Source organism: Rhizobium sp. C1 (assembly GCF_021026335.1).
GTDB lineage: Bacteria > Pseudomonadota > Alphaproteobacteria > Rhizobiales > Rhizobiaceae > Ensifer_A.
Genome location: NZ_JAJNCY010000011.1, coordinates 1 through 54069, shown reverse-complemented (window position 1 = coordinate 54069; position 54069 = coordinate 1). Strand labels below are relative to the sequence as shown.

The following is a 54069-nucleotide window of genomic DNA, read 5'->3' as shown; positions in this document are numbered from 1 at the left end:
CTTGTCCGTCGGGCCGACTGCGGCCGTTTCGGCCGTCATCACCGCGACCTTGCTGGTCTCCGGCGTGCCTGTGCCGATCGCGCTGGTCGGGGGGCTCGTCATCGGCGCCCTGTGCGGTCTCGTCAACGGGCTGCTCATTGCCTATGCCGGCCTTCAGCCGTTCATCGTGACGCTCGGCACCCTGTCGACCTATCGGGCGGTCGCCCTCATCTACACGGGCGGCAATCCGGTTCTCGGCGTACCGCAATCCTTCCGTGCCCTCTTCAATGGCTCGGTGGCTGGCATCCCCAACTCGGTCGTCATGGTGGCGATCGTGGCTGTGCTCGCCTGGGTGCTGCTGCGCAAGACGCCCCTCGGCGAATATCTGATGGCGGTCGGCGGCAATGAAGAGGCGGCCTATGTGGCCGGCGTTCCGATCGCGCTGACCAAGATAGCGGCATATGTGATTTCGGGCGTGCTTGCCGCTCTGGCCTCCATGATCCTCATCGGTCGCCTGGGTGCCGCCGAGCCGATCCTGGGTAACCTCTGGGAGCTGGATGCCATTGCCGCGTCTGCCATCGGCGGGGCCTCCCTGATGGGCGGCAAGGGATCCGTCGCCGGCACGCTGCTCGGCGCCATCATCCTGGGCAGCATGCGCAACGGTTTGACGTTGATGAATGTTCAGGCCTTCTACCAACTTCTGGCCACGGGCCTTATTATCCTTGTCGCAATGATGATCGATCGCGTGACAAGGGGACGGGGATGAATTCCGAAAGTGATCTGAGAGCGGTTGGCCCGCGCATCCGGATGATGATGCCGCAGCTGACGCCGCTGGAGACCAAGGTGGTCGAGACGGTCTTCGCTCTCAGGGACTTTTCCGAGGAAACTGCGCTGAAGGACCTGGCGGATCTCTCCGGCGTTTCCGAAGCCATGGTGGTCAAGATCGCCAAGAAGCTCGGGTTTGCCGGCTATCGCGACTTCCGGCAGGCGGTTGCGCATTACAATCGCCTGCCGACTGCCGAAATGCACCAGGAATTGTCACCGGAAGACACGTCTCGGGAAATCGTCGAGAAAGTGTTCCGCACCTCCATGCATGCGCTGGAGGAGACGCTCGCGATCCTGGACTACGCGGCTTTCGACCGCGCGGCAGACCTTCTCGTCAACGGGCGCCAGCGCGATTTCTATGGCCTCGGCGGTTCGGCGCAGATTGCGCGGGATGCGGCACACAAGTTTCTGAGGATCGGGGTGAGGGCCAGCGTCCATGACGATACGCACATGATGATGATGTCGGCAGCACTTCTCGGTGAGCAAGATGTGGTCGTCGCGTTTTCGCATTCGGGCAACAGTACATCGGTCATCGAGGCGGCCCAGCTCGCCCGGCGAAACGGTGCGCGGATCATCGCCATTACCAACTATGGCAGTTCGGCACTCGCCAAGGCGTCTGACATCGTCCTCTGTTCCACCGCGCAAGGCTCGCCGCTGATGGGCGAGAATGCAGCGGCCCGAATTGCCCAGCTCAATATCCTGGATGCGCTTTTCGTTGTGGTCGCACAACGCGATTATGCATCCGCCGAACGCAACCTCGATCGCACGATGTCGGCGGTCGCTTCCAAACGCAAAGATAAATTCTGATGACCTCCGCACCGCTCGTCACCGTCTTCGGCAGCCTCCACTACGACATCGCCGTGAACGGCCCGGCACGGCCACGCAAGGGCGAAACGGTGACAGGAACCTCCTGGTATCCGAAATGCGGCGGGAAGGGTGGCAATCAGGCGGTTTCGGCGGCGCGTGCGGGGGCCCGGACGGAGATGATCGGGGCCGTGGCCGATGACGATTTCGGCCGGACGCTGATCGCCAATCTTTCTCGCAAGGGCGTCGGACATGCCCATGTGCGCCGGGACGCGGAGCGTTCCACCGGCATGAGCGTCGCCATCTTCGATGCCGATGGTGACTATGGAGCCGTCATCGTGTCGGGCAGCAATCTGACACTCGGAAACGCAGACGTCGAAGCCGCGGGGCATTTGCTCGCAACAAGCGCCGTCCTTGTCCTGCAGAACGAGATACCGGATGCGGCGAATGTCGCGGCGGCAAAGCGCGTACGGTCTACCGGTGGCGAAGTCCTCCTCAATGCGGCGCCCGCGCGCACCCTCTCTCCAGAACTCGCCGCTCTCGTCGATGTCCTGGTCGTGAACGCGATCGAGGCGGAAATGCTGTCCGGGACGGATGTGGTGGAAACGCTGGAGGGCGCGTTGGCCGCCGCAAGACGTCTCGCTGGAAGCTATCCGCATGTCGTCGTCACTGCCGGCGGGGCTGGTGTCGCCTATGCAAATGCGCAAGGCGAAACCCTGACACTCGATCCGATCCGCATCACCGTTGCGAGCACGCATGGCGCGGGTGACGAGTTCATCGGTGTTCTTGCCGCTTCGCGGGCAAAGGGTCTCGGCTTCCCTGAAGCGCTGGACCTCGCCAACCGTGCAGCGGCCAAACTGGTCAGCACCCCGGAAGACCAGAGGGATTAAGGCGTGTTGTAAGTTCACATGACGCGCAACCGGGCTGGCTGAGCACATGGCGGACGCAAGCGTCCGTCACCGTTGCCCAAGATCTTGGCCTTGCGCGGCCATTCGCCAGTCTTACGGCCGCAATGTTTTACCTGATTGCGCATCAAAGAGATGCAGCTTGCCGGCGCGGGGCGTGATGGTAACTTCGTCGCCGGGCCTGAAATCGTGGCGTTCGGCGAAGACGGCAACGAGTTCGCTCGCGCCATAGCGCAGGAAGACCATCGTCTCGTGGCCGGTCGGCTCCGTTACATTGACCGTTGCCTTGAGGCCCGTGCCGCCGAGTTCGAGATGTTCCGGGCGAACGCCGAGAAGCACGGCTTGGCCGTCGCTGGCGGCAGGCGCGAAGCCCAGCGCGATCTCGTCGCCCGTTTCCGACACGAAGATCTGGCCATCCGCCTTGTATTTACCCTTCATCAGATTCATCGAGGGCGAACCGATGAAGGTGGCGACGAAGGTGTTGTTCGGCCAGTCATAGAGCTCGAGCGGTGTGCCGATTTGTTCGACATGGCCGCCCTGCATGACGACGATTTTGTCGGCCATGGTCATGGCTTCCACCTGGTCATGCGTCACGTAGATTGTCGTGGTGCCAAGCCGCTGGTGCAGCTCCTTGATCTCCTTGCGCATCTGTACGCGCAGCTTGGCGTCGAGGTTAGACAGCGGCTCGTCGAAGAGGAAGACCTGCGGCGAGCGGACGATCGCGCGGCCCATGGCGACGCGCTGGCGCTGGCCGCCGGACAATTGCCGCGGATACCGGTCGAGATAGGGAACGAGGTCGAGCGTTTCGGCGGCCGCCTGCAGGCGCTCTCTGATGACGTCGTTGGGAAGTTTCTGCAGCCGCAGCGCAAAGACCATGTTTTCCGCCACCGTCTTGTGCGGATAGAGCGCGTAGCTCTGGAACACCATGGCGATGTCGCGATCCTTGGGCGGCAGGTTGTTGACCACGCGGTCGCCGATCGAGATCGTGCCGCCGGTGATGCTCTCGAGCCCCGCCACCATGCGCAAGAGGGTCGACTTGCCGCAACCCGAGGGGCCGACGAGCACGACGAATTCGCCGTCCTGGATGTCGATATCAATGCCGTGAAGGACCTTCAGTGCGCCGTAGGCTTTCTGCGCTCCGGTGATCTTGACCTCAGCCATCTCGCTCCCATCTGCCTGTCACGCAATCGCCTTCTGTGGAAGGTTGGCGCCCGGCACAAGTTCTGTTTTCTCCACGGTAATCCCCGCGCGGAACGAGCCGAAAAATGCCCGCGCCGGGTTCGAAATTGCCGTGAAAACCTCCTCCATGAAACGTTTCATTATTGGTTGACATTTCGCCGCCGCTGCCTAATTCTCGTCGCCGAGACCGAGAGGAGCGGTTTCATGCAGGATATGAAACGTTTCATTTTCTTGCTTAACAGATAGTTCCGCCCGAGGCCAGCGCAAAAATCCTCGACAGGGTTTGTCCGGGCCGGCGGGAGAGTTCTTCGGGAAACGTGGGAGGAGACCACATGAAAGTCGAAGTTTACGATGCATTGATGCGCCGTCAGGCCAGCCGTCGCGATATCCTGCGCGGCACGGCGAGCGCTGCTGCGCTCATGGGCGTTTCGAGCGCCCTTGGCGGGCTGCCGACGCAGGCCTTTGCCGCCGATGACGTCCGCAGCCAGATCCTGAAGATCCCCGGCATCGGCAAGGGTTCGCCGACGGATGCCGACTGGCAGAAGGTGGGCGAGCTCTGCCTCGGCCCGACCAAGTCCAATGTGAAGCAGGGCGAATTCGCGGGCGTCGAGCTGACCTTCATGGGGCTCAACAACCAGAACCTTCACAACTTCCTGTTCCGCGGCTTCCTGAAACCCTGGGAAGCCTATACCGGCGCCAAGATCAACTGGATCGACCTGGCGCAGGCCGATTATAACGCCCGCCTGCAGCAGTCGATCGCCACCGGAACGGTGGATTTCGATATCCTGGAAATGGGCGCCCCCTTTGAAGGCGACACCGCCGGCAAGGGCCTGCTTTCCGAAATGCCGGACTGGGTGAAGAAGCAGATCGATATCGAAGACTATGTGGACTACCTGAAGCCGCCGGTCGGCACCTGGGACGGCAAGACCTACCGCGTGACCATTGACGGCGACTGCCACAACTTCAACTACCGCGCCGACTACTTCAAGGACGCAACGCTGGCCAAGGCCTGGAAGGACGAAGGCCACAAGGGTGAATGGGCGCCGCCGAAGACCTGGGCGCAAGTGCAGGAAATTTCCAAATTCCTCAAGGGCAAGAAGGATCCGCTGTCCGGTTCTCCCGCCTATGGCTATCTCGATCCCTACAAGGGCTGGGGCGGCTTCGGCTTCTACTTCCTCGAAGACCGCGCCACGGCTTACGTCAAGATGCCGGGCGATCCGGCCTGGCTGTTCGATCCGGACACGATGAAGCCGCTGGTCAACAGCCCCGGCTGGGTCCGCGCCATCCAGGAAGCCATGGATCTCATGGCCTACGAGCCGACCGACCAGATCAATGCCGATCCGGGCACGACGGGCTTCCAGCAGTTCCTGGCCGGCACCGGCTCCATGGTCACCTGGTGGGGCGATATCGGCCAGCAGGCCAACACGTCCGACACCTCGGTGGTCGGCGACGTGGCCGCCTTCGATATCCTGCCGGGATCGGAAGATGTCTATGACCGCAAGGCGGGCAAGTGGGTGAAGGCAAAGGATGGCATCAACCAGGCGCCGAACTGCGCCTATCTCGGCTGGGGCATCTATGTCATGGCCCGCGTGGACAGCGACAAGAAGAAGCAACGCGCCGCCTGGAGTGCCGCCGCCCATCTCGGCGGCAAGGACATTGCCATCTGGACCGCCATGTATCCGTCTGGATTCCAGGTTCACCGCAACAGCCAGTCCAAGATCGAGGAATGGGTCGCTGCCGGCTACAAGCAGGACTACATCTCGAACTACCTGAAGTCCCAGTTTGGCTCCTACAACCACCCGAACCGTGCGGTCGAGCCGCGTATCCCCGGCATCTTCCAGTACTATTCGGTGGCGGAAGACGAATTGGCCAAGGGCTATGCCGGCAAATACAAGTCGGCTCAGGAAACGGCGGACGCCATCGCTGCCGCCTGGGAAAAGATCACCGACCAGATCGGCCGCGAGAAGCAGCTGAAACTGTATCGGTCGAGCCTTGGGCTCTGATCTCGGAAAAGCGACTATGCCGGCGGGGCGTTTCGCTCCGCCGGTCGTTTCAATGGTCTCGCGGGGACTTTCATGTCGACACTTCAAGGCGACCTGTTGCACACGGTCGAAACCGGTTCCATTTCGCCCGGCCGGCGTTTCTGGGGCTATGCAGCCCTCTGGGCAAGTGCTGCGTGGCTGGTGGCATCGTTCCTGATCCAGGCCTCGCATGATCTGCGCTGGACCGAATTCGGTTTCGCAACCTGGCGGCCGGTGCTCTATGCCTATTTCATCTGGGCTGCGGTGCTCTGTGTGACGCGTGTGGTCATCTATGGCGAACAAGGCAAGAAGGCGCTCTTCGTGCTGCCGGCCGCTCTCTTCGTCGTCTCCATGGTGGTGTTTCCGCTGCTCTTTGCGCTCTGGGTCGGCTTTTCCGACTGGAACCTTGCTTCTCCAACGGGGCGGCAGTTCAACGGGATCGACAATCTGCGCCACATGCTGGCCGATCCGTTCTATTTCAACGCGCTCCTCAATATGGTCTTCTACACGCTGGCGATCGCGGTCGAATATGCCATCGCCTTCGGGCTGGCATTGCTGCTCAACCAGGAGATCGTCGCGCGCAAGTTCTGGCGCGTGGTTTTCCTGATGCCGCTCATGCTGTCGCCGGTCGCCGTTGGCTGGATGGTCGGCAAGTCGATGCTGGAAACCCGCTTCGGGCCGGTCGCGCGGCTGGCCCGCTGGTTCGGCTGGGAAAATCCGTCCTTCTTCGGCGATCCGCTGACGGCCAAGATCACCATCATGATCATGGATGCCTGGACCTTCATTCCCTTCATGATGATCATGCTGCTCGCTGGTCTTCAGTCGTTGTCGCGGGAAGTGCTTGAGGCCGCAGAGGTCGACGGCGCCACCAAGTGGCAGCGCTTCTGGCAGGTCATCTTCCCGCTCATGCTGCCGGTCTCGGTCACGGCGGTCATGATCCGCATCATCTTCAAGCTGAAGCTTGCCGATATCATCATTACGGTCACCTCCGGTGGCCCCGGCGGGGCGACGGATTCGGTCACCAGCTTCATCTACCGCGAATATCGCGACCGCTCGAATGTCGGCTACGGCACGCTTCTGGCGCTCGTCTATCTGGTGATCATCGTGGTCGGCATGACCGGCCTGATGAACCTCACGGACCGCATCGTCAAGCGCATGACAGGGAGGCTCTGATGGTGGCCATCGATCTGGACAAATTCGCCCGTCGCCAGCGCGCCCGCTGGTGGGCCATGCGCATCGTGGTCTACGGCCTGCTGATCTCCTGGGCGGTGGTCAGCTTCTTCCCGCTATTCTGGACGATCTCGACCTCGTTCAAGACCGCGCCGGACGTGATGAAGGGCAACATGATCCCATGGCTCGAATTCGCACCGAGCTGGCTCGGCTGGCGCTCGCTTGGCCTGTCGCCTGATGCGCTGATGCAGACCTCGACCGTGCGCGAGGAGTTCATGCACCGCCTCTTCAACAGCGCCATCATTTCCGTGACGGCCTCGGCGCTTGCCGTCTTCCTGGGCTCGCTCGCGGCCTATGGGCTCAGCCGCTTCTCCTACAAGTTCGGCCATATGCGGAACTCCGACATATCCTTCTTCTTCCTGTCGCAGCTCATCATGCCGCCGGTCGTCCTCGCGCTGCCCTTCCTCGTACTCTACAAGCAGCTGGCGCTCCTCGACACCTATAGCGGGCTGATTGCGGTCTATACGCTGATGGTGCTGCCGATCGTCGTCTGGATCATGCGCGATCAGTTCGCAACCATTCCCGTGGAGCTGGAGGAGGCGGCGCTTGTCGATGGCCTTTCGATCTGGGGCGCCTTCAGCCGCATCATCGTTCCGCTGGTGCTGCCCGGCATGGTCGCGGCCTTCATTCTTGCGCTGATCCTGTGCTGGAACGAGTATTTCTTCGCAGCCCTGCTCACCTCGACGAACACGAACACGCTGCCGGTGATGATCGCCAGCCAGACCGGCAGCCAGGGCATCAACTGGTGGTCCATGGCGGCCTTGTCCACAGCCGGCATCCTGCCCCTTGTCTTCGTCGGCGTCCTGCTCGAAAAACACATCATCGCAGGCATGACTGCCGGCGCGGTGAAATAGCGGCAGTGAGCACCCATGGAAAAGATCCCCACAGTCAAGGATGTCGCCCTTCGGGCCGGCGTTTCCGTGGGGACAGTTTCACGGGTGCTGGCGGGGGAGGCCGCCGTCAAGACGGCCCTGCGCGAGAAGGTCAACGAGGCGATCAATGTGCTCGGCTACCGGCCGAATGTCATGGCGCGCGCGCTTCGCACCTCGAAGACCGATGTTATCGGGCTGATCGTGCCAGACATCACCAACCCGTTCTTCGCACAGATGGCGGCAAGTGCCGAGCGCGCAGCGCTGGAGCATCGCCATTCGCTCATGCTGGCAAGCTCGCATAACGACCATGAGGCGGAGCAGAGCCATATTGCGGCGTTTCTGGACCGTTCGGTGCGCGGGATCATCGTCGTTGCCGCCAATGTCAGCCATCCCGCGCGGGTGACATCCAAGGTGCCGATCGTCTCGCTTGACCGGCGCTTCGCCGATTTTCCGCTGATCTCCATAAATCATGCCGAGGCGGCCGCCCTCGTTGCCGATCATCTCTACGAGCTCGGCCACCGCCGCATCGCTTATATCGCCGGTTCCGCCGATACCGAGGCCGGCCGCGCGCGGCGCGAGGGCTTTGTCAATCGCATCCGAGCGCTGGACGAGGCGATCGAGCTGGAGATCTTTTCCGGCCGGTTCGACTATGAATCCGGCGAGGTCATCGGCCGGCGGCTTCTGTCGCAGCCGCGCGACCGGCGCCCGACAGCCATTGCCGCAGGCAGCGACCAGCAGGCCATCGGTGTCTTGCGTGCCTCGCGCGACCTCGGGCTCGATGTCCCCGGCGAGCTTTCGATTGCCGGTTTTGACGATATCCATCTCGCCAATCTCGTTGTGCCGCGCCTGACGACCGTGCGCCAGCCGACCGACCAGCTGGCAAGACGCGCGGTAGAGTTGCTGTTCGATGGCGCAGAGGAGCCGGAGGACAAGGCCATGAGTGCAACGCTCGTCGTGCGCGGTTCGACTGGCGCACCGCCGGCAGACCTGCCCGGACATTAAGACAAACAGGCCGAAAGAGCCGCCAAAGGAGGAAGACAATGCTGAAAGGTATCAGACCGGAACTCAACGGGGACATTCTGCAGGCGCTCTCCAACATGGGCCACGGCGACTATCTCGTCGTGTCCGACACGAATTTCCCGTCGGACTCCGTCGCCCGCCACTCGCTGATCGGCCGGCTGCTGACCATGGAAAACACCTCCGCGCCGAAGGCGATCGAGGCGATCCTCTCAGTCTTGCCGCTCGATACGCCGCTGCAGCCCTCGGTTGGCCGCATGGAGGTTATCGGCAAGCCGGACGAAATCCCGGATGTGCAGAAAGAAGTGCAAGCCGTCGTTGACCGTGCGGAAGGCAAGTCGGCGCCGATGTATCCGATCGAGCGCATGGCCTTCTACGACATCGCCCGCAAGGCCTATTGCGTGATCGCCACGGGCGAGATGCGCTTCTACGGCTGCTTCATCCTGACGAAGGGTGTCATTCCGGCTGAGGATGTGGCGCGATGAGTGATACAAAAGCCATCGTCATCCTGGGCATCTTCGCCGCCGATACGGCCTACAAGGCCAAGCGCATGCCGCAGATCGCCGAAACGCTGATCGGCTCCGGCTTCTCGCTCGGACCGGGCGGCAAGGGCTCCAACCAGGCGATTGCCGCTGCCAAGGCGGGCGGTGAGGTCACCTTCATCTCGCGCGTCGGCAAGGACCCGTTCGGCGACATGGCGCTTGCCGCGTACAAGGATGTCGGCGTGAAGGCCAATGTCATGCGCATGGATGGCGTGTCGACGGGTGCCGCCTTCATCTTCGTCAATGAGGATAATGGCGACAATGCCATCATCGTCGCACCTGGTGCTGCCGGGCTGATCGGCATCGAGGATGTCGATGCGAACCGGGCAGAGATTGAAGCCGCCGCCATCTTCATGACGCAGCTGGAGCAGCCGCTGGAGGCAGCCCGGCACGGCCTTTCGATCGCAAGACAAGCAGGCGTCACGACGATTTTCAACCCGGCCCCGGCGCAGGTCATCCCGGACGACATTTACCCGCTCTGCGATTTCATCGTGCCCAACGAGGTGGAGGCCGCGGGCATTGTCGGTCATCCGGTCGATACCGACGAGCAGGCAGTGAAGGCCGCCGAAACGCTGCTACAGCGCGGTGCGAAGACGGTCATCATCACGCTCGGCGGACGCGGCTCGCTCTACCACACGGCCGGACACAGCGAATTCGTGCCCGCGGTTCCAGCGGGCAAGGTCATCGACACGACCGGGGCGGGCGATGCCTTTCTCGGCGGCTTCTCGGCAGCGCTGGCCGAAGGCCGCGCGCCGATCGATGCGGTGCGTTTCGCTGCGGCCACGGCCGGCATCGCCGTGACCCGGCCAGGCACTGCGCCCGCCATGCCGTCGCGCGCAGAAATCGACGCTCTGCTGGGGTCGGCATGACGGCGCCAGCGCATACGGGCGATCAGGCAGCTGGAGACGGCAGCGCGGGGAATGCGAGACATCTGACCGCCCCCGGGTAAACGCTGTTAACCTATCTCAGATGACGCCCTTCTTGAGAATGAAGCAGCCGTATGGGCCCGGATCGGAAGTCCTCACAATCGCGAAGGACCGGCTGGCGGCTTCGTAAAAGGCAAACCGTTCGAGCGGTTGCATGGGGACGGCGCGGCCCTCGGCCGCGTCGATGACATCCTGTATCTGCGCAAAAATCGGCATCTGCCGTTCCGGCTCGCCCACCACCTGCATGCGGCAGACAGGCTTTTCCACGAAAGTGTCCAGCGGAAAGAGGGTGAGGATCGCACGCGTTGCTTCGGCCAAACCACATCCGGATAGATTGATGAGCGATCCATAGGTCGTCTTGGCGGCGATCGTCGCGGCGGGATGGTTGATATCACAGACAACGAGATCGTCGCCATGACCCATGAGCATGAGCACGTGGAGAAGCTCTGCATGAACGATAGGATCTATTCCTTTGAGCACGGCATCTTTTCCTCGGATCATGAACTGACAGTCTTTCCGCGTCATCCGGGAGCTGAATGACCGGGCGGCGGCATGACACTAACAGAGCATGATTTGCTCCGGCTTTCCTGCACTTTCGGATGGTGCGTTCACTTTGCTGCAGGCCTTGCACAACAATTTGCGCCGAGTTTGATCTTGGCACGCACCTATCGAGAAGACGGGGCTTGTCGCAAACCGTGTGGATGGTCTCCGCCAGCAGCATTTCACACATCGATCCCAAAGCGCTGGAACCAGCAATGATCACTGTGATAAAGTCGCCCCGATCCAGTCGATTGGATCGTGGCGGCGGGCATGGTCCCGGCGCCGGCAACACAGCCAGGACAGGAGCTGGTCATTTCCGAGCAAGCGGGCTTCCAGAATCGCCTGTCATCACATGTGATGGACCGTCTGTCAGCCGCGGACCCGGCGCTCTCGCGACTGCGCATGGCGGCCCGCGCGCTGTTTGCGTTGATGCTGACGGTGATCGTTCTGATCGCGGTGCATCAGGTTTGTCCGCTGCCGGTCGCAGCCTATGGGCTGGCGATCCTTCTGTCCTTTATCGGTACGATCGGGATTCGCGATGCGGGCTGGCGCCGCCAGACGGTGACGCGTGCCCTCGCTGGGCTGATGGGAGCGACGGCCTCGATCCTTGCCGGCGCTTTGGCGCCGCAGCCCGTTGTCGCATATCTGGTGTTCCTCTCTGTCATCTTCGTTTCGGTCTATATCCGGCGATATGGGATGCGCTGGCTCGGCGTCGGGCTTGTCGCATTCATGGCCTATTTCATGGGCGACTACATGCATCCCGTCCCGTCGGACGCCGGATACATGCTTCTGGCCGCAGCAATTGCTTTGGGCTCTGCGCAACTGGCCTCAACGCTTCTCTTCACGGAGGATCCCGAGCGCGATTTTCGCCGTGCGCTGCGGACGATTGATCACCGGATCAATCTGATCCTCCGACATCTCCTGCAGGCCTCGGTCAATGGCAAATTGCCACCCGATGATCGCATGACCGTCAGAACCCAGATGACGGAGTTGCGCGAAATCCTTCTGATGGCCGAAGGTTTCGTACCCCAGATCACCCCGCAGGGTTGGGCCGTCGAAGGCGCCACAGCCGATCTTGCAGGTGGTTTGATTGATCTTCTTCTCGCCGTGGAACGGTTGGTGCGCTATCGCGAGACCGAACTGCCGCCACCGGAAGCCCTGCATGCCTTGCTGACCGAAAGCGGGCCGACGGTTTCGACAAATCATCCGTCTGCGTTTGCCTCCGGCGGTGAAGCCGTTCAGTTGCTGCAGGAGGTTCGCCGCGCCCGGGCCCGCATCAATGTCGCACTCGGCCCCGCGCCATCGCCGATTTTTGCGCGCGCTACCGCGTCAGCGCCGGCGGCCGTTCAGGCCGCTCTCGGGCCGAGCCGCCTTGGCATTCCGGCAGCCTTTCACCGACCGATCCAGGTCACCGTCGCATGCGGCCTTGCCCTGGCTATCGGCCTGATGCTCTCGCCCACGCGATGGTACTGGGCGGTCGTGACCGCCTATATCGTGTTCAACAATACGCGCACACGTGCCGACACCGCGATACGTGCGATGAGCCGCGCCGCCGGAACCTTTGGCGGGGTGGTCGCCGGCACGTTGCTGGCCACGCTGCTACACGGCCATGCGCTCGCGGCCGGCCTGTTGATCCCGGTCGTCTTTTTCCTGGCGGTCTACAATCTGCAGGCCTCGTATGGCTGGATGATCTTCTTCTTCACCAACGGCCTCGCCCTGCTATACGGGCTCATGGGGATGTTCACGCCCGAACTCCTCGTCCTGAGGCTGAGCGAGACATTGATCGGCGCCCTTTGCGGCATCGCGGCCGCCTTTCTGATCTTTCCCGTGCGAACCGGCGGCGCGGTCGATGCCGCCATGGGAGACTTTCTCGATGCACTCGATGAACTGATGGCTGCGGCCTGTGACAAGAAAAAGTCCATCGATTCTATCACCGGAGCCGCGTTGAAGCTCGATCATAAATACGGCGCCTTGGCCGTAGCCGTGCGCCCGCTGGGCGGTCCGTGGTCGGTGGTGACAAAGTTTGGCTCGGTACGGACAAAGCTTTTGCTTCTGGTCTCCTGCGCGCATTGGGCGCGGGTGCTGGCCAGCGCCATGGCTGATGGAGACGCCACGGATGACGAGCGCGATGCGCTGGCCAGGCTCGCGGCGGTTGCCATGGAAAAGACGGAGCGGCTGAGAATGGCAGGCGCGGGCTGGTTCGCAGCTGGAGACACCCCGGAACCCGTGCCGTACAAGGATCCTGCGCCGAGCGCCGGAACCCTCAAGCATGGCGCGGCGATCGGCGCGATCGAAGCAATTAACGATCTCCTGGATCGCGCTGTCGCGCAGCTGGAGCCGGGCTAGTGAGATGACCAGAACCGTGAACGAACTCCCATTTTTGGGAGAGCGGGTGGGCTGTTTTAATTGACAAGCGTCATGAGAACATTTAGTGAACATTGTATGAGAAAGTCGCTCAAGGAACGCTTGGCCATTCTATCAGACGCCGCAAAATACGATGCGTCCTGTGCCTCCAGCGGAACGACAAAACGCAATTCGTCTGCCTCTGGCGGCTTGGGGTCGACCGAAGGATCCGGCATCTGCCATGCCTACGCACCGGATGGTCGATGCATCTCGCTTCTCAAGATCCTGATGACGAATTTTTGTATCTACGACTGCGCCTACTGCATCAATCGGTCGTCGAGCAATGTCGAGCGCGCGCGCTTCTCGGTCGAGGAAGTCATCTGGCTGACGCTGGAATTCTATCGGCGCAACTATATCGAAGGTCTGTTCCTGTCCTCCGGCATCATTCGCTCATCGGACCACACGATGGAGGAAATGGTCCGGATCGCCCGGGAACTGCGCAGCACACATAATTTCCGCGGCTATATTCATCTGAAATCCATTCCCGAAGCTTCACCGCAGCTTATCGAGGAAGCGGGTCTCTATGCCGATCGCCTTTCGATCAACATCGAACTGCCGACCGATGCCGGGATCGAAAAGTTCGCGCCGGAAAAGCGCCCGGACAATATCCGCCAGTCGATGGGCAATCTGCGCCTCAAGATCGAAGAAATGTCCGATCCGACCCTGCAGACCAGGCGGCGCAAGACGTTCGCGCCGGCCGGGCAAAGCACGCAGGTGATCGTTGGCGCCGACGCGGCAGATGACGCGACCATTCTTGGCACGAGCGCGCGGCTCTATGGCAGCTACGGTCTGAAGCGCGTCTATTATTCTGCGTTCAGCCCGATCCCCGACGCCTCGAAGAACCTGCCGCTGATCAAGCCGCCGCTGATGCGCGAGCATCGGCTATACCAGGCAGACTGGCTTTATCGCTTTTACGGGTTTGAGATTTCGGAAATTACCGCCTCGCGACCTGATGGAATGCTCGATCTCGACCTTGATCCGAAACTGGCCTGGGCGCTCGGTCATCGGGATCGCTTCCCGGTCGATGTCAACCGCGCCGACAAGGAAACGCTTTTGCGTGTGCCGGGATTTGGCACCAAGACAGTCAGGTCGATTCTGTCGACCCGGCGTTTCAAGCGCCTGCGGCTGGAGGATGTCGGATGTCTCGGTGTGTCGTTGAAGAAGGTAAAGGCTTTCATCGTTGCGGAAGACTGGACGCCTCATCGCCTGATCGACCGAGCCGACCTGCGAACGATGTTTGCGCCCAAGCCGGAACAGTTGAGCCTGCTATGATCGAGACCTGCTTTCTTGAGGGGCGAGGGGACCTGTCCGAGTGGCGCGATGCCGCACGGACGTTCCTGCAGGCCGGCATTGAACCTAAGGCTATCGATTGGCGGCTGAGGAGCGAGGAGCAGGGGTTGTTTGGCGCGGAGCCGGTTTCGTCGAAAGCGGAGGTCGCTCCGACACGCCTTGCAGCAAACAACCCTGCGCCGCTGTCGGTCCCGGCGGCCTTCCTCCGGCTCGCAAGTGCCCTCGTCTGTCACTCCGATCCGGGACGATTTGCGCTGCTTTACCGGCTTTTCTTTCGATTGCAGGCCGAACGGCATTTGCTCGATCTGAAAACCGATGCCGATGTCGCTTTGGCCCACCGCATGCAAAAGTCGATTGGCCGCGATTATCACAAGATGACGGCCTTCGTGCGGTTCAAGGAAATCCCGCTGCCGCCCGGCGTCGCTGGGCGGCGGCGGTTTCTTGCCTGGTTCGAGCCCGACCACTTCATCGTCGCTCGCGTTGCGCCGTTCTTCCAACGCCGCTTCAATGACATGGACTGGATCATCGCAACCCCTCGCGGCTCAGCCTCCTGGGACGGGCAGACACTGCTCACATCGACCAAGCCGGCTGAGAAGCCCGACATTACCGATGAGACCGACGAACTCTGGCGTACCTATTACGCTTCCATTTTCAACCCGGCACGGCTGAAGGTGAAGATGATGATGACCGAGATGCCCAAGAAATACTGGAAGAACCTGCCGGAGGCGGAGCTGATTCCGAGCCTCATTGCCGGTGCAGAAGCGAAGCTCATTGATATGGGGCGGCGACAGGCAACCGAGCCGCTCCCCTTTCATCATAGACTGCAGGAAGCCGCGGCGCGAATGCCGGATGCCCCGATAGTGGAAGCCGGCACGATCGAGGCGCTGCGCCACGAGGCGAGCGGCTGCACGCGCTGTGATCTCCACTGCCGGGCGACACAGACGGTGTTTGGCGAAGGTCCTGCCAACGCGAAGGTCATGATTGTGGGTGAGCAGCCTGGCGATCAGGAGGATCTCGCTGGCCGGCCGTTCGTGGGTCCGGCCGGCCGTGTTTTCGATGAGGCTTTGGCTCTTGCCGGTCTGGAGCGGCAGGCCCTTTACGTCACCAATGCCGTCAAGCATTTCAAATACGAGCCGAGGGGAAAGAGACGTATCCACCAGCGGCCGAATGCGGGCGAGGTGGAGCATTGCAGATGGTGGTTGAACCGTGAGATAGACCTCGTGAAACCAAAACTTGTCGTCGCCATGGGTGCGGCGGCGCTGTTTTCACTCACGGATCGCAAAGACCGGCTGGAAAATGTCCGCAGCCGGCCGATTGTCATGGATGACACCCGAACGCTGTTCGTGACCGTCCATCTATCATATCTGTTGCGCATTCCCGACAAGGTCAGGCGCGATGAAGAACTGGCGCGCTTTCGCGATGATATCAGGCAGATCGGCCGCCTCGCGTCCTGACGGCACATGGCGAAATATCAAACGTATTGCATATGACGCCAATGCAGATGCGTAGAAAGACAATCAGGTGCTGCGGACGAGGATAAAAGATCGATTGTGAACGCACACGCCAGAAATCGATTTTTTTCGAACGAAGCCAAGTTTAAGGTTTTGGCAGCGACCAGAGGAAGTAGCGCTCCATGAGTGGAATGAGCGCAGCGCCCACGATGGCGGGATCACCGGCAATTTCGCTGACAAGGCGCGTCGGAAACGGCGCTTCCACGCCGTAGCGCGTCAGCGATTTCGAAGGGGAAACCTGCAGGAGCCGCTCGCCCAATGCATGCGGCAGCTCGCCGCCGAACACGATCGCCTCGGGGTCGATCACGGCGCGCAGCATGTCGATGGCGCGGTTCAGCGCGGGCGTGATTTCCTGAACCCAATCGTCGACGCCGGGCCAGGCAGGATCGAAGCGCTGGCGCAGCTCGCGGATGTTTGCGACTTCAACGCCGCGGGCGTTCAGACGCTTCAGCAATTCGCCAAGGGCAGGGCGCGAGGGGCCTTCTTCCGCGGTGAACACGCGGCTGATTTCGCCGGCATTGCCGAACGCGCCGAACAGCGGCCGGCCCTCGAGCACGATGCCGCCGCCGAAACCGTAGTTGAACGAGAGATAGCCGAAGGTCGGGAACCTCCGCCCGGCCCCCACGGCGGATTCGCCGATCGCCCCGGTCGTTCCGTTATTCTCGACCAGCACGGGAAGATCGAACAACGTTTCCAGTTCGCTGCGGATATCGACCAGAGACCAGTCGCGGAGCGGCTCCGGTGCATTGAACCGGCGCGCGCTATCCACGAAAAAGCCGGCCATGGAGAAGCCGACACCGATCAGGCGCGATGCATCGATGCCGCGGGCAGTCATCGCGTCGCGCGTGCGCTGCTTGAGCAGGAACAGGGTGTCGCGGCGGTTGTCCGGCTTTCCGTCCAGCATCTCCTCATGCACGATGTTGCAGGCGAGGTCGCAGATGCCAAAGGAAACGCAGTCGGTGTTGACGGAGATGCCGATCGTGTAGCCGGCTTCGCTGTTCAGCTGCAGCGCCGGGCTCGGCTTGCCGCGCCCGTGCACGACAGCCTCGCCAAGCTTCAGCAGGCCCGCCTCCAGCAACGTATCGACGATGCGATGAACGGAAGGCTGGGTCAGATTGGTCTGCGGCGCAAGGGCGGATCGCATGACGCCGCCCGAGGCCCGGCGGACGATCTCCAGCACCATCCGCTCATTGCCCGACAGGTCCGGCTGCGCCTGTTTCCTCATGGCCTCTCCTTCCGCAGTTCGGTTTTCGCTGCAGCCAGGCCAGACGGCGCAGCCCTGCATGCTTAAATTATGCATAATGTTTCAAAATTTCCGCTGCAAGCGCAATCAGCGGTGTATATGCCCTTCAACGGAGGGATTGGCGATATTTCGCAAACTATCACAAACGGTCATAAATATTATACATAACGCATGATAAAGCCTTTTCATCGGGCGCAGAAACGCGATCGATTTCGAGAAAGGTTATGTGATGGTCAGCGACGCCCCCGCGCTCAGGGTTGAGAACGCCAGTCTTCGTTATGACAGGTTCCAGGCTCTCAATGCCGTCAGTTTCAGCGCCCGCAAGGGCGAGCTGGTGACGCTGCTGGGTCCATCGGGCTGTGGCAAGACGACGTTGCTGCGTGCCATTGCCGGCTTCGTTCCGCTCGATAGCGGACGGGTCGAGATCGAGGGCCAGGACATGGCCGGCATTCCGCCGGAGCGGCGCGATACCGCCATGTGCTTCCAGTCCTACGCGCTTTTTCCGCATCTGACGGTCGCCGACAATATCGGCTTTGGGCTGCGCCAGAAGCGGCTTTCCGGCAGCGCGATGACGGCGCGCGTCGAGGAGGTGGCGGCGCAGGTGCGGCTGTCGGCACAGCTTGAGCGTCTGCCGGCGCAACTGTCCGGCGGCCAGCAGCAGCGTGTGGCGCTTGCCCGCGCCATGGCGGTGCGGCCGGGCGTGATGCTCTTCGACGAGCCTCTCTCCAATCTCGACGCGAAACTGCGCGATCAGGTGCGCGCCGAAATCCGGTCGCTGCAGCGGGCGCAAGGGTTCACCGCCGTCTACGTCACCCATGATCAGGCCGAAGCGCTTGCCATGTCCGATCTCGTCGTCGTCATGCGCGCCGGCGTGGTCGAGCAGATGGGCGCGCCCGAAGACATCTATCGCCGCCCCGCCAACCGCTTCGTCGCCGACTTCATCGGTACGGCCAATATCATGGCGGCAAAGGTCGTCGCCGAAGACCGGACGAACGGCCTCTACAAGGTGGCAACACCGCTGGGCGAGGCCGTGGTCCGCTCGGACGTTCCGCCTGTCGCGCCGCATGTCTATCTGTGCTGGCGGCCGGAAGATGCCCGGATCGTGTCCCATCACGAAACCGGCTCTTTGCAGACGAATATCTATCGCCTGCAGGTCCGCTCCCGCACCTATCTCGGCAATCTGGTCGATCTGGAAGCCGGGCGGGGCGAGAGCGACGGCGAAAGCTGGCGCATCCAGACACATGGCCTCGGGCATGGCGCCAGCGCGGTCAACCCCGGCGATACGATGACCATCGAGATCGCGCCGGAGCGGTTCCGCTTTCTCAACGAGGCCGTGACATGAGCTCGCGCCGGACCCTCGCTCCCTATCTGCTGCTGATCCCGGGGCTTGCGCCCATTATCGTGCTGATGACGCTTGTCATCGGCATGGCGGTGAGCCAGTCCGTCACCTGGACGGATGTGTCCGGCAAGGTCTCGCTGTCGCTGGAAGCCTGGCGCGTGACCTTTGAAAGCGATCAGTTCTGGCGCGCCTTCCTTTATTCGGCGCGGATCGGAACGCTCGGCGCGATCCTCTCGGTGGCCTTCGCCTATCCGGTGGCGCTATGGCTGCGTCGGCCTTTTGCCGGGTCGGATCTCGTCAGCGCGCTGATCAAGGCGCCGATCCTCGTCCACGGGCTGGTCGCCGCATTCCTCTATGTCAATTTCGTCTCCTTCCAGGGCTTTCTGAATGTCGCGCTGGTAGGCCTCGGCCTCGCCGCGCGGCCCATCCGCATGCAGAACGACCCCTATGCGATCGGTGTGGTCGTCCTGCAGGTCTGGAAGAACATGCCGCTCGCCTTCCTCATCCTGTCGGGCTCGGTGCGCGCGATCAGCGACGATGTGCTCAATGCCGCGCGCGATCTCGGTGCCGGCACGTTCGGGCGGCTGCGCCGCGTCGTGCTGCCGCTGACGCTGCGGTCGCTGCAGGCCGCTCTCATCATCATCTTCATCGGAGCTGCCGGCGATTACACGTTCCAGGCGGTCGCGGGTCCGACCAGCCTCAATTCCATGGCGCAATTCATGGTGCGCATGGAGACCGACAACGGGCTTCAGGGCGTCAGCCTCGCCGCCGTCGTCGCCGTCATGCTCATGGGGCTCTCGCTTTGCGGCTCGATCCTGCTGGCCGGTCTCATGCAGTTCCTTGTCAAGCGGGCGGGGAGATAAATCATGGCCACGCTTTTCCGTCCCGCAGAGCGCTGGCGCAATCGCGCGCTGATCCTCTTCGCGCTCGTGCTTTTCTTCTTCGCCCTCGTCCTGCCCTTCGGCATGGCGGTGCTGTGGTCGCTGGTCGATCCTTCTCATCCCTGGGCCTATCCCAATGTCCTGCCGCCGGTTCTCTCGTTCCGGCGCTGGGTCGAAATCTGGACGACGACCGGGCTGCAGCAGGCGCTGGTCAACAGCTACACGGTCGCGCTGACCGTCTCGATCGCCACGATCCTCCTGGCATTGCCGACCGCCTTCGCCTTCGGCCGCATGGAGTTTCGCGGCAAGGCGGCGGCGCAGGTTCTGACGCTTCTGCCGCTCGCCATGCCGCTCTTCGTACTGGCGATCTTCTATGTCACCATTCTCTCGAAGCTCGGCATCTACTCGCGCTTCCTCGGCATCGCCATCGGGCACACGGTGTGCCTTCTGCCCTACGCGATCCGCCTGCTGACCGTGTCCTTCTCGGGCGTCCGGCAGGATCTGATCGATGCCGCGCGGGATCTGGGCGCCAGCCGCCTGACCGTTTTCCGCCATGCCTATCTGCCGGTTCTGAAGCCGGGGCTGCTCGCCGCGCTCATCATCGTCTTCATCCTGTCGATCGAAGAGTTCGCGATCTCCTACATTGTCGGCGCGCCGGACTTCACCACCGTGCCGACCATCCTCTTCTCCTATCTGGGCTACAATTTCATCCGGCCGAGTGCTGCGGCCGTGTCCCTGATCCTCGTCGTCCCCAATGTGCTCCTGATGCTGATTGCCGAGCGCCTGCTGAAAAGCGCCGGCGCGTCCGGTGCGGCAGGCAAGGGATGACGGCGATGTTTCTCCCGATCCCCAACCCGTTTCCCAACCACCACCAAAGGACATCCACCATGTTCAAGAAAGCCGCACTCTTCGTGCTCGCCGCAGCCCTGCCGCTGGCAGCCGCTGAAGGATCCGCATCCGCCAAGGATCTCAACCAGATGTCCTGGGACGAAATCGTCGCCCAGGCCAAGCAGGAGGGTAATATCAGCTGGTTCCAGTGGTATTATCAGGACCGCCTGCGCGAAGACGTCAAGGCCTTCGAGACCGAATACGGCATCAAGGTCACTCTCTCCAACGGCGACTACAAGGCCAACCAGGACAAGCTGATCGCCGAGAAGTCGCGCCCCGAGGGCGATATCGACGTGATGTCGATCGGCGGCGGCGCGCTTGCCACCTTCAAGCCGGAAGAGCTGTTCTTCGGCCCGCTGAAGCCGCTGCTGCCGGAAGGCGGCAAGCTGCGCTACAATATCGAAGGCGTGGACAACAAGGGTTATGCGCCGGCCTTCTGGGGCAACCAGACGGCAATCGCCTATAATTCGGCCCGCATCACGGAGGCCGAGCTTCCGCATACGCTGGACGATTTCGTCGCCTTCATGAAGAAGAACCCCGGCGAATTCGGCTTCAACACCGAAAACGGCGGTTCCGGCCCGGCCTTCATCGAGTCGGTCGCGCGCAACATCGTCAAGGACGACGACTATAACAACGGCGCGACCACGCCGGAAAAGCTCGCCAAGCTTGCCCCCGTCTGGGACTGGTTCAAGGCCAACAAGGCCAATTACGTCATCACCGCCTCCAACAATGACAGCGTGTCGCGCGTCAACAGCGGCGAGTTCAAGCTGGTCGCCTCTTGGGAAGACCTGATCGCCAGCCTGCAGAACAAGGGCGAAGTCTCCAAGGATGTGAAGGTCTATATCCCGGACTTCGGCATGCCCGGCGGCGGCAATGTTGTCGCGATCCCGGCCAATTCGAAGCACAAGGCCGCGGCCCTCGTGTTCATCAACTGGCTGACCAGCGGCAAGACGCAGACGCAGTTCGCCAAGTCCTATGGCATTGCACCGCAGAACCCGGATGCGGACTCTTCCGCCGGTCTCATCCCGGCTGCCCAGCGCAAGTTCTCCACCCTCTGGGTCGCCAAGCCCTTCGGCGACGACATCAAGAAGACCTTCGTCAGCAAGGTCACGCTGAACTGATCCTCTCCTGACCTCAACGTCCCTGCCGTGGCGTCTCATGCGCCACGGCTCTTCCCTCATTTACACACTGAAAGACCAATTCCATGCCCTTCACCGATCCAAGACCGCTTGCCACCCGCGAACGCCGCAATGCCGTTGTTCCCGATGCCCTGATCGCCCATCGCGGCGCGCCGCTTCTGGCGCCGGAAAACACGCTCCCCGCCATGCGTGCCGCCGCCGAAAAGGGTGCACGCTGGGTCGAGGTCGATGTCAAGCTGACCCGCGACATGAAGCCGGTCATCATCCATGACGACCGCCTCGACCGCACCACCAACGGCACCGGCTTTGTCGGCAATACGCTGTTCGAAGATGTTCGAAAGCTGGACGCCGGCGGCAAGTTCAGCCCCGACTTTGCCGGCACGCGCGTGCCGACGCTCGAAGAGCTGGTTGAGGTCGTCCTCGAACTCGATCTCGGCCTGCAACTCGAGCTGAAGCCCACCGCCGGCGACGATATCGAGACGGCGGAAGTCGCGTTGGCCGCCATGAAGACCCTGTGGCCGGCGGGTCGCGGCAAGCTGTTCTTCACCAGCTTCTCGATCCGCTCTGTTCATGCCGCCGCCCGCCTCATGCCAGACGTTCCGCGCGCCTTTGCCGTCGTTGTCCCGCCACGCGATCCTAAGGCTTTGCTGGACGAAACGAAGTGCCAGGTCCTGCATGTACAGCACGAGTTCATGCCGGAAGACGCCCTGAAGCGTCTCGCCGACAGCGGCATCGAATATGCCGTCGCCACGATCAACGACCGTCAGATTGCCGACAGGTTCTTTGCCGCGGGCGCGCAGACGGTGCTTTCGGATCTGCCCGATCTTTACGGTTGAAGCAGAGGCGGGTGAAAGCATGAAACGCTTACAAACGCGCTCATGCTTTCGCTCTTCCTATGAGACACTGGGCCGCAGACAAGACAATCAAAGGCCATCGTCAACTTAATGAAGGATGGACCTGAATGTGGGATGCTCGGTCATGACAGACCGAGATCCTCTCTGCCGCCGCCGTCGTTTTTCAGCTGAAATCATCGCCCACGCCGTTTGGCTGTGTTTCCGGTTTCCGCCCAGCCTGCGGATGGTGGAAGGCATGTTGGCGGCGTGGGGGATGATGGTTTCGCATCAAACGGTACGGCTGTGGGCGGAGAAATTCGGCCGCACGTTCGCCAACCAGATCCGTCAACGCTCATGCGGCCAACTCGGCGATAAATGGCATCTCGACGAAACTAGATACGCTCGAGATTGCCGGACGCCATCAACCTTTAGAGCGCCACCTGCGGATCAGCATGCTTTAAGAAAAGGACGCTTGGCGCCCTTCTTTTATTCCATTCCGAGTGCCGACATATATGTTTGAAGAATAGATTCCTCTTCCAGGCGTTCGTTCGCGTCTTTTTTTCTCAGCCTGACTATGGTTTTCATGGCTTTTGTGTCGTAGCCCCTCGACTTTGCTTCCCCGAAGACATCTTTAATGTCGTCGGCGATCGACTGCTTTTCTTCCTCAAGTCGCTCAATCCGCTCGATGAATTGGCGCAACTCCTCTGCGGCTACGTTGACGGTTCCCGTCGTCGCGATTTCGTCCATTATCATTCCTTTCTTTCGTCCGGTTTTAGGGTGGGCCAACACATCGTGAATGGACCAAGTGTTTTTATTCTAAGTAATTGATTCAGAAGTAAAAACATAAAATTGAAGGGGGTTGTTAGCCACGGCCCTTGGCTTCGCCAGAGACGTCCTTGATGTCGCCGCCGATCGAGGCCTTTTCTTCTTCGAGGCGCTCGATGAACTGGCGCAGTTTTGCTGCGGCGACGTTTTTGACGGCTTTGGTTTCTTCTTTCATGTCATGCTCCTGCATTGGGCACTGCCGCATGAGGTCGGGCTTGGTATCTCAAGCTTGGCGTCTTACGGCTCTGGGTATTGCCGGATGGTAAACTGTTTCACAATTTTGCTGGAAATACGCATTGCCCGCCAAGGAATGGGGTGACGTGCCGCGAACCCCGTTCGAGGTCAAGGGGGATGTTGCGGTTCTCCGCGTTATTCTTTGGAGCGTTGCTCGATCCGCCCGCGCGACCGGCGCGCCAATCCTGCCGGATTATTCTTTCGGCCGGTTCACTTCGAAAGCGGCCTGCTGATCTGAGCTCGCCTCGCGCTGATGCAGCTTCTTCCAGTCGTCATAGGGCATGCCGTAGACGGCCTCGCGGGACTTGTCCTTGGTCACCGGCAGGCCTGCCTGGCTGGCTGCTTCCAGATACCAGTTCGACAGGCAGTTGCGGCAGAAGCCGGCGAGATTCATCAGATCGATATTCTGCACATCCGGCCGATGCTGGAGATGGGAAACGAGGCGGCGAAAGGCGGCGGCCTCGAGTTCGGTCTGCTGTTCTTTGGTCAGTTCGTCCATGGGGCGACTCCTTTCCATAGTCCTGATCTTATTCGTACGCGCCGGTACGGGACTGGAAGATCCTGTATTCATGCAGGTCCGGCATGGCGTTCATCTCGGTCAAGATGGGTGCCAGAACGCCGGCCCACTCGTCCACCCCGCGCCGGTCGGCGATCAAGTCCTGACGCACCTCGAGCAGCACATGCGGGATGCCGTTGCGCATGCAGTGACGATACATGGTATCGCCTTTCAGGGCGCCATCATAGGGTTCGTTGTCGCCGGTGACATAACCCCGGTTTTCCAGCGCCTTGATGAGTGGATGGACGGCGCGGTGGTCGGTGTCCCAGAGAACGCCGGCTTGCCAGGGTCGGCGAAAGCCTTTCCAATAGGGCGTGAAGGAATGCAGCGAGATGACCAGAGGCGCCTTGCCTGCCGCCATCGCCACCTCCGCGATCGCCTTGTCGACGGCCATGTGATAGGGGCGGTGCCAGGTCTCGATGCGACGGCGACGTTCGGCGGGGCTCAACGGGTGGTTCGCCGGAATGATCGCGCCGTCCGACAGCTTCATGATGAGGGTCGGATCATCCTCGCCGCGATTGGGATCGATCAGCAGACGGGAGAAGCAGGACAGAACCGCCGGGGCGCCCAGCATGGCGGCCAGCCGCTCCGTCAGCGGCTCAATCCCGATATCGTAGGCGATGTGACGGCCGAATGCTTCCTTTGGCAGGCCGAGTGCGTCATAGTCGGCCGGAACATGATTCGTGGCGTGATCGGCAATGATCAGGAGCCCGGCGGCGGAGTTTCCGCCGATCCTTCGGTAGGCCTGGTGTTGAGTCATAAAGCGCCCGTGACCGGTATTGCAGGATTGTCATTTTATCGACAATGAGTGATGGCATGGCAGGGAGTGTCGTTCAAGGCCAGAAATGGCTCGTTGACTACAACGCGCATTCCCAACCGGACACGATACTAATCGATTGAAACTCTCATTGACATTCGGGCTATGGCAGCGCAAAACGACAAGACCACCCATCATGGAGCCACAACGGAAATCGTGAACCGTTCAACTCGAAACCCATCCCCGAACCGCATCGCCAAGCGCCTCGCTGCGCCTGCCGTGCTGTTTACGCTCGCGTTTGCACCTGCCTTTCTTCCGGCAAGTGAAGCGCGCGCCGATTTCCGGGTTTGCAACGGAACGCAAAACCTCGTCGGTGTCGCCATCGGCTATCGCGCCAGCGAAGGCTGGATCACCGAGGGCTGGTGGCAGGTGCCGGCAACGACCTGCGCCACGCTGATCGAGGGCGAGTTGAAATCGCGCTACTATTATCTTTACGCCGAGGACGCCGCCCGTGGCGGGCGCTGGACCGGCGACGTGAAGATGTGTGTGGCCGAAAACGAGTTCAAGATCGTTGGCGTGAAGGATTGCTTCGCGCGCGGTTACCAGCAGATGGGCTTCAAGGAATATGACACCGGCAAGCAGGGGAGCTGGATGGTTCAGCTCACCGATTCGTCGGGAACCCAGGAAAGCCAGAGCAAATGAGACGCAACCGTAAGGTCAAGATCCTAGCCACACTCGGCCCCGCTTCTTCTGAAGAGGCCATGATCGAAAAGCTGTTCCTGGCGGGTGCGGACCTTTTTCGCATCAACATGAGCCATGCGAGCCACGACACGATGCGGACGCTGATTTCGCGCATCCGCAATGTTGAAAAGCGCATGGGCCGGCCAATCGGTATTCTGGCCGACATTCAGGGCCCGAAGCTGCGCGTCGGCAAGTTCGCCAATACCAAGGTGACGCTGACGCCGGGTCAGACCTTCACGCTCGACAACAAGGAAGAGCCGGGCGACGAGACCCGCGTTTTCCTGCCGCATCCGGAAATTCTGGAATCGGTTAAGGCCGGCGACCGCCTGCTGATCGACGACGGCAAGCTGCACCTGAAAGCCATCAAATGCGACGGCAAGAGCATTGTGACGGAAGTCATTTCCGGCACGTCGATCTCCGACCGCAAGGGCGTCAGTCTTCCCGATACGCTGCTCGCCGTGGGCGTGCTGACCGAGAAGGACCGCGCCGACATTGAAGCGGTGTTGGCGACCAACGATGTCGACTGGGTGGCGCTATCGTTCATCCAGCGGCCGGAAGATCTGGCAGAAGTTCGCAAGATGGCGCGCGGCCGCGTTGGTATCATGTCGAAGATCGAGAAGCCTCAGGCCCTGGAACGCATCGATGAGATTATCGAACTGTCCGACGCGCTGATGGTGGCTCGTGGTGACCTCGGCGTCGAAATGCCGCTCGAATCGGTTCCCGGTATCCAGAAGCAGCTGACGCGCGCCTGCCGCCGGGCCGGCAAGCCGGTTGTCGTTGCGACGCAGATGCTGGAATCGATGATCACCGCGCCGGTGCCGACGCGCGCCGAAGTCTCCGACGTGGCGACGGCCGTGTTCGAAGGTGCCGATGCCGTCATGCTGTCGGCGGAATCCGCCTCGGGTGCCTATCCGGTCGAGGCCGTCTCGACCATGGCCTCTATCGCCCAGAAGGTCGAGGAAGACCAGTATTTCACCGGCATCATCCATGCCCAGCGTTCGGAACCGAACCCGACGGGAGCAGACGCGATTTCGCTTGCGGCCCGCCAGATCGCCGAGACGCTGAAGCTCAACGCCATCGTCTGTTACACGGCGTCTGGCACGACCGGTCTTCGCGCCTCGCGCGAACGCCCCGCCATGCCGATCCTGGCGCTGTCGCCGATCGTCAAGACGGCGCGCCGCCTGTCGCTCGCCTGGGGCCTGCACTGCGTCGTGACTGAAGATGCGACGGATCTGGACGATATGGTCAACCGCGCCTGCCGCATCGTTGTCGGCGAAGGTTTCGGCGGCCCAGGCGACCGTATCATCATCACGGCCGGCGTTCCGCTCGGCACGCCCGGTTCGACCAACATGCTGCGTATCGCCTATATTGGCTCGGACGGCGTGACGGGCATCTGATCCGGTCGGCACTTGTTTCAAGAGAGGCCGTGCATTCTGCCGAATGCGCGGCCTCTTCTTTTGAAGGTCAGGCTATTGCCGGGGCAGGGCCAAGGACTTTCAGCGCGCCGGGATGGATGCAGATGCGGATGTCGCGTGGCAGGGGCATGAGTTCCCCGTCGAGCACGCATCGCGCCGTGGGTGTGCGGCGGGGAAAGTGCAATTCCACCTCCTGCACGAGTTCGGAGGTTACGGCGATGTTTTCTTTCAGCTTGCCCCGGAAGAGATCAAAGGCGAGGTGAAGCGCGCCGCGCCAGTTGAGCCGTTTCGCCAGATAGAGCCCGAGATGGCCGCCGTCCAGCCGTTCGGAAATGAGCATCGGGCTCGGCCCGAAAGCATTGTTGGAGACGGAGATGGCCGACACCTTCATGCTCTCCTCGTTGCCATTGATCGTGTAGGTTACATCGAAGGCCGGCGGATCGAGAAGCACGCCGAAGGACGCGCGGATATTGGCGGCAATCTTGCCGAGGCGGGATTTGTAGGCGATCTTTTCGCGCAGGCGGATCATGCGCGCATGCATGCCGGCGCTGAACTGGTGAACGAAGGGATTGCCGTTTGCATCCCCGATGTCGACGTCCATGACGTTCCACTCGGCCAGAACCGCAGGCACGGCGTTAACGTCGAGCGGAATGCCGATGGCGCGGGCAAAGAGGTTCATCGTCCCGGCCGGGATGACGCCAAGCGGGTGGCCGCTTTTCCAGGCAATGGCGGCGGCCGCCGAAACCGAGCCGTCGCCGCCGGCGATGATCAGGGCATCGGTCTGCGGCTCCGCTGCTGCGGCCTTCAGCGAGGCGACGACGTCGCGGCCCGCAACAATGCGGCAGTCGACCTCATGTCCCTCGGCGGCAAACGCGGTCTCGAGCAGGCTGACATAGGCCTCGAGGTCCATTGTCCTCAAGGTTCCAGCATCCTTGTTCAGAATTGCAATTGCCCGCATGTCGCCCCTGCTGCTTTGGTCCGGAAGCCGGAAGCGGCTGCCGCAAGATCAGAACGCGAAGACCTGACAGGTAGTGCGCGCGCCCGGCGTCCGCAAGGACGCCGGCCATCAAACGCGGAGACGGGGTTCAGGTTCCGGCGGCAATCCCGCAATGGGTTGCGGCCGGAGAATGTGGTTCTCAGCCCTTCGGGATCGGGCGGTGCGTCACTTCCAGCAGAGCCTTGTGGATGTATTCGTTGCCCGCGACGACCGAGCCGGTCTCCATCATGTTGGTCTTCCCATCGAAATCGGAAACCCAGCCGCCTGCTTCCTTGATGAGGAGAATGCCGGCTGCGATGTCCCAGGCGGCAAGGCCGGTTTCCCAATAGCCGTCGCAGCGACCGGCAGCGACATAGGCGAGGTCGAGCGAGGCAGCACCAAAACGGCGAATCCCGGCGACTTCGCCCATGACATGGCGCAGTTCAACGAGAAACTTGCCGTGGTTGCCACGGCCGAGATGCGGTACGCCGCAGGTGATCACGCTGTCGGAGAGTTCCTTGCGCGCAGCCACGCGCAGGCGGCGATCGTTGAGGAAGGCACCGCCGCCCTTTTCGGCGGTGTAGAGTTCATCCGTGGCCGGATTGAAGACGACGGCGGCGACGATCTCGCCGTTGCGTTCGAGCGCGATCGACACGGCGAATTGCGGAATGCCATGCAGGAAGTTGGTCGTGCCGTCGAGCGGATCGACGATCCAGCGATGGGCGCCATCGGTGCCCTTGATCTCGTCGCTTTCCTCGCCGAGGAAGCCATAGGTCGGACGCGCCTTCAGGAGTTCGTCCTTCACGATCTTTTCAGCCTTGCGGTCGGCCTGGGAGACGTAATCGCTCGGGCCCTTGACCGACACCTGGAGGTTTTGAACCTCGCCGAAATCGCGCGACAGCGATTTGCCGGCCTTGAAGGCGGCCTGAACCATAACGTTTAGAAGGGCTGAACGAGCCATGATACGAATTCCTTTGTCAAAAAACAGACCGGCCGGACAGTATTCCGGCCTGGTCGATGCCGCGTCCGATCTTAGTCGGCGCGGCGCAGGTAGGTGAGTTCGTTGGTGTCGACGAGAACGCGCTCGCCCGTCGCGATGAAGGGCGGAACGAGGATGCGTACGCCGTTTTCGAGGATGGCGGGCTTGTAGGACGAGGCCGCCGTCTGGCCCTTGACCACCGGGTCGGCCTCGACAATTTCCAGCACCAGCTGGTCGGGGAGTGCGATGCCGATCGGCTTTTCGCCATAGAGTTGTACGGTGACCATCATGCCGTCTTTCAGGAAGCGCGCGCGGTCGCCGACGAATTCCTGAGGCAGTTCCAGCTGCTCGTAGCTTTCGACGTCCATGAAGACGAGGGCGTCGCCCTGTTCATAGAGATACTGGAAGTCCTTCTTTTCCAGAAGAACCTGCTCAACGGTGTCGACGGTGCGGAAGCGCTCGTTGAGCTTGGTTCCGTCCATCAGGTTCTTCATTTCGACCTGATTGAACGCGCCGCCCTTGCCGGGCTTGACCGTATTGCACTTGACCGCCACCCAGAGCCCGCCGTTATGCTCGATAACGCTGCCCGGACGGATTTCGCCGCCGCTGATTTTCATTCGAGAATGTCCATGCTGATATGTTGCGGCCGCAAGACCGCCTGATGCGGCTTCCATGATCACAAATTGCGGAAATATTCAAGCTGAAAGAGCGACCGGCATGGCCGCGCCGGTCGCTCCCCGGTTCGTCAACGAAGCGGCGACAGCTTCATTGGCGACGCATGCAATTGCGGGCGCCGCAGAATATTGCGGAAGGCCGATCCCTTATGACACGCGATCCGCGCCCAATGACCTTGCTTCCGGTCATGCCACCCGACCCGAAGGCATGATTGTTCTGTCAAATCGGGACAAGTGTTTCAATGTAAACAGTTTTTTAACCTTAAGCGTCAGGCTTAACGCGGAACGGCGCCCTTAGCGCAGGCGGATCAGGCGCTGTTGCTTGTTGGCGGCCTCAATGGCGGCCTTTTGCTGCTGATCGGTCAGTCCCTGGAAGGCGTCTTCGAGATATTTGTCCTCGCGGCCGGCGCGCCGCGAAAGCACATACCATTTGCCAGCCTCGGCGACGTCCTGCTTCGTGCCGATGCCCTGAATGAAGAGATGGGCGAGCTTGTTCTGCGCGACGACGTTGCCGGCGGAGGCGGCGCGGTACATCCAGGCGAAACCTGCGTCCTGGTCGCGTGGGAACTGGATGCCGTCGATCAGCCAGATCGCCATATCGAGTTCCGCCGTGTCATAGCCGGCCTTGGCGGCGCGCAACAGCCAGTCCTTGGCGCTGTCGCGCTTTTCCTTCGGCAGATCGGGCAGGTTCAGATAGATCTGGGAGAGCGCATATTCGGCGTCGGCAATGCCTTTTTCAGCCGATTTTTCGTAGTAGGGCAGGGCATTGCGAAGACCTTCCTCGCCGGGCTTCTGCGAGACGAGGATCTGCGCCCAGTTGAAGGCGGCCAGCGCGTTTCCGGCATCTGCCGCCTTGTGCATCAGTTCGTCGGCACGCGCCTTGTCCTGCTTGACCAGTCGGCCTTCCATCAGGATGAGCGCATAGCGAAACATGGCGGAGGGATCGCCGCCATCAGCGGCCTTCGAATACCAGAAGAGCGCCTTCTGGATATCCTGCTTGACGCCCATGCCGCGGGCCAGAAGCTCGGCAATCAGCATCTGTGCGGCAGGGTCGCCCAGCTGTGCGCGAGGCAGCGCCTTGTCGAGTGCGGTAATGTAATAGCCGCGCTGGAACGCGCCATAGGCTTCATCGACCTTGCCCTTGAAAGGTTTTTCTGCCGGCAGGTCGGGAAGGCGCAGACCCATGCGGTCGTAAAGGCCTGTGCCGGTGGAGGGCGTCTCGTCGGGCTTTGAAAACTGATCGACCGGCTTGCCGTCAGGACCGATGACCTTTCCGTCAAGCGGCGCATCCTTTGCAATGGACGGTGTTGTCACGCGCGAGGTCTTGGCTGATCCCGCATCTGCCGGTGCGGCGTCATCCTCTCCCGTGCCGTCCTGCAGGTTCACGCCCGGCAGGTCGTCCGTCGCACGTGCACGTTCCGCTCCGCCACCCAGAAGGGCGGCCAGCAGCACTGCCATTGCCGTTCGACGAAGAAGAAGGTTCCCACGCATGACGACACTACTTACTCAAACCGTGGCGCTTTTTCGTCAAGCAGCGCATTGACCTCAGCCACGACAATGGCCGCACGGCCGGGCTCGGAAAAGACGGCGGTGGACAGAGCCGCAAATTCCGCACCCGTCTCGGCAATAGGAAGGACTGAGGCGGGGTCCGTCCCGCCCATAATGATGCAGGGGATTTCCACCATGGAGGCCCACCATTCGCCCAGCGCAAGGTTCTTCGGATGCGGCTCCGGCTTGATGTCGCCGCCGATCTTGCCGAAGAAGACATAGTCCGGGCCGCATTCGCCAACCTCGAGCGCCTGATGGCGGTCGCTGACGCGACCGGCGCCGACGATCAGTTTCGGAGTGAATTTCTCGACCGCCTCGGCAAGGTCGGCGGCGGGGCCGTCGATGTGGAGGCCATCGGCCTTGGCCCGGCCTGCAATCCGGCTGTCGCCGGCAATGAGCGCGGCTGCGCCGGCCGCCTGAATCACCGGCACGAGCGTTTCGGCATGACGCTGAAACTCGGCATCCGCCAGTCCGTAGGACGGCACGATGACGGTCGCCACGTCTCCGCCTTTCAATGCGTCGCCGACAAGGCGCGCCCTTTCGTCTGCATCCTCGATATCGGGTGCGATCAGGACGAGGCGGCAGCGGTCTTCGAACTTCGACATGTTTTGGCGCATTCCTTCAGGCATCGGGTCTTCGTGGGCCTTCATCCGGCCGTCACGCTTTCGGGACGTTCGCGGCAAGAGCCCGGCCATGGCCTCAGCTTGTCACGGCGTCCTTGATGATCTCATATACAAGCTTGGCCTCCCTCGCAAAGGGCCTCATTGCGTCCGGCGGCGACTCAAGGCTATACTGCAGTTGCTCAGAAGTTGAGGGACCGGAGCAAAAATGATGCAAGTCTCTCTAAAAACGTCGTTTTTATTTGTTTGCACCGCACAAAATCCTTGCCGCAGGGCCGGGTTTATTTTAGGGTCCGCGTATGTCGAAGCCCGATGCATTTTCTGCGATTGCCGATCCGAACAGGCGCTATCTGCTTGAAGAGCTGCGTCGGACGCCCCGCACCGTCAACGAACTGGCTGAGGGCCTGCCGATCAGCCGACCGGCGGTGTCGCAACATCTTAAGGCGTTGCTGGATAGCGATCTGGTGAAAGTGACGGCAAAGGGTACAAAGCGGATCTATTCGATCAACGCTCAAGGCTTCAACAAGCTCAATCTCTGGCTCGATCAGTTCTGGGCCTGAAGCTTCCGCCAGCGCCGCGCCGCAGCGATCCTCAAAAAAAACAAAGCCATCGGAACCGACGCGTCGTGTGAAGACGCTTGAAGGAATTCCGATGGCGTATTTCTCAACTTGATCAGAGGCCGGTCTCACAAGCATGGTCTGCATGCCGGTCTCTGGCTTTGTCGGTGTCATTCGCCGGTCAGGCGAAGGATGAATGCATGTGTCAATGAATGGATGAGCGAATACGCTCGATTTCATCCTTAATGCGCAACTTGCGCCGCTTGATTTCCTTGATCTTGGTCGTATCAGATGAAGGCTGGTTCATCGCCGAGTGGAGCTCCTCCTCAAGATCTCCATGTCTCTTCGTAAGCGTTGCAAGATGAGCCTCAATATTCATGTGGCACGTCCTTCCTTCCCTAATGGCCCGTACCCCGGATCGTCTCAGGGCACCCCAAGCCGTAACACCCGAAAGTGTGTCACAGAATTGTAATCCTGTCGAAGGCGAAATCGTGGCGAGGGATAACTTCCCGTAAACGCATTTTTTGTGATAGGAGGCGCGGGCGCAATATTTGTGTATGATGTTAAGGCGCTACAGAACGGGGAATGGGATGGCAGACCAGGATCAGGCGGAATTGCGGATGTCGGCCGCGAAGCTCAGGCAGGAGCATGAAGATTACGACGCCGCGATCAATGCCATGATCACCGTCGGCTGCGACGCCTTGCGCATCCAGCGGATGAAGAAGAAGAAACTGGCGATCAAGGACACTCTGACCAAGATCGAGGACCAGATCATCCCGGACATAATTGCCTGAGATGGAGCACGACATGACCTATGCCGGCCCGCCGCCTGTAGCCATCATCATGGGAAGCCAGTCAGACTGGGAAACCATGAAGAATGCCGCCGACACGCTGGATATGCTTGGAATTCCCTACGAATCCCGGATCATTTCGGCACATCGTACGCCTGATCGTCTGGTGTCCTTTGCCAAAGGCGCGCGCGATGAAGGTTTCAAGGTGATCATCGCCGGTGCCGGTGGGGCTGCGCATCTGCCGGGCATGGCGGCGGCTATGACGCCGCTGCCGGTTTTCGGCGTTCCGGTTCAGTCGAAGGCGCTGTCGGGTCAGGACAGTCTTCTGTCCATCGTGCAGATGCCGGCCGGCATCCCCGTCGGCACGCTCGCCATCGGTCGCGCAGGCGCGGTGAATGCCGCTTTGCTTGCCGCCGCCGTGCTGGCGCTGAGCGACGAAGACATCGCGCTGAAGCTCGACGATTATCGCGCACGCCAGACCGCATCGGTCGCCGACTACCCTGTGGATAATAGTTAATGTCTATGAAGACGATCGGCATTATCGGGGGCGGTCAGCTCGGCCGCATGCTGGCGATTGCCGCCGCCCGCCTCAATTTCAGAACAGTGATCCTGGAGCCGCAGGCCGATTGTCCCGCTGCACAGGTCGCGAACAGGCAGATCGTCGGTGCGTATGACAATCCGCATGCGCTGGCCGAACTGGCGGACGCCTGCGATATCGTCACCTACGAATTCGAAAACGTGCCGGTGGATGCAGCCGAGACGCTGGCGCTGTCGCGCCCGGTCTATCCGCCGCCGCGGGCGCTGGAAGTCTCGCAGGACCGGCTGACGGAAAAGGAATTCCTCGCCTCGTGCGGGATCCCCACTGCGCAGTTCCGCCGCATCGACAGCCAGGACGATCTCGTCGCTGCACTGGCCGAGTTTGGCGGGCAGGGGGTGCTGAAGACTCGCCGCATGGGCTATGATGGCAAGGGCCAGCGGGTGTTCCGCAAGGGCGACGATCCGGAGGCTAGCTATGAGGCCCTTGGCGGTGTGCCGCTGATTCTCGAGAGCTTCATTGCCTTCGAGCGCGAAGTTTCGGTTATCGCAGCGCGCGGCGTCGACGGAAGCTTCGCGGCTTACGATCCGGCGGAAAATGTCCACCAGAACGGCATTCTGCATACCTCGACGCTTCCCGCGTCGGTTTCGACCGCGACCGCTGAGGCTGCCACGGAAGCTGCCAAGGCAATCCTCGACAAGCTTTCCTATGTCGGTGTGATCGGCGTCGAGTTCTTTGTCGGTGCCGATGGTTCGCTGATTGCCAATGAAATGGCGCCGCGCGTCCACAATTCCGGCCACTGGACGGAAGCCGCCTGCATCGTTTCGCAGTTCGAGCAGCATATCCGCGCGGTGGCCGGCCTGCCGCTCGGGGATCCGGTCCGGCATTCGGACTGCGTGATGCAGAATCTGATCGGCGACGATATAGAGACAGTCGAAGACTGGCTCCAGACGAAGGATGCGCTCGTTCATCTCTATGGCAAGGCCGAGGCGCGGCCGGGTCGCAAGATGGGGCATGTCACGGTTTTGAAACGTTGAAAATGCCGTGTTTCGGGTTCTAGACCGTTGACAGGCGTGTCATGGAACTGTATCACGCCGCCAACCTGAAGAGCGCGCCCGTCGGCGCGCTTTTGATTGTATAGATTGTGATGAAGGAACGGAGACGTTTCTTCCAACCACGCGGATCAAAAAAATGAAGATCAAGAATTCGCTCAAGTCGCTGAAGGCCCGCCATCGCGAAAACCGTCTGGTTCGCCGCAAGGGCCGCATTTACATCATCAACAAGCTGAACCCGCGCTACAAGGCCCGTCAGGGCTGATTGCGCGCGCCGCGCCTGTCGAGCCTTTCAGAGGCTGAGGCGTGATGCAGCATAATTTTGTTGATCTTCGACCATGGCGGAGTACGATCTCCGCCATGCGTTTTCTTGCGACCCTGATCCTGCCAGTTCTGATTCTGACTGCCGCCGCCGCGCCACCCGCGCCTGTGCAGCCGCAGGAACCGCCTCTGGCCGCCATTTCTCCTTCCGAAAAGCTCGACAAGCTGTTTGCGCAACTGAAGCGTGTGCGCGATCCGGCTGCAGCCCAGCGCATTGTCGGCGATATCTGGGCGGTGTGGAACGTTTCGGGCAGTGCGACCGTCGATCTCATGTTGCGGTCGGCCGATGCGGCCGAGAGCAAACAGCAATATGCGGCAGCACTCGATTATCTGGATGAAGCGATCGCCCTGAAGCCGGATTACGCCGGCAGCTGGAACAAGCGCGCCACGCTGCATTTCAAGACCGGCAATTACGAACGCTCCATGGCCGATATTGCCCAGGTTCTGGCGCGCGAGCCCCGGCATTTCGGGGCCATGACGGGCATGGCGGCGATTCTGGAAGATGCCGGGCAGGATGCCGCGGCACTTGCCGTCTGGGAGCGCGTGATCGATCTCTATCCTGCCGATCGCGATGCGCAGACCCATGTGCGTGCGCTGACGGAAAAGCTCGACGGCAACAAGACCTGAGCGATCCATGCGCGTCTTTCGCGCGTAAGTCTTTCATCATCCATTTCAACCGAATCGCTCCCGACATGTTGAAAGTCCTTCTGGCGCTGGCCGCCCTCGTTCCGTTCGCCGCGCTCGCCGCCGGATTCGTGTTCACGGAGTGGAAGACCGCGCAATTCGAAACTGTCTATCCGAATATCGGCACACGAACCGATATCGGTGGCTATGCGCTGAACAGCGTCGATCTTCCCGCAGGATCGGATGCAGATCTGCCGCCGATTGTCTTCATTCACGGCGCGAGCGGCAATCTGCGCGATCAGCTCTTCGCCTTCCGAAAGCCGCTGGAGGGGCGGGCCCGGCTGATCTTCGTCGACCGTCCGGGCTATGGCTATTCCGATCGCGGGGGGGCGGAAAACGACACGCCGGCGGGGCAGGCTGACGCGATCGCGCGGCTTCTCGACAAGAAGGGCATCGGCCGCGCCATCATTGTCGGCCATTCGCTGGGCGGGGCGATTGCGGCCAGCTTCGGCGTACGTCACCCCGACAAGACCATCGGCCTTCTCTTCCTGTCGGCTGCGACGCATCCCTGGAATGGTGGTGTCGACTGGTATTATGATCTCGCGGCAACGCCGGTCATCGGCACGATCTTCCGCTACACGATGCTTCTGCCGGTGGGGCTGGATCGGATCGATAGCGGCAGCCGGGCGGTCTTTGCGCCCAATCCGATGCCGAGGGACTATGTCGCCGAGACAATGCCGGGCATGATTCTGCGGCCGGGTGCCTTCTATGCGAACGCCATGGACGTTTCAGGGCTCGATGCCTTTGTCAGGACCATGGCGCAGCAGTACAGGCAGATCACCGCGCCGGCGGTGATCATCACCGGCGACAGCGACGATATCGTTGCGGAGGAGATTCACTCCGTCGGTCTGAAGCGCGATATCCCCAACTCGGAACTCCTCTGGCTCAAGGGCGTTGGGCACAAGACCGATTATGTGGCGAACGGGCTGGCCGTGGCTGCGATCGAAAAGCTTGCCGGCAAGCCGCGCGATCTCGCTGGCATGGCGGCTGATTTCCATGTGCCCGGTCAGCCGCAGGCGGCTGCAGCAAACTAGCCGGCCAAGCTGGCAACCAAGCTGTGCAAGGCCTTGAAGCGCACATGTTTTTACGCTTCATTTCAACGCAGTCTTCCACTAACCTCGCGCCAAATTGCTGGAGGTGCATAGTCTATGTCGGATCTGGATGTGGCAGTCGAGAGGGAGCGGGTCGTCCAGAACGAGGGTTACGTTCAGAAGCTGTCGAGCCCGATGGCCTATTTCTGGCCCATGGCGATTTTCATCATCCTGGCGGCCTTTGTCGCGGCGATTCTCTACCGACAGGCGCATGCCGCCTTCGTTTCCAATCCGGGCCTCAACAGTCTCATTCTGGGTGTGCTGGTCATCGGCATCATCCTGAATTTCAGTCATGTGCTGAAGCTTCGCCCGGAAGTGCGCTGGTTCAATGCGTTTCGCGCCGCCGGCAGTATCGAAAAGGCGGGTCGCGCGCCGGTTCTCCTGTCGCCCATGCGCATGCTTCTCGCCGGCAATCGCACCATGGCGATTTCGACTGTGGCGTTGCGTTCCATTCTCGATTCTATCGCCAGCCGCCTCGATGAATCGCGCGACACGACGCGGTATCTCACCGGGCTTCTCGTCTTCCTTGGCCTGCTTGGCACGTTCTGGGGGTTGCTGGGAACGATCGGGTCGATCAGTTCCGTCATCCAGTCGCTGAGCGTGGGTTCGGGCGACACGGCAGATGTGCTGAGCGCCCTGAAAGAGGGTTTGTCCGCGCCGCTTTCCGGCATGTCGACCGCCTTCTCATCATCGCTTTTCGGTCTTTCCGGCTCGCTTATCCTCGGCTTCCTCGACCTGCAGGCGGGCCGGGCGCAGAACCGTTTCTACAACGAGCTGGAAGAATGGCTGTCCTCCGTCACCGATGTCTCCAGCGATCTCGGCGCTCAGGCGGGAAGCGGCTCGTCGCCACTCATGCCCCTGCAGGCTCAGGACGATATCCGGCTTGTCACGCAGCAGCTGTCGCGGCTTGCCAGCGAAAGTGCCTCCAACCAGCGCGCCACGACTGCGATGGCCAATCTCGCCGAAGGGATTCAGGGACTGGTCAAGAACATGCGCACCGAACAGCAGATGCTGCGCGACTGGATCGAGGCGCATCAGTCCGAGTCGCGCGACCTGCGCGTGGCGCTCGAGCGTCTCGTGAAGGCGCTGGAGGACAAGTAGGATGGCACTCGCCCGTCGCCGCCAGCAGCGGCATATCGATTACTGGCCGGGGTTTGTCGATGCGCTGTCGACGCTGCTTCTTGCCATCATGTTCCTGCTCACGGTCTTCGTGCTCGGGCAGTTTTTCCTGAGTCGTGAAATTTCCGGCAAGGACGCGGTGCTCAACCGCCTGAACAGCCAGATCAACGAGCTGACCCAATTGCTGGCGCTGGAAAAGAGCGGCAAGCAGGATATGGAGGATCAGCTTGCGGCGCTTCAGGCCTCGCTCTCCCAGTCGGAAGGTGAGAAGTCGCGGCTGCAGAAGCTGCTGGATGCGGGCTCCGGCGCGGCGTCTGGCGCGCAGGCCCGTGTCGGCCAGCTGGCGGGCGAGCTGGATGCGGAAAAGCAGGTTTCGGCCCGCGCGATGAGCCAGGTGGAATTGCTCAACCAGCAGATCGCCGCGCTTCGGGCTCAGATCGCCGCCGTCGAAGGCGCGCTGCAAGCCGCCGAGGCGAAGGATCAGGCCTCTCAGGCGCAGATTTCCGATCTTGGGCGCCGGCTCAACGTGGCGCTGGCGCAGAAGGTGCAGGAGCTGAACCGCTATCGCTCCGACTTCTTCGGGCGCTTGCGCGAAATACTCTCAGATCGTCAGAACATTCGCATCGTCGGCGACCGTTTCGTCTTCCAGTCGGAAGTGCTGTTTCCGTCCGGCGGGTCTGATCTGAACGAAGCGGGCAAGGTGGAGATGCAGAAGCTGGCGCAGGCGATCATCGAGCTTGCCAAGGAAATTCCGCCCGAAATCAACTGGGTGCTGCGCGTCGACGGGCATACGGACAATGTGAAGCTTTCCGGCAACGGCAAATATGCCGACAACTGGGAGCTTTCGACGGCCCGCGCTACCTCGGTGGTGAAATATCTGATCAGCCAGGGCGTTCCGGCCGACCGGCTCGTCGCGGCCGGCTTTGGCGAATATACGCCGATCGCATCGGGCGACACGCCGGACGCGCGTGCACAGAACCGCCGTATCGAACTGAAGCTCACCGAGAAGTAGGGCGCTGTTTTCAGGCCTCGCCGAGAAAGGCCTTCGCCAGCGTTTCCGGCAGGCGGCGCGGGCGGCCTGACGCATTGACAACGGCGATGACGACCTTGGCGCCGATGAGAAGCGTTTCGCCCCGCAGGATCTTCTGGTTCAGCACCATCTTCGCGCCGCCGGCCTTTTCGGTCACCGTTTCGATCGTCAGCACGTTGTCCATGCGGGCCGGCGACTTGAAGTCGATCTCCATCCGGTGGACGACGAACATCAGGCCTTCGCCATCCATCTGGTGCAGCGCGCTCTGCTCGACGCCGAGGCAGCGCAGATAATCGGTGCGGGCGCGCTCCATGAAATGCAGATAGCGCGCGTGGTAGACGAAGCCGGAAAAATCGGTGTCTTCATAGTAGACGCGCTGCGTCAGCGTGTGGCTGCCATCGGCAGCAAGTTCGCCGGAGAGGGAAAAGGCCTCGGTCATTCGGGTACACTCTCGCGGTGGATGAGATGTTCGCTCGTCCGCGGCAGGTCCGCAATGCGGGCCGGTATGAAATCCGGCTGCAGCGGCAGCGCTTCAAGACGCGCCTTGTCAGCCGGAACCCATTTGAATTCAAGGTCGTTCTTCGCATCGCGGACGCGGTGAACGATCTCCTCGGGCTGGAAGGGGAAGTGGTCAGGCATCCGCATGAGATAATAGACGCCGATCTCATGCCACTTGCGTTCTTCGAAGGCGAAGAAGTTTTCGACCGTCCACAGATGGCGGATCAGCGTGACGTCGCAGTCGGTCTCCTCCTTCATCTCGCGGATCAGCGTGTCTGCCGAGCTTTCGCCGATCTCTGCGGTGCCGCCGGGGAAGGTCCAGAACTTCTCATGCGTCGCGCGATGCACCAGAACATGGCCGTCGCGGAAAGCGATACCGGCGATGCGCATGTTGAACAGGCGTCTGGCGAGTTTGATGCGAATGGTCTTGCGGGTCATGCGGTCAGCCCAGATCCAGAACGACAATTTCCGGCCAGGCGCCGAGGCGGACGGGAATGGCCGTGCAGCCGAGGCCGCGCGAGACGACCAGATGCCGGCCGTTTTCGACGATATGGCCGCCGCGGAACCGTGTGCCGAAGCGCGAATTCATGGCCGGCGACCAGCCGAAGAGATTGACCTGGCCGCCATGGGTGTGACCGGACAGCGTCAGCGAGACCCGCTCCGGCACATCCGGGAAAACATCCGGCTCATGCGCCATGAGGATGAGCGGCGCGTCGTCGGTTGTCTTGGCAAGCGTTGCCGGAAGATCGTCGATGCCATCGTCGTCTTCGCGGCCAGCCGGATGCTGCATGTGGAAGGCAAGCTGGTCACCGAGCCCCGCCAGCCAGAACGGTTTCCCGTCCTTTTCGAGCCGCACCGCATCGTTGACCAGAACGGAAATGCCGGCCTCTTCGAGCGCCCGGCCGATTTTCGGCATCATGCCTGGCTCGCGAATGAAGTTCCAGGAGCCCCAATAGTCATGATTGCCGAGGATGGCGTGCGTGCCCATGGGCGCCGACAGCTTCCTGAGGCAAGCGGCGATATCCTTTTCCGGAAGCGGAACTCCTAGATCCGGCATGCCGTTCACATAGTCGCCGAGCAAAAGGATCATGTCGCCGCCCAGCCCGTTGGCCATGTCGCATATCGCGGCGACGCGATCGAGCTCCATCCAGCGCTTCGTCGTGTGGATGTCGCTCAGCAACACGAGGCGAAGCTTGAGGCCGGGTGTCCAGCGCGGCGGGGTGAAGGCGTAAGTGCGTATGCGCGGCGTTCCCATCGCCTCCACCGCCGTGCCATAGCCGAGCGTTGCCGCTGCGGAGGCAAAAACTGTCGCCGCAAGCTTGAGGAAACCGCGTCTGGTGATCACTCGTTGTCGTCCTGAAAAAGGCTGATCTGGGTTTTTTCAATATCTTTTGGCGGGTTAAGGCCCAAATGTTTCCATGCGTTTGCGGTGAGAATACGGCCGCGCGGAGTCCGCTGGATGAAACCCTGCTGGATCATGTAAGGCTCGATGATGTCCTCGATGGCGTCGCGCGGTTCGGAAAGGCCGGCGGCGATCGTCTCGATGCCGACCGGGCCGCCGCCGAAATTGTGGGCGATCATGGCGAGATAGCGCCGGTCGAGCTGGTCGAGGCCCATATTGTCGACATGGAGGCGTGTCAGCGCTTCGTCGGCGATCTCGCGAGTGACCGCGTCGGCGCGGGCGACTTCTGCGAAGTCGCGCACACGGCGCAAGAGGCGGCCGGCAATGCGGGGGGTGCCACGGGCGCGACGGGCGATTTCACGCGCGCCGTCATCCGTCATGCCGAGCCCCAGCAGGCGGGCACCGCGCCGCACGATCGATTCCAGTTCCTCGACCGTATAGAAGTTCAGTCGCACCGGAATGCCGAAACGATCGCGCAGCGGCGTCGTGAGCAGACCGAGGCGGGTGGTTGCCGCAACCAGCGTAAATTTCGACAGGTCGATCTTGACCGAGCGGGCCGCGGGGCCTTCGCCGATGATCAGGTCGAGCTGAAAGTCTTCCATGGCCGGATAGAGGATTTCCTCGACGGCCGGATTGAGGCGATGGATTTCATCGATGAAGAGCACGTCGCGCTCTTCCAGATTGGTCAGAAGGGCTGCCAGATCGCCTGCCTTGGCGATGACCGGGCCGGAGGTCGAGCGGAAATTGACGCCGAGTTCCTTTGCCATGATCTGCGCCAGCGTCGTCTTGCCCAGCCCGGGCGGGCCGACGAAGAGGACATGGTCCAGCGCCTCGCCGCGGTTCTTGGCGGCCTCGATGAAGATCTTGAGATTGGCGCGCGCCTCCGCCTGGCCGGTGAACTCGTCCAGCGACTGCGGGCGCAGCGCGGTGTCGAGGTCCTCGCCGCGCTTTTCGGGGCTCAGGAGCGGATTTGGCTGGTTCATGTGGTCCATCCCGTTTCGACAACGGCTTTATCTGCGAATGCGGACGATTGAAAGACCGCTCTCACCGGGAGAGTTCCTTCAGGCCGAGCCGGATGAGCTTGGCGCTGTCGGCGCCTTCGCCGCCATTCCTGAGTGCGGCGGCCACGGCGTTGGCGGCCTGGTCGCGGGAATAGCCCAGATTGGTGAGCGCCGAGACGGCATCGGCAACGGGCGCGCTGGCGACGCCTTCGCCGATCTCCTGCTTCAGCCCCATATTCGCAGCTTCGCCAGCAAAGGCGGGGGCCTTGTTCTTTAGCTCCGTCAGGATGCGGATTGCGACCTTGGGCCCGACACCGGGGGCCCGGGAAATAGCGGTCTTGTCCTGAAGCGCGATGGCATTGGCAAGTTCGGAGGGCGTGAGCGTCGACAGCACCGCCAGCGCCACCTTCGAGCCGATGCCCTGCACGACCTGAAGCAGACGGAACCATTCCCGCTCCAGTGGCGTCGTGAAGCCGAAGAGCTTCAGTTGGTCCTCGCGCACATAGGTCTCGATATGCAGCACGACGGCCTCGCCGACATTGAGCCTGGAGAGCGTGCGCGCCGAGCAGAAGGCGAGGTAGCAGACGCCGTGCACATCGACGAGCACGTAATCCTCGCCGATTTCGTCCACGGTGCCTTTGAGTTTGCCGATCATGGGAAAAGTCTTTCAGGGATGCGTTTCGGGCGAGATGATGTCGAGGTCGGGGAAATAGGCGCGATAGCCCTTTGGGTCGCGGGTCAGAAGACTGTAGCCACGCAGATAGGCATGCGCACCAATGAGAAAATCGGGTAGGACGCGCTCCTTCGTGCCGCCGTTGCGCCGATAGGCGCCAAAGGCGCGGCCTGCGGCGAACGAGGACAGCCATGGCAGGCTCTCGCGCAGAAATTCCTCCGGCGGCAGGAGCAACTCGACCGTCTCGATCTTGTCGTAGCGCACGGAGAATTCCGAGAAAATGATCTGGTTGATCACCAGCGCGCCGCGTGCGGCAGCCTCCGCAATCTTGCCTCGCGACCAGCCAAGCCAGGCGGGGTCTCGAACGGCGACATCGACCAGGACGTTGGTGTCGATCATCGTCGCCATCAATCGCGATCTCGCGTCATGGCCATCAGGCCGTCGGCATTGATTGCCTGATCGCCAGTGCCCTCCAACCGATCAAGCGTTGTCATCAGCCTGTCGAGACGCTGGCGTTCGGGCATGGCCTTCGGGTCCGCCTTGGGTGCGACAACCAGCTTTCCATTTTCTATAGAGAAAATGACTTCGCTGTTGGGCTCGATGCCGGCCAACTGCCGCAAATCCCGTGGGATTGTTACTTGGCCCTTGGATGTCACGCGCATGGTCCTACCTCATTCAGGTGTCGAAGTAAGAAATACTCTTACCGACAGAACAAGTCAAGAACATTACCCAGCCAGCATCGCCAGCCGGCTTGCGGTCGCGCCGCGATTGTGGGCGTGGCAGATGGCGATGGCGAGCGCGTCGGCGGCGTCGTTGCCCTTGAATTCGGCCTTGGGCATGAGGACTTTCAACATCATGTGGATCTGCTGTTTTTCACCGTGGCCGACGCCGATGACGGATTTCTTGACCGCATTCGGCGCATATTCCGCGACCCGCAGACCGGCGCGGGCCGGGACCAGCATGGCAATGCCGCGCGCCTGCCCGAGCTTCAGCGTGGCCACCGCGTCCTTGTTGACGAAGGTCTGCTCCACGGCCGCCTCGTGCGGCTGATAGGTGTGAATGACGTCGGCCAGCCCGTCATGCAACTGGCAAAGCCGCGAGGCGAGGTCCATGTCACCGTCGCTGGTCACCGTGCCGGAGGCAACGAAGCGTAGCGAATTGCCAAGGCTTTCGATGATGCCCCAGCCGGTGCGGCGCAGGCCCGGGTCGATGCCGATGATGCGAATCATATCTTTCATGCTGCGACGTTAGGACAGAAAGGGAGCGCTGCCCATGTGCCCGGACTGAGGAAATTGGGCGGGTTCAGGCCGGAAAACCTTTCAGCCCTGTCATATATACAAGATATGCTAATTTAAGCATGGATCGTTAACCATGAAGTAATCACAGGCGGAGGAAGAATGGCGTGACAAAATGGAGGCCTGCGCGCTCCGCTTTTTGAGGCGTGGGCGTGAGCCGGATACGACGGTGGACCGATGAACCGAATATTCAATTCCGTCAGGACGCGTGTAACGGGCCTGTTCATGCTTTTGATGGTGCTTTCGGGTGCCGTGCTACTGGCCATCGCCTATTTCGCCAGCGACCGGGTGTATCAGAACCAGGCATCGGCGGCGCGCCAGGCGACGCTGACCTTCCGCGCCGACATGCTGTCGGAACGGTTGACGCAGTTGCGGGGGCAGGCTGAGTCCCTTGCCCGCATCGAGGCTCTGCAGCAGGATCTGACCAACCTCAAGAGCGGCTGGAAGACGGTCGAAAAAACCTCCGGCAACGCCGCCAAGGCGCTGATTGAGGCGTATGTCACCCGCAATCCCAACCCTGCCGACAAGCGCGAGTTGCTGGTCAAGGTCGATGGCCTCAGCGGCTTTTACTTCTCCTCGCATGAGAAGACGCAGGCCGACGTGCAGACCTATCTGGCCAATGGTCCATTTTCCGACCTGCTGATGGCCGATACGCAGGGCAATGTCATCTATTCCTACAAGAAGACCGAAACCTTCGCGCAGAACGTCGCCGGGGGCGAGCTCGCCACCTCCGGTCTCGGCAGGGTCTACAGTCTCGCCAACAAGGCGGTTGCCGCCTCCAAGGATGGAGAAACGGCTGAAACAGTGTTTTCCGGCCTTGTTGTTTCGCCCCTGACGGGCAAGACCGATATATATTTTGCAGTTCCGCTGCTGAAGCTTGGCGCGGCGCGAGGCTATGTGATCTTCAAGGTGGCGGATCGGGCGCTTGTCGACGTCATGACCAAGGCTCTGCCTTCGGACGGCCAGGAACAGGTGAACATCATCGGCGGCGACGGCCAGGCACTTGGCGTTTCTCCGCAAGGCACCATCAGCGCCGTGGATGCAGCACCGTTCACCTTTGCCGCGGAGGCTCTGGCCGCGCCGCAGGTTTTCCAGGCGGATTTCCGCCGCGCCGACGGTTCGGCGCGCGCTTTCACCAAGGCGGTCTCCATCCAGGGCTATCGCTATCTGATCGCCGAAAGCGACAGCACCCGTGCGCTGGAAGCCGGCTCGAAGCATATCGCCCTGCTGATGGCCGGTGTGGGTACGCTCGTCATACTGGGCGCGCTCCTGGCGTCCGGCTTCTTCCTCAAACACATATTGTCCCCGCTGGCGGGCCTTGCCGAAGCAACGCAGGCGGTCGCGTCGGGCGATCTCGGCGCCACGATCCGTCATCAGGAACGCCGCGACGAAATCGGCGTCATGTCGCGGGCGCTGCACAGCTTTCGCCAATCTCTTCAGCGGCAGAAGGATATGGAGGCGCAAGCCGCCCAGATGGCGCGCGACGCGGAACGCGAGCGTGACGCACGGCAGGCGGAGCGGGAGGCGCAGGCCATCGAATTGCAAAGCGTCGTCAGCGCGTTGGGCTCCGGCCTCGGCAGGCTCGCCGATGGCGATCTCGCGTGCACGATCGACCGGCGCTTTCCGGCGGAGCTTGAGGCTCTGCGGCTTGATTTCAACCGCTCCGTCCAGCAGTTGCGCGATGCCATGCTGGCCATCGGCGGCCACTCTGCGGCAGTGCGCGAGGGGTCCAGCGAAATGCGTGGCTCGGCCGATCAGCTGGCCGCGCGGACGGAACGGCAGTCGATTTCCATCAGTCAGGCAGCTGCCGCCATCGATCAGGTGACGCGGGCCGTGCGCGAGCAGTTGGCGCGTGCGGAAGATGCCGCCCGCATCGCCACGACCGCGCGGGACGGCGCCGATACCTCCGCCGGCATCATGCACAGCATGATCGAGGCGATGGAAAACATTCAGGGCTCGTCGCAGAAGATCAACCAGATCATTGGCGTGATCGACGAAATCGCCTTCCAGACCAACCTTCTGGCGCTCAACGCCGGTGTGGAGGCGGCGCGCGCCGGCGAAAGCGGCAAGGGCTTTGCGGTGGTCGCGCAGGAAGTGCGCGAGCTTGCCCAGCGCTCGGCCCATGCAGCCAAGGAAATCACTGCCCTGCTCGCCAAATCGACGAGCGATGTCGAAGCGGGCGTCGCTCTCGTGGAAAAGGCGGGATCCGCCATCGGGGCGATCGGCGGCCATGTCACCGATATCGACGGGCGCATTCGCTCGATCATGGAATCGACCCGCGAAGAAGCGGATTCCTTGCGGGCCATCAACGCTTCGGTGGGAGAACTGGAAACCGCCACGCAGCAGAATGCCGCCATGGTCGAAGAAACCAGCGCGGCCATACACAAGCTGGCGCAGGAGGCTGGCGAAATGGACCATCGGCTCGGCCAGTTCCGGCTCAATGAGGAGCGCGACGGATACCGCATGGCGGGGTAACATACACGCGCGGACCTGCCGCCAGGGAGGTCAGCTGCGTCTTTCGCCCTGCTTGCTATTTTTGAATCCCACGGTCTTGGGATTGCAGTCGGGGTGCACTAGATAGGGAACATAGTTCCTAAAGGTGCCTACCATGACCTACTTCTCCGTTCTCGATCTTTCCACCATCAGCGAGGGCTCGACGGTTTCCGACGCGCTGGAGAATACGCGGCGGATGGCGGTGGCGGCGGAAGATGCGGGATACAAACGCTTCTGGCTTGCCGAGCATCACGGCATGACGGGCATCGCAAGTGCTGCCACTTCGCTCGTGATCGGTCACGCCGGTTATGCGACGAAACGCATCCGCATCGGCTCGGGCGGCATCATGCTGCCCAACCATTCGCCCTATATCATCGCCGAACAGTTCGGGACGCTGGCCGCGCTGTTTCCCGGTCGCGTCGATCTGGGTCTGGGTCGTGCGCCGGGGACAGATATGGCGACGGCGCGGGCCTTGCGCCGCGACATGCAGGCGGCCGCCGAGCGGTTTCCCGATGACATTCTGGAGCTGAAGGCCTGGCTCGGGTCGCGCGCCGACGGCCAGCGGGTGATTGCCGTGCCGGGCATGGGATCGCAGGTGCCGCTCTATATTCTCGGCTCCAGCCTCTATAGCGCACATCTGGCAGCGGCGCTTGGCCTGCCTTATGCCTTTGCCTCGCATTTCGCGCCGGATCAGCTTTTCGAGGCGATCGACATCTATCGGTCACGCTTCCAGCCATCTGACCAGTTGGACCAGCCCTATGTCATGGCGGGCGTCATGGGGGTTGTGGCCGAGACGGACGACGAGGCGGCCTATTACTTCACCTCCGCCCAGCAGCAATTCGTCAACCTGCGGCGCGGCCGGCCCGGACAATATCCGCCGCCGGTTGCCGACATGGACGAGCACTGGACGCCGATGGAGCGGACCATGGTGGAGCACACGCTGCAATTCGCCGCGGTGGGGGCAAAGGAGACGGTCGAGGCAAAGCTCTCGCGCTTCATCAAGGACACCGAGGCTGACGAGATCATCGTGTCGTTCACGATCTTCGACGTGGAAAAGCGATTGGCCGCCGTGAAGGCGGTTTCGGAGATGGGCGTGTTTGAGGCGGCTTGACGCCTACTTCAGATAAGCCCGAACCACGTCCACCAATTCCCCTGCCGCCTCGTTGCGGTCTGCCTGCGTCAGTTCGGGGGCGGCGAGGTGGTGGTGGATGTGGTCTTCGATCACCTCGGCCATCAGCCCGTTGACCGCGCCGCGGATGCCGGCGATGAGCTGCATGACTTCCGCGCAGCCCTTCTCTTCCTCCAGCATGCGCTCGACCGCTTCCATCTGCCCGCGCAGGCGGCGGACGCGGTTGATGAGTTTCTGCTTTTCACGGATCGTATGCGTCATGTCCCATGGCCCTGTCTTCGCCCGTCACGCGGCGCGTGCTTCCACTTCGACCGTCACATGCGACAGATCGTGGATCGCCGCAAGCTTCTCGCGGTAATAAGAGGGCGCCTTGGGCTCGTCCGTCAGGATAGAGACGATGGCGCCATGGTGGCCGGGGCCGAGCTGCCAGACATGCAGGTCTACGATCTCGGCGCCTTCGCGGGACACGATGTCGCGAATTTCCTCCGGCAGATCCTCGTCTTCCGGCACATAGTCCAGCAATGTGGCACCGGTGTCGCGGATCAGGCTCCACGACCAGTTGGCGATGACGAGAGAGCCGACCACGCCCATGACCGGATCGAGCCAGGACCAGCCGTAAAGGCTGCCCAGCGTCAGCGCGAGGATGGCGAGCACGGAGGTGAAGGCATCGGCCAGGACATGCACATAGGCGGCGCGGAGGTTCTGGTCCTTGCCGCCGTGGCCGTGATGATCGTGACCGCCATCATGGCGGTCATGGCCATGATCGTGCCCGTGAGAATGACCATGATGGTGATGATCGTCCTTGAGGAGCCAGGCGCAGACGAGGTTCACGGCAAGACCGATGACGGCGATCAGGATTGCCTCGCGGAAGTTGATCGCGATTGGCGCGCGCAGCCGCATGATGCTTTCCCAGGCGATCAGCAACGCGATCATCGCCAAAACGATGGCGCTGGTGAAGCCTGCGAGATCGCCGAGCTTGCCGGTGCCGAAGGTGAAGCGGTGGTTTCTCGCGTGGCGGCGGGCGTATGAATAGGCGAGCGCCGCGATCAGCATCGCCGCCGCATGGGTGGACATGTGCCAGCCATCCGCCACCAGCGCCATCGAACCGTAGACATTGCCGGCGACGATCTCGACGACCATCATCGTGGCGGTGACGGCAATCACGATCCACGTCCGCCTCTCGTTGCGGGCATGGCCTTCGCCGAGGAAGACATGTTCGTGCAGTGCTGGCTGCGCGATGTGAGCGTGATCCTGATGGCGATCGTGTGGATGAGGATGGGTGTGGTGGTCGCTCATGATTGCGCTCCTGATTTAATATAGGGGGGTACCCTATATTGACCAATCATGCAAGGGCGCGATCGGGCCAGCGGCCGGCCTAAACCGGCCACCGGGCTTTGCTTCTCGAGTGTCAGCGGTTGAAGACGGCCGTGATATGGGCGCTTGCAATCGTGCTCGCGCCGATCATGAAGCCGGCGAGTGCATTGCTTGCATTCCTCGGCAGGTCCAGGCGCTCCGCCGACAGGGCGTGAACGGTGAAGATATAGCGGTGGACTTCCCCCGGAGGCGGGCAGGCGCCGCCGAAGCCCGGCACACCGTAGTCGTTGGTGAGTTCAACCGAGCCCGCCGGCATCCTGCCGTTGCCGCTGGCGGCAAGGTCAATTGTGTTCACCGAGGCAGGGATGTTCACGACATTCCAGTGCCACCATCCGGAGCCAGTCGGAGCGTCCGGATCGTAGGCAGAAATGGCGAAGCTTTTCGTGCCCTTGGGCGCGCCGGACCAGGAGAGCTGCGGCGACACATTGCCGCCGTCGCAGCCAAAGCCCTTGAAGACGAAGGTGGGGGCAAGCTGCGCGCCCTCGGCAATCGATGTGCTCGACAGTTTGAAGTCCTGAGCGCTGACGGCACTCGCTGCAGCGGCGGCCAAAAATGCGGCTAAGAAGAAGGCTTTTCCTAGCATGATGACATGTCCTTTCCAGACGGTTGATCACGCTGGATTTGATAGACGCCGGTGCGCTGGCGCGCTTCCGGTTTGCGATCAGAGACTGTCGAATAACGATCAATCTTCCGTCGATCGGATCATTTTCGGCTTGATGCCGAACCTTTTTCGAAAGGCGTCCGAGAAATGCGAGGGTGTCTTGAAGCCGCATTCGAGTGCGATCTGCGAGACGGGCATGGCGGTTGTCTGCAGTAGGGTGAGGCCTTTTTCGAGCCTCGTATGCAGGAGGATCTGCGCGAAGCCGGGGCCGGATTTTGCAAGCCAGCGCCGGAAGGTCGCCTCGCTCATGCCGAAATGCCGCGCGACCTCCGTGACGCGCCATCCCCGGCTGACATCGTTGTCGATCAGCCGTCGGACCGCGCTCCAGGGTGAATCGTCGCCCCTGCGGGGCAGGGTAATGCCGTTCTGGCGCAGCCAGATCAGCGGTTCGAGCAGGCGATGCTGGCGGATTTCTGCCGGCAGATCGTGTCTTTCCAGCGTTTCGCGGATCAGGGAGAGGATATTCAGCGGGCGGTGAGTTTCGGCCCGCAGTAGCTGAATCCCCGGCGATGTCTGGCGCGCCTGCTCCGCGAAGACTTGATCGACCAGATCGTTTGCGAAACACACGCCATCAGCACGGTAATGCGCATTCAGGATCGGGCGGTTTTCCAGTGTGATCACCGAGCCCGGCGGAACGATCATCAGGTCTCCGGCTTCACCCACCACTTCGCCGTTGCGCGGGCACATGACCCGCTTCGAGCCGGTCCGGATGAAAAACAGGAAGGTCAGGCTGAAATAGAGATCGGTGAAGGTTGCCGATGTCGCCTGCGTGATCGGCAGGATTCGGACGCCGGAAAACGGCGTGTCGACAAGGGAGTTCAGATGGCCGGACTGTTGCATCACCTAAACGCGCCCTTTTTCCGAGAAGACAACCCAAACCCTCGAATAGAGAGGTAAGGCCAGTTCCCTGAACGTCAAAATGCGGAGCCTTTCAAGCCCCGCATCCGATATGACCGGGCCCCGGATAGGCCCGTGCTTGACACATAAAAGCCCGTCAGGCCGAGAGCTTGGCCATGACTTCATCCGACACTTCGAAGTTCGAGTAGACGTTCTGTACGTCGTCATCGTCTTCGAGGTTGTCGATGAGTTTCATCAGCGACTGTGCCTTTTCCTCGTCGACCGGAACCGTGTTCTGCGGCTTCCAGACGGACTTGACGGTTTCGGCTTCGCCGAGAACGGCTTCGAGCGCCTTGGCGACTTCGTTTGTGTCCTCGAAGCCGCAATAGATCGTGTGGCCTTCTTCGTTGGACTCAACGTCCTCGGCGCCGGCTTCGATCGCCGCTTCCATCACCTTGTCGGCGTCGCCCACTGAGGCCTTGTAGGTGATTTCGCCGACGCGGTCGAAGGAGAAGGACACCGATCCGGTTTCGCCGAGTGCGCCGCCGGCCTTGGTGAAGAGCGAGCGAACATTGGAGGCGGTGCGGTTGCGGTTGTCGGTCAGCGCCTCGACGATGACGGCGACACCGCCGGGGCCGTAGCCTTCGTAGCGGACTTCATCATAGTTCTCGCCGTCGGCACCCGCTGCCTTCTTGATGGCGCGGTCGATATTGTCCTTCGGCATGGACTGCGCCTTGGCGTTCTGGATGGCCAGACGCAGGCGGGCGTTCATGGCAGGATCCGGCAGGCCGGCCTTGGCGGCAACGGTGATTTCGCGGGCGAGCTTCGAGAAGAGCTTGGACCGAACGCTGTCCTGCTTGCCCTTGCGATGCATGATGTTCTTGAACTGTGAATGGCCAGCCATGGCACCCCTATGCGTATTTCATCAGGAATTTTCGAGATTTTGGCGCCTTATAAGGATTTTGAGGCGCTTCGTCCAGATGTGGAACCATTTCGTACGGTCGGGGATTATCCGGACTGAATGTCACCCCACACGAAAATGGAAGGATATGACCATGGTAAGCCTCTCGACTGCGAAAACGGATCCGGAAAAGCTCGTCTGGGATGAACTCGACCGCATTTCGGCCGGTATGCTCGGGCTTGAAAAGGAGAGCTTCGGCCTTCAGCCGATGGCACCCAATCTGGATCTCGCGACCAAGTCGATCTGGTTCTACACCCGCCGGGACAGCGACCTCGTTCGTTCGGTGATGAATGGCGGTCAGGCAATCTTCTGCGTGGTTGGCAAAGACCATGATTTCCACGCCATGTTCCGGGGACCAATTGCCGTCGATGCCGATCCGCGGCGCATCGAAGAATACTGGAGCTCCGTCGTCGAGGCCTGGTATGAAGGCGGCAAGAACGATCCGAACCTGACCATGCTGCATTTCCGCCCGACGGAGTGCAATTTCTGGGCCTCGACCGGCAATCTTCTCACCTTCGGCTGGGAGATCGCCAAGGCCAATCTCAAGCCTGAACACGAGCCGGACGTCGGCGTTCACAAGCATATCGCGTTCGCATAAAGCGTTCACATCAAATGAAGAGGCGGGGTTTCGGCCCCGCCTCTTCTCGTATCTGCTTCCTGACGGCTGCTCAGCTTCACCAGAAGTCCGGCACTGTCTCGGAGAGCCGCGGCCCCAGTCGCAGCGGCGCAATTTTCTCCGCCAATCCTGTTCGATCCGAGATCTCAACCGCCAGCCCGCAGATCGTCGCCGGACCGTTGGCGGCCTCGAAGCGGCCCTTCGGCATCTTGGAAATGAAGCGGTTGATCGGCTCTTCCTTTTCCATGCCGAGCGAGGAATCATAGTCGCCGCACATGCCGGCATCCGACATGTAGGCCGTGCCGCCGTTGAGGATCTGGTGGTCGGCGGTGGGCACATGGGTATGGGTGCCGACGACGAGCGAGGCGCGGCCGTCGACGAAGTGACCGAAGCATTGCTTCTCGGAGGTGGCTTCCGCGTGGAAGTCGAAGATGATCGCGTCCGCCTGTTCGCCGAGCGGGCAGGCGGCGAGGATCGCTTCGCCGGTCTTGAAAGGATCGTCCAGCTCCGGATGCATGAAGACGCGGCCCATGATGTTGGCGACGAGCACGCGCGCGCCGTTCTTCGCGATGAAGAGGCCGGAGCCCTTGCCGGGCGTGCCGGCGGGGTAGTTGGCGGGGCGCAGGAAGTTGTCGTAGCGGCCGGCAAAGCCGACGGCTTCCTTCTGGTCCCAGACATGGTTGCCGGTGGTGACGACATCGGCGCCGGCGTCGATCGTGTCGAGATGGATCTGCTCGGTGATGCCGAAGCCGCCGGCGGCGTTCTCGCCGTTGACGATGACGAAGTCGAGCTTGTAGTCGGAAATCAGGCCGGGCAGGCGCTCCCAGACGGCCGTGCGGCCCGTCTTGCCTACCATGTCACCCAGAAACAGCAGTCGCATTCTAAGTCCAGTCTAGCCAAAAGGCATAAGGCCGCTTTCGGTCAGAATGGCATCGAGCGGCATGTCGTGAGGTTCTGCAGGAATTTCTTCCACCTTCTGGACGTCGAATGCAATGCCGATCAGCCTCGGTTTCAGCCCTTTCCGCAACAAACGGTCGATGGCGCGGTCATAATGGCCGGCGCCGTAGCCAATCCGGTTGCCGAGACGGTCGAAGGCGGAGAGGGGGATGAGGAGGATGTCCGGGTCGAGTTCCGCTGCGTCCGGGCCCGGTCCCGAGGTGCCGAAGCCGGTGTTCACCAATGTTGCGGTGGGGAGCAGTTCGCGGAAGACGATCGTTTCCCTGTCCAGCACGACGGGTAGGCAGAGGCGTGCGCCGCGGGCGCGCAAGCCGGACATCATGGGCCGTACATCGGCTTCGGAGCGGATGGGCATGAAGCCGGAGATGATCGTGCCGGGATCGAAGGTAATTGCCTCAGCGTGATCGGCCATGGCCAGGCTTTTCTCGATGCGGGCTTCGGCCGTGATGGCGTCGCGCAACGCAAGACGGTCTTTTCGGATATCGGCTTTGGTCAGGCTCACGTCGTGCTCATGTCTGGCTTCGGGGCATGTGTGGCGCGACAATAGGAAATCGCGCGGCATTGGCAAGCCGGGGCTGATTGCGATCGTGGCCTTTCAAACGCATAATCGGCCGATGCGAGATCGTCCCATGGATTCGGCCGAATATATGCTCTTCGAGACGGCGCTCGGCGTCTGCGGCATCGCGTGGAGCGAGGCCGGGCTCACGCGCGTTCAATTGCCCGATCGCGATGCGGCGGCCACGGCCGCGCGGCTGGCGAAGAGCGCGCGGAGGGCAGGGGGTGCGGTGCCGGCTCATGCCACCGATGCGGCAGAGTTGCTTGCAGACTATGCAAATGGTGAGGATGTCGATTTCTCAGGCGTGTTTCTGGATTTTGCCGGCATCGCGACGTTCGAAACGGCGGTCTATTACGCGCTGCGCAAGGTGGGGCGAGGCGAGACCGTCACCTATGGGGAGCTTGCCGGGCTGGCTGGTTCTCCGGGAGCCGCGCAGGCGGTCGGTACGGCCATGGCGCGCAATCCTTGGCCGGTCGTCGTGCCGTGTCATCGGGTGCTGGCTGCGGGCAACAAGCCGGGCGGATTTTCCGCACCCGGCGGTCTTGTCACCAAGGCGAAGCTCCTGGCGATGGAGGGCGTTCATCTCGACGGTGGCGAGCCGATGCTGCCCGGACTTTTCGACTAGAGCGTTTCACCTTTTAACGGAAACATATCCTGCGTTTTGGAGATAGTTGGCGCATTCGTCTGGTTGGATTGTTTGGACGAGCGCGCCGATATGCCGCCAGGTGTCTTCAATGGTGCGTT

General features: G+C 61.6%; 60 protein-coding genes and 3 pseudogenes (1 of these 63 only partly in view). 33 read left to right on the top strand and 30 right to left on the bottom strand.

Annotation, left to right across the window (positions count from 1 at the left end):
• The 3 genes in view from LQK83_RS19285 to LQK83_RS19275 are tightly spaced (each overlapping or abutting the next) and all read left to right on the top strand, a layout consistent with a single transcriptional unit that may run on beyond the window.
• Positions 1–745 carry the 3' portion of an ABC transporter permease gene (locus tag LQK83_RS19285; protein WP_230839039.1) on the top strand. The gene continues 230 nt to the left of window position 1, outside the view, so 745 of the gene's 975 nt are visible here — the last part of the coding sequence; its start codon lies off the left edge, out of view; it ends in the stop codon at positions 743–745.
• Positions 742–1611: a MurR/RpiR family transcriptional regulator gene (locus LQK83_RS19280; RefSeq protein ID WP_230839038.1), complete on the top strand. Its 870-nt coding sequence runs from the start codon at positions 742–744 to the stop codon at positions 1609–1611. The genes LQK83_RS19285 and LQK83_RS19280 overlap by 4 nt, the downstream gene beginning before the upstream one ends.
• A complete protein-coding gene (locus tag LQK83_RS19275; protein ID WP_230839036.1) occupies positions 1611–2498 on the top strand; it encodes a ribokinase in 888 nt (295 codons plus the stop codon). The genes LQK83_RS19280 and LQK83_RS19275 overlap by 1 nt, the downstream gene beginning before the upstream one ends.
• A gap of 111 nt (positions 2499–2609) precedes the next feature.
• Here the strand turns inward: LQK83_RS19275 and LQK83_RS19270 are convergent, their stop codons facing one another.
• Both LQK83_RS19270 and LQK83_RS21690 read right to left on the bottom strand, forming a co-directional pair.
• Positions 2610–3674: an ABC transporter ATP-binding protein gene (locus LQK83_RS19270; protein ID WP_230839034.1), complete on the bottom strand. Its 1065-nt coding sequence runs from the start codon at positions 3672–3674 to the stop codon at positions 2610–2612.
• A gap of 18 nt (positions 3675–3692) precedes the next feature.
• Positions 3693–3821, bottom strand: a complete 129-nt coding sequence (locus tag LQK83_RS21690; RefSeq protein ID WP_269065770.1) for a hypothetical protein — start codon at positions 3819–3821, stop codon at positions 3693–3695.
• A 203-nt stretch (positions 3822–4024) separates the two neighbouring features.
• On the opposite strand from LQK83_RS21690, the gene LQK83_RS19265 reads away from it, so the two are divergent.
• The 6 genes from LQK83_RS19265 to rbsK all read left to right on the top strand — a co-directional run bounded on the left by LQK83_RS19265 (position 4025) and on the right by rbsK (position 10243).
• Positions 4025–5695, top strand: a complete 1671-nt coding sequence (locus LQK83_RS19265; RefSeq protein WP_230839033.1) for an ABC transporter substrate-binding protein — start codon at positions 4025–4027, stop codon at positions 5693–5695.
• 72 nt (positions 5696–5767) lie between these two features.
• Positions 5768–6886, top strand: coding sequence for a carbohydrate ABC transporter permease (locus LQK83_RS19260; RefSeq protein WP_230839031.1), 1119 nt, complete (start codon positions 5768–5770; stop codon positions 6884–6886).
• Entirely contained in the window at positions 6886–7797 is a 912-nt protein-coding gene (locus LQK83_RS19255; RefSeq protein ID WP_230839030.1) for a carbohydrate ABC transporter permease, read from the top strand. The genes LQK83_RS19260 and LQK83_RS19255 overlap by 1 nt, the downstream gene beginning before the upstream one ends.
• A gap of 15 nt (positions 7798–7812) precedes the next feature.
• Positions 7813–8817 carry a LacI family DNA-binding transcriptional regulator gene (locus tag LQK83_RS19250; RefSeq protein ID WP_230839029.1) on the top strand — a complete coding sequence of 335 codons (1005 nt, stop codon included), beginning with the start codon at positions 7813–7815 and terminating at the stop codon, positions 8815–8817.
• Positions 8818–8855: 38 nt separating this feature from the next.
• A complete protein-coding gene (locus LQK83_RS19245) occupies positions 8856–9317 on the top strand; it encodes an RbsD/FucU family protein (RefSeq protein ID WP_230839028.1) in 462 nt (153 codons plus the stop codon).
• Complete coding sequence (gene rbsK / locus LQK83_RS19240; protein ID WP_230839026.1) at positions 9314–10243, top strand: ribokinase; 930 nt, start codon at positions 9314–9316, stop codon at positions 10241–10243. Before LQK83_RS19245 ends, rbsK begins: the two co-directional genes overlap by 4 nt.
• Before the next feature lie 96 nt (positions 10244–10339).
• Here the strand turns inward: rbsK and LQK83_RS19235 are convergent, their stop codons facing one another.
• Entirely contained in the window at positions 10340–10780 is a 441-nt protein-coding gene (locus LQK83_RS19235) for an RbsD/FucU family protein (protein ID WP_230839020.1), read from the bottom strand.
• A gap of 330 nt (positions 10781–11110) precedes the next feature.
• Between LQK83_RS19235 and LQK83_RS19230 the strand changes: the two genes are divergently transcribed.
• The 3 genes from LQK83_RS19230 (at position 11111) to LQK83_RS19220 (ending at position 15987) form a co-directional block, all read left to right on the top strand.
• Positions 11111–13186, top strand: coding sequence for an FUSC family protein (locus LQK83_RS19230; RefSeq protein WP_230839019.1), 2076 nt, complete (start codon positions 11111–11113; stop codon positions 13184–13186).
• 96 nt (positions 13187–13282) lie between these two features.
• A complete protein-coding gene (locus LQK83_RS19225) occupies positions 13283–14515 on the top strand; it encodes a putative DNA modification/repair radical SAM protein (RefSeq protein WP_230839018.1) in 1233 nt (410 codons plus the stop codon).
• The gene (locus tag LQK83_RS19220) at positions 14512–15987 is read left to right on the top strand and encodes a UdgX family uracil-DNA binding protein (RefSeq protein ID WP_230839016.1); all 1476 of its coding nucleotides are present in this window, start codon (positions 14512–14514) and stop codon (positions 15985–15987) included. Before LQK83_RS19225 ends, LQK83_RS19220 begins: the two co-directional genes overlap by 4 nt.
• Before the next feature lie 142 nt (positions 15988–16129).
• Here the strand turns inward: LQK83_RS19220 and LQK83_RS19215 are convergent, their stop codons facing one another.
• Positions 16130–17269 carry an ROK family transcriptional regulator gene (locus LQK83_RS19215; protein ID WP_230839014.1) on the bottom strand — a complete coding sequence of 380 codons (1140 nt, stop codon included), beginning with the start codon at positions 17267–17269 and terminating at the stop codon, positions 16130–16132.
• 247 nt (positions 17270–17516) lie between these two features.
• On the opposite strand from LQK83_RS19215, the gene LQK83_RS19210 reads away from it, so the two are divergent.
• The 6 genes and pseudogenes from LQK83_RS19210 to LQK83_RS19185 form a co-directional block, all read left to right on the top strand.
• The gene (locus LQK83_RS19210; protein WP_230839013.1) at positions 17517–18629 is read left to right on the top strand and encodes an ABC transporter ATP-binding protein; all 1113 of its coding nucleotides are present in this window, start codon (positions 17517–17519) and stop codon (positions 18627–18629) included.
• The gene (locus LQK83_RS19205) at positions 18626–19489 is read left to right on the top strand and encodes an ABC transporter permease (protein ID WP_230839011.1); all 864 of its coding nucleotides are present in this window, start codon (positions 18626–18628) and stop codon (positions 19487–19489) included. Before LQK83_RS19210 ends, LQK83_RS19205 begins: the two co-directional genes overlap by 4 nt.
• Positions 19490–19492: 3 nt before the next feature.
• Positions 19493–20335 carry an ABC transporter permease gene (locus tag LQK83_RS19200; protein ID WP_230839009.1) on the top strand — a complete coding sequence of 281 codons (843 nt, stop codon included), beginning with the start codon at positions 19493–19495 and terminating at the stop codon, positions 20333–20335.
• Positions 20336–20394: 59 nt separating this feature from the next.
• Complete coding sequence (locus LQK83_RS19195; protein WP_230839008.1) at positions 20395–21516, top strand: extracellular solute-binding protein; 1122 nt, start codon at positions 20395–20397, stop codon at positions 21514–21516.
• Between the two features lie 83 nt (positions 21517–21599).
• Complete coding sequence (locus tag LQK83_RS19190) at positions 21600–22370, top strand: glycerophosphodiester phosphodiesterase family protein (RefSeq protein ID WP_230839006.1); 771 nt, start codon at positions 21600–21602, stop codon at positions 22368–22370.
• Positions 22371–22512: 142 nt separating this feature from the next.
• Positions 22513–22758 (top strand): annotated as a pseudogene (locus tag LQK83_RS19185) (IS6 family transposase); the annotation flags it as partial.
• 95 nt (positions 22759–22853) lie between these two features.
• Here the strand turns inward: LQK83_RS19185 and LQK83_RS19180 are convergent.
• From LQK83_RS19180 to LQK83_RS19165, 4 genes and pseudogenes are all read right to left on the bottom strand, one after another.
• Positions 22854–23117: a DUF2312 domain-containing protein gene (locus LQK83_RS19180; protein WP_230839171.1), complete on the bottom strand. Its 264-nt coding sequence runs from the start codon at positions 23115–23117 to the stop codon at positions 22854–22856.
• Positions 23118–23232: 115 nt separating this feature from the next.
• A pseudogene (locus LQK83_RS19175) lies at positions 23233–23367 on the bottom strand (GapR family DNA-binding domain-containing protein); the annotation flags it as partial.
• A 252-nt stretch (positions 23368–23619) separates the two neighbouring features.
• Positions 23620–23925: a DUF1244 domain-containing protein gene (locus LQK83_RS19170; RefSeq protein WP_230839005.1), complete on the bottom strand. Its 306-nt coding sequence runs from the start codon at positions 23923–23925 to the stop codon at positions 23620–23622.
• Positions 23926–23953: 28 nt separating this feature from the next.
• Positions 23954–24742 (bottom strand): N-formylglutamate amidohydrolase, encoded by a 789-nt coding sequence (locus LQK83_RS19165; protein ID WP_230839004.1) that lies wholly within the window; start codon positions 24740–24742, stop codon positions 23954–23956.
• Between the two features lie 162 nt (positions 24743–24904).
• On the opposite strand from LQK83_RS19165, the gene LQK83_RS19160 reads away from it, so the two are divergent.
• Together LQK83_RS19160 and pyk are read left to right on the top strand one after the other, a co-directional pair.
• Positions 24905–25441, top strand: a complete 537-nt coding sequence (locus LQK83_RS19160) for a DUF1036 domain-containing protein (RefSeq protein ID WP_230839003.1) — start codon at positions 24905–24907, stop codon at positions 25439–25441.
• The gene (gene pyk, locus LQK83_RS19155; protein WP_230839002.1) at positions 25438–26877 is read left to right on the top strand and encodes a pyruvate kinase; all 1440 of its coding nucleotides are present in this window, start codon (positions 25438–25440) and stop codon (positions 26875–26877) included. The genes LQK83_RS19160 and pyk overlap by 4 nt, the downstream gene beginning before the upstream one ends.
• 67 nt (positions 26878–26944) lie before the next feature.
• On the opposite strand, the gene LQK83_RS19150 is transcribed toward pyk, so the two are convergent.
• The 5 genes from LQK83_RS19150 to LQK83_RS19130 all read right to left on the bottom strand — a co-directional run bounded on the left by LQK83_RS19150 (position 26945) and on the right by LQK83_RS19130 (position 31677).
• Positions 26945–27853 (bottom strand): diacylglycerol/lipid kinase family protein, encoded by a 909-nt coding sequence (locus tag LQK83_RS19150; protein ID WP_230839001.1) that lies wholly within the window; start codon positions 27851–27853, stop codon positions 26945–26947.
• Between the two features lie 178 nt (positions 27854–28031).
• Positions 28032–28832, bottom strand: coding sequence for an inositol monophosphatase family protein (locus tag LQK83_RS19145; protein ID WP_230839000.1), 801 nt, complete (start codon positions 28830–28832; stop codon positions 28032–28034).
• Positions 28833–28903: 71 nt separating this feature from the next.
• Positions 28904–29467: an elongation factor P gene (efp, locus tag LQK83_RS19140; RefSeq protein ID WP_230838999.1), complete on the bottom strand. Its 564-nt coding sequence runs from the start codon at positions 29465–29467 to the stop codon at positions 28904–28906.
• Positions 29468–29818: 351 nt separating this feature from the next.
• A complete protein-coding gene (locus tag LQK83_RS19135) occupies positions 29819–30982 on the bottom strand; it encodes a tetratricopeptide repeat protein (RefSeq protein ID WP_230838998.1) in 1164 nt (387 codons plus the stop codon).
• Positions 30983–31026: 44 nt separating this feature from the next.
• Positions 31027–31677 (bottom strand): thiamine phosphate synthase, encoded by a 651-nt coding sequence (locus tag LQK83_RS19130; protein WP_230838997.1) that lies wholly within the window; start codon positions 31675–31677, stop codon positions 31027–31029.
• A gap of 314 nt (positions 31678–31991) precedes the next feature.
• On the opposite strand from LQK83_RS19130, the gene LQK83_RS19125 reads away from it, so the two are divergent.
• Positions 31992–32252 carry an ArsR/SmtB family transcription factor gene (locus LQK83_RS19125; protein ID WP_109856776.1) on the top strand — a complete coding sequence of 87 codons (261 nt, stop codon included), beginning with the start codon at positions 31992–31994 and terminating at the stop codon, positions 32250–32252.
• 202 nt (positions 32253–32454) lie between these two features.
• On the opposite strand, the gene LQK83_RS19120 is transcribed toward LQK83_RS19125, so the two are convergent.
• On the bottom strand, positions 32455–32628 hold the full coding sequence (locus tag LQK83_RS19120) for a YdcH family protein (RefSeq protein WP_230838996.1): 174 nt from the start codon (positions 32626–32628) through the stop codon (positions 32455–32457).
• Between the two features lie 211 nt (positions 32629–32839).
• Between LQK83_RS19120 and LQK83_RS19115 the strand changes: the two genes are divergently transcribed.
• The 8 genes from LQK83_RS19115 to LQK83_RS19080 all read left to right on the top strand — a co-directional run bounded on the left by LQK83_RS19115 (position 32840) and on the right by LQK83_RS19080 (position 38854).
• The gene (locus tag LQK83_RS19115; RefSeq protein ID WP_112695998.1) at positions 32840–33043 is read left to right on the top strand and encodes a YdcH family protein; all 204 of its coding nucleotides are present in this window, start codon (positions 32840–32842) and stop codon (positions 33041–33043) included.
• A 13-nt stretch (positions 33044–33056) separates the two neighbouring features.
• A complete protein-coding gene (gene purE / locus LQK83_RS19110) occupies positions 33057–33557 on the top strand; it encodes a 5-(carboxyamino)imidazole ribonucleotide mutase (protein ID WP_442966798.1) in 501 nt (166 codons plus the stop codon).
• Positions 33557–34612 carry a 5-(carboxyamino)imidazole ribonucleotide synthase gene (locus tag LQK83_RS19105; RefSeq protein WP_230838994.1) on the top strand — a complete coding sequence of 352 codons (1056 nt, stop codon included), beginning with the start codon at positions 33557–33559 and terminating at the stop codon, positions 34610–34612. The genes purE and LQK83_RS19105 overlap by 1 nt, the downstream gene beginning before the upstream one ends.
• A gap of 154 nt (positions 34613–34766) precedes the next feature.
• Positions 34767–34892: a type B 50S ribosomal protein L36 gene (ykgO, locus tag LQK83_RS19100; RefSeq protein WP_109856780.1), complete on the top strand. Its 126-nt coding sequence runs from the start codon at positions 34767–34769 to the stop codon at positions 34890–34892.
• 86 nt (positions 34893–34978) lie between these two features.
• Positions 34979–35575 carry a tetratricopeptide repeat protein gene (locus LQK83_RS19095; RefSeq protein WP_230839169.1) on the top strand — a complete coding sequence of 199 codons (597 nt, stop codon included), beginning with the start codon at positions 34979–34981 and terminating at the stop codon, positions 35573–35575.
• Positions 35576–35640: 65 nt separating this feature from the next.
• On the top strand, positions 35641–36666 hold the full coding sequence (locus LQK83_RS19090) for an alpha/beta fold hydrolase (protein ID WP_230838993.1): 1026 nt from the start codon (positions 35641–35643) through the stop codon (positions 36664–36666).
• Positions 36667–36780: 114 nt separating this feature from the next.
• A complete protein-coding gene (locus tag LQK83_RS19085) occupies positions 36781–37824 on the top strand; it encodes a flagellar motor protein MotA (protein WP_230838992.1) in 1044 nt (347 codons plus the stop codon).
• A 1-nt stretch (position 37825) separates the two neighbouring features.
• Positions 37826–38854, top strand: a complete 1029-nt coding sequence (locus LQK83_RS19080; protein ID WP_230838991.1) for a peptidoglycan -binding protein — start codon at positions 37826–37828, stop codon at positions 38852–38854.
• A 10-nt stretch (positions 38855–38864) separates the two neighbouring features.
• On the opposite strand, the gene ybgC is transcribed toward LQK83_RS19080, so the two are convergent.
• The 8 genes from ybgC to ruvC all read right to left on the bottom strand — a co-directional run bounded on the left by ybgC (position 38865) and on the right by ruvC (position 43684).
• The gene (gene ybgC, locus LQK83_RS19075; RefSeq protein ID WP_230838990.1) at positions 38865–39311 is read right to left on the bottom strand and encodes a tol-pal system-associated acyl-CoA thioesterase; all 447 of its coding nucleotides are present in this window, start codon (positions 39309–39311) and stop codon (positions 38865–38867) included.
• On the bottom strand, positions 39308–39808 hold the full coding sequence (locus LQK83_RS19070; protein ID WP_230838989.1) for an NUDIX hydrolase: 501 nt from the start codon (positions 39806–39808) through the stop codon (positions 39308–39310). Before LQK83_RS19070 ends, ybgC begins: the two co-directional genes overlap by 4 nt.
• A gap of 4 nt (positions 39809–39812) precedes the next feature.
• Complete coding sequence (locus LQK83_RS19065; protein WP_230838988.1) at positions 39813–40715, bottom strand: metallophosphoesterase; 903 nt, start codon at positions 40713–40715, stop codon at positions 39813–39815.
• Positions 40712–41755 carry a Holliday junction branch migration DNA helicase RuvB gene (ruvB, locus tag LQK83_RS19060; RefSeq protein WP_230838987.1) on the bottom strand — a complete coding sequence of 348 codons (1044 nt, stop codon included), beginning with the start codon at positions 41753–41755 and terminating at the stop codon, positions 40712–40714. Before ruvB ends, LQK83_RS19065 begins: the two co-directional genes overlap by 4 nt.
• A 61-nt stretch (positions 41756–41816) precedes the next feature.
• On the bottom strand, positions 41817–42428 hold the full coding sequence (ruvA, locus tag LQK83_RS19055; protein WP_230838986.1) for a Holliday junction branch migration protein RuvA: 612 nt from the start codon (positions 42426–42428) through the stop codon (positions 41817–41819).
• 12 nt (positions 42429–42440) lie between these two features.
• Complete coding sequence (locus LQK83_RS19050) at positions 42441–42854, bottom strand: type II toxin-antitoxin system VapC family toxin (RefSeq protein ID WP_230838985.1); 414 nt, start codon at positions 42852–42854, stop codon at positions 42441–42443.
• Positions 42854–43108 carry an AbrB/MazE/SpoVT family DNA-binding domain-containing protein gene (locus LQK83_RS19045; protein ID WP_230838984.1) on the bottom strand — a complete coding sequence of 85 codons (255 nt, stop codon included), beginning with the start codon at positions 43106–43108 and terminating at the stop codon, positions 42854–42856. The genes LQK83_RS19050 and LQK83_RS19045 overlap by 1 nt, the downstream gene beginning before the upstream one ends.
• Before the next feature lie 63 nt (positions 43109–43171).
• Positions 43172–43684: a crossover junction endodeoxyribonuclease RuvC gene (ruvC, locus tag LQK83_RS19040; RefSeq protein WP_230838983.1), complete on the bottom strand. Its 513-nt coding sequence runs from the start codon at positions 43682–43684 to the stop codon at positions 43172–43174.
• Between the two features lie 234 nt (positions 43685–43918).
• Between ruvC and LQK83_RS19035 the strand changes: the two genes are divergently transcribed.
• Positions 43919–46216, top strand: a complete 2298-nt coding sequence (locus LQK83_RS19035) for a methyl-accepting chemotaxis protein (protein WP_230838982.1) — start codon at positions 43919–43921, stop codon at positions 46214–46216.
• Positions 46217–46349: 133 nt separating this feature from the next.
• Positions 46350–47345, top strand: coding sequence for an LLM class flavin-dependent oxidoreductase (locus tag LQK83_RS19030; RefSeq protein WP_230838981.1), 996 nt, complete (start codon positions 46350–46352; stop codon positions 47343–47345).
• A gap of 3 nt (positions 47346–47348) precedes the next feature.
• Here LQK83_RS19030 and LQK83_RS19025 read toward each other — a convergent pair whose 3' ends face one another.
• The 5 genes from LQK83_RS19025 to LQK83_RS19005 form a co-directional block, all read right to left on the bottom strand.
• A complete protein-coding gene (locus LQK83_RS19025; protein WP_230838980.1) occupies positions 47349–47624 on the bottom strand; it encodes a metal/formaldehyde-sensitive transcriptional repressor in 276 nt (91 codons plus the stop codon).
• Between the two features lie 24 nt (positions 47625–47648).
• Entirely contained in the window at positions 47649–48659 is a 1011-nt protein-coding gene (dmeF, locus tag LQK83_RS19020) for a CDF family Co(II)/Ni(II) efflux transporter DmeF (protein WP_230838979.1), read from the bottom strand.
• A gap of 112 nt (positions 48660–48771) precedes the next feature.
• Positions 48772–49320, bottom strand: a complete 549-nt coding sequence (locus LQK83_RS19015; RefSeq protein WP_230838978.1) for a YbhB/YbcL family Raf kinase inhibitor-like protein — start codon at positions 49318–49320, stop codon at positions 48772–48774.
• A gap of 99 nt (positions 49321–49419) precedes the next feature.
• Complete coding sequence (locus LQK83_RS19010) at positions 49420–50238, bottom strand: helix-turn-helix transcriptional regulator (protein ID WP_230839167.1); 819 nt, start codon at positions 50236–50238, stop codon at positions 49420–49422.
• Between the two features lie 154 nt (positions 50239–50392).
• Entirely contained in the window at positions 50393–51139 is a 747-nt protein-coding gene (locus tag LQK83_RS19005; protein ID WP_230838977.1) for a YebC/PmpR family DNA-binding transcriptional regulator, read from the bottom strand.
• A 151-nt stretch (positions 51140–51290) separates the two neighbouring features.
• Here LQK83_RS19005 and LQK83_RS19000 point away from each other — a divergent pair, with 151 nt between their 5' ends.
• Entirely contained in the window at positions 51291–51794 is a 504-nt protein-coding gene (locus LQK83_RS19000; protein WP_230838976.1) for a pyridoxamine 5'-phosphate oxidase family protein, read from the top strand.
• A 76-nt stretch (positions 51795–51870) separates the two neighbouring features.
• On the opposite strand, the gene LQK83_RS18995 is transcribed toward LQK83_RS19000, so the two are convergent.
• Together LQK83_RS18995 and LQK83_RS18990 are read right to left on the bottom strand one after the other, a co-directional pair.
• Positions 51871–52692 (bottom strand): TIGR00282 family metallophosphoesterase, encoded by an 822-nt coding sequence (locus LQK83_RS18995; RefSeq protein WP_230838975.1) that lies wholly within the window; start codon positions 52690–52692, stop codon positions 51871–51873.
• 12 nt (positions 52693–52704) lie between these two features.
• Positions 52705–53271, bottom strand: a complete 567-nt coding sequence (locus LQK83_RS18990) for a 5-formyltetrahydrofolate cyclo-ligase (protein ID WP_230838974.1) — start codon at positions 53269–53271, stop codon at positions 52705–52707.
• 127 nt (positions 53272–53398) lie between these two features.
• Between LQK83_RS18990 and LQK83_RS18985 the strand changes: the two genes are divergently transcribed.
• Positions 53399–53950 (top strand): methylated-DNA--[protein]-cysteine S-methyltransferase, encoded by a 552-nt coding sequence (locus tag LQK83_RS18985; RefSeq protein ID WP_230838973.1) that lies wholly within the window; start codon positions 53399–53401, stop codon positions 53948–53950.
• Between the two features lie 6 nt (positions 53951–53956).
• Here the strand turns inward: LQK83_RS18985 and LQK83_RS18980 are convergent.
• Positions 53957–54069: pseudogene (locus LQK83_RS18980) on the bottom strand (IS630 family transposase); the annotation flags it as partial.

What these genes read in the sequence shown, in the direction of transcription:
- LQK83_RS19150 (WP_230839001.1), bottom strand. Translation starts at nt 27,853, where the DNA reads ATGCGGGCAATTGCAATTCTGAACAAGGATGCTGGAACCTTGAGGACA.
- LQK83_RS19195 (WP_230839008.1), top strand. Translation starts at nt 20,395, where the DNA reads ATGTTCAAGAAAGCCGCACTCTTCGTGCTCGCCGCAGCCCTGCCGCTG.
- LQK83_RS19230 (WP_230839019.1), top strand. Translation starts at nt 11,111, where the DNA reads ATGGTCCCGGCGCCGGCAACACAGCCAGGACAGGAGCTGGTCATTTCC.
- LQK83_RS19125 (WP_109856776.1), top strand. Translation starts at nt 31,992, where the DNA reads ATGTCGAAGCCCGATGCATTTTCTGCGATTGCCGATCCGAACAGGCGC.
- LQK83_RS19130 (WP_230838997.1), bottom strand. Translation starts at nt 31,677, where the DNA reads ATGTCGAAGTTCGAAGACCGCTGCCGCCTCGTCCTGATCGCACCCGAT.
- LQK83_RS19200 (WP_230839009.1), top strand. Translation starts at nt 19,493, where the DNA reads ATGGCCACGCTTTTCCGTCCCGCAGAGCGCTGGCGCAATCGCGCGCTG.
- purE (WP_442966798.1), top strand. Translation starts at nt 33,057, where the DNA reads ATGACCTATGCCGGCCCGCCGCCTGTAGCCATCATCATGGGAAGCCAG.
- LQK83_RS19280 (WP_230839038.1), top strand. Translation starts at nt 742, where the DNA reads ATGAATTCCGAAAGTGATCTGAGAGCGGTTGGCCCGCGCATCCGGATG.
- ykgO (WP_109856780.1), top strand. Translation starts at nt 34,767, where the DNA reads ATGAAGATCAAGAATTCGCTCAAGTCGCTGAAGGCCCGCCATCGCGAA.
- LQK83_RS19035 (WP_230838982.1), top strand. Translation starts at nt 43,919, where the DNA reads ATGAACCGAATATTCAATTCCGTCAGGACGCGTGTAACGGGCCTGTTC.
- LQK83_RS19120 (WP_230838996.1), bottom strand. Translation starts at nt 32,628, where the DNA reads ATGAATATTGAGGCTCATCTTGCAACGCTTACGAAGAGACATGGAGAT.
- dmeF (WP_230838979.1), bottom strand. Translation starts at nt 48,659, where the DNA reads ATGAGCGACCACCACACCCATCCTCATCCACACGATCGCCATCAGGAT.
- LQK83_RS19265 (WP_230839033.1), top strand. Translation starts at nt 4,025, where the DNA reads ATGAAAGTCGAAGTTTACGATGCATTGATGCGCCGTCAGGCCAGCCGT.
- LQK83_RS19010 (WP_230839167.1), bottom strand. Translation starts at nt 50,238, where the DNA reads ATGCAACAGTCCGGCCATCTGAACTCCCTTGTCGACACGCCGTTTTCC.
- LQK83_RS19260 (WP_230839031.1), top strand. Translation starts at nt 5,768, where the DNA reads ATGTCGACACTTCAAGGCGACCTGTTGCACACGGTCGAAACCGGTTCC.
- LQK83_RS19205 (WP_230839011.1), top strand. Translation starts at nt 18,626, where the DNA reads ATGAGCTCGCGCCGGACCCTCGCTCCCTATCTGCTGCTGATCCCGGGG.
- LQK83_RS19090 (WP_230838993.1), top strand. Translation starts at nt 35,641, where the DNA reads ATGTTGAAAGTCCTTCTGGCGCTGGCCGCCCTCGTTCCGTTCGCCGCG.
- LQK83_RS19085 (WP_230838992.1), top strand. Translation starts at nt 36,781, where the DNA reads ATGTCGGATCTGGATGTGGCAGTCGAGAGGGAGCGGGTCGTCCAGAAC.
- ruvB (WP_230838987.1), bottom strand. Translation starts at nt 41,755, where the DNA reads ATGAACCAGCCAAATCCGCTCCTGAGCCCCGAAAAGCGCGGCGAGGAC.
- LQK83_RS19160 (WP_230839003.1), top strand. Translation starts at nt 24,905, where the DNA reads ATGGCAGCGCAAAACGACAAGACCACCCATCATGGAGCCACAACGGAA.
- LQK83_RS19030 (WP_230838981.1), top strand. Translation starts at nt 46,350, where the DNA reads ATGACCTACTTCTCCGTTCTCGATCTTTCCACCATCAGCGAGGGCTCG.
- LQK83_RS19215 (WP_230839014.1), bottom strand. Translation starts at nt 17,269, where the DNA reads ATGAGGAAACAGGCGCAGCCGGACCTGTCGGGCAATGAGCGGATGGTG.
- LQK83_RS19045 (WP_230838984.1), bottom strand. Translation starts at nt 43,108, where the DNA reads ATGCGCGTGACATCCAAGGGCCAAGTAACAATCCCACGGGATTTGCGG.
- LQK83_RS19080 (WP_230838991.1), top strand. Translation starts at nt 37,826, where the DNA reads ATGGCACTCGCCCGTCGCCGCCAGCAGCGGCATATCGATTACTGGCCG.
- LQK83_RS19270 (WP_230839034.1), bottom strand. Translation starts at nt 3,674, where the DNA reads ATGGCTGAGGTCAAGATCACCGGAGCGCAGAAAGCCTACGGCGCACTG.
- LQK83_RS19255 (WP_230839030.1), top strand. Translation starts at nt 6,886, where the DNA reads ATGGTGGCCATCGATCTGGACAAATTCGCCCGTCGCCAGCGCGCCCGC.
- LQK83_RS19025 (WP_230838980.1), bottom strand. Translation starts at nt 47,624, where the DNA reads ATGACGCATACGATCCGTGAAAAGCAGAAACTCATCAACCGCGTCCGC.
- LQK83_RS19165 (WP_230839004.1), bottom strand. Translation starts at nt 24,742, where the DNA reads ATGACTCAACACCAGGCCTACCGAAGGATCGGCGGAAACTCCGCCGCC.
- LQK83_RS19190 (WP_230839006.1), top strand. Translation starts at nt 21,600, where the DNA reads ATGCCCTTCACCGATCCAAGACCGCTTGCCACCCGCGAACGCCGCAAT.
- ruvA (WP_230838986.1), bottom strand. Translation starts at nt 42,428, where the DNA reads ATGATCGGCAAACTCAAAGGCACCGTGGACGAAATCGGCGAGGATTAC.
- LQK83_RS19275 (WP_230839036.1), top strand. Translation starts at nt 1,611, where the DNA reads ATGACCTCCGCACCGCTCGTCACCGTCTTCGGCAGCCTCCACTACGAC.
- LQK83_RS19070 (WP_230838989.1), bottom strand. Translation starts at nt 39,808, where the DNA reads ATGACCCGCAAGACCATTCGCATCAAACTCGCCAGACGCCTGTTCAAC.
- LQK83_RS19245 (WP_230839028.1), top strand. Translation starts at nt 8,856, where the DNA reads ATGCTGAAAGGTATCAGACCGGAACTCAACGGGGACATTCTGCAGGCG.
- LQK83_RS19250 (WP_230839029.1), top strand. Translation starts at nt 7,813, where the DNA reads ATGGAAAAGATCCCCACAGTCAAGGATGTCGCCCTTCGGGCCGGCGTT.
- ybgC (WP_230838990.1), bottom strand. Translation starts at nt 39,311, where the DNA reads ATGACCGAGGCCTTTTCCCTCTCCGGCGAACTTGCTGCCGATGGCAGC.
- LQK83_RS18995 (WP_230838975.1), bottom strand. Translation starts at nt 52,692, where the DNA reads ATGCGACTGCTGTTTCTGGGTGACATGGTAGGCAAGACGGGCCGCACG.
- LQK83_RS19135 (WP_230838998.1), bottom strand. Translation starts at nt 30,982, where the DNA reads ATGGCAGTGCTGCTGGCCGCCCTTCTGGGTGGCGGAGCGGAACGTGCA.
- LQK83_RS19115 (WP_112695998.1), top strand. Translation starts at nt 32,840, where the DNA reads ATGGCAGACCAGGATCAGGCGGAATTGCGGATGTCGGCCGCGAAGCTC.
- LQK83_RS19170 (WP_230839005.1), bottom strand. Translation starts at nt 23,925, where the DNA reads ATGGACGAACTGACCAAAGAACAGCAGACCGAACTCGAGGCCGCCGCC.
- LQK83_RS19225 (WP_230839018.1), top strand. Translation starts at nt 13,283, where the DNA reads ATGAGAAAGTCGCTCAAGGAACGCTTGGCCATTCTATCAGACGCCGCA.
- LQK83_RS19145 (WP_230839000.1), bottom strand. Translation starts at nt 28,832, where the DNA reads ATGGCTCGTTCAGCCCTTCTAAACGTTATGGTTCAGGCCGCCTTCAAG.
- LQK83_RS19005 (WP_230838977.1), bottom strand. Translation starts at nt 51,139, where the DNA reads ATGGCTGGCCATTCACAGTTCAAGAACATCATGCATCGCAAGGGCAAG.
- ruvC (WP_230838983.1), bottom strand. Translation starts at nt 43,684, where the DNA reads ATGAAAGATATGATTCGCATCATCGGCATCGACCCGGGCCTGCGCCGC.
- LQK83_RS21690 (WP_269065770.1), bottom strand. Translation starts at nt 3,821, where the DNA reads ATGGAGGAGGTTTTCACGGCAATTTCGAACCCGGCGCGGGCATTTTTC.
- LQK83_RS19050 (WP_230838985.1), bottom strand. Translation starts at nt 42,854, where the DNA reads ATGGCGACGATGATCGACACCAACGTCCTGGTCGATGTCGCCGTTCGA.
- efp (WP_230838999.1), bottom strand. Translation starts at nt 29,467, where the DNA reads ATGAAAATCAGCGGCGGCGAAATCCGTCCGGGCAGCGTTATCGAGCAT.
- LQK83_RS19000 (WP_230838976.1), top strand. Translation starts at nt 51,291, where the DNA reads ATGGTAAGCCTCTCGACTGCGAAAACGGATCCGGAAAAGCTCGTCTGG.
- LQK83_RS19220 (WP_230839016.1), top strand. Translation starts at nt 14,512, where the DNA reads ATGATCGAGACCTGCTTTCTTGAGGGGCGAGGGGACCTGTCCGAGTGG.
- LQK83_RS19105 (WP_230838994.1), top strand. Translation starts at nt 33,557, where the DNA reads ATGTCTATGAAGACGATCGGCATTATCGGGGGCGGTCAGCTCGGCCGC.
- LQK83_RS18985 (WP_230838973.1), top strand. Translation starts at nt 53,399, where the DNA reads ATGGATTCGGCCGAATATATGCTCTTCGAGACGGCGCTCGGCGTCTGC.
- pyk (WP_230839002.1), top strand. Translation starts at nt 25,438, where the DNA reads ATGAGACGCAACCGTAAGGTCAAGATCCTAGCCACACTCGGCCCCGCT.
- LQK83_RS19015 (WP_230838978.1), bottom strand. Translation starts at nt 49,320, where the DNA reads ATGCTAGGAAAAGCCTTCTTCTTAGCCGCATTTTTGGCCGCCGCTGCA.
- rbsK (WP_230839026.1), top strand. Translation starts at nt 9,314, where the DNA reads ATGAGTGATACAAAAGCCATCGTCATCCTGGGCATCTTCGCCGCCGAT.
- LQK83_RS19210 (WP_230839013.1), top strand. Translation starts at nt 17,517, where the DNA reads ATGGTCAGCGACGCCCCCGCGCTCAGGGTTGAGAACGCCAGTCTTCGT.